Source organism: Microbacterium sp. Y547 (genome assembly GCF_057669785.1).
The window spans coordinates 1-57165 of the sequence record NZ_JBYHFN010000008.1 but is presented as its reverse complement, the minus strand read 5'-3'; the positions used below and the strand labels follow the sequence as shown (position 1 = coordinate 57165).

Annotated in this window: 51 protein-coding genes and 3 tRNA genes (1 of these 54 only partly in view); 19 read left to right on the top strand and 35 right to left on the bottom strand. The window is 68.6% G+C overall.

All coding sequences use genetic code 11. The annotated features are described in order from the left end of the window. Positions 1–754: the 3' portion of an L-lactate dehydrogenase gene (locus AC25Y0_RS12550; RefSeq protein WP_488134748.1), read on the top strand. Its footprint begins 200 nt before the window's first position; the window shows 754 of its 954 coding nt (coding positions 201–954); its start codon lies off the left edge, out of view; its stop codon occupies positions 752–754. Between the two features lie 80 nt (positions 755–834). Next, positions 835–2202 (top strand): DNA repair protein RadA, encoded by a 1368-nt coding sequence (radA, locus tag AC25Y0_RS12545; protein WP_488124100.1) that lies wholly within the window; start codon positions 835–837, stop codon positions 2200–2202. On the opposite strand, the gene AC25Y0_RS12540 is transcribed toward radA, so the two are convergent. The 3 genes from AC25Y0_RS12540 to AC25Y0_RS12530 all read right to left on the bottom strand — a co-directional run bounded on the left by AC25Y0_RS12540 (position 2199) and on the right by AC25Y0_RS12530 (position 4125). Beyond that, positions 2199–2609: a dehydrogenase gene (locus AC25Y0_RS12540; protein ID WP_488124099.1), complete on the bottom strand. Its 411-nt coding sequence runs from the start codon at positions 2607–2609 to the stop codon at positions 2199–2201. The two genes, radA and AC25Y0_RS12540, sit on opposite strands and share 4 nt — an antisense overlap. A gap of 280 nt (positions 2610–2889) precedes the next feature. Continuing rightward, complete coding sequence (locus tag AC25Y0_RS12535; RefSeq protein WP_488124098.1) at positions 2890–3570, bottom strand: hypothetical protein; 681 nt, start codon at positions 3568–3570, stop codon at positions 2890–2892. Positions 3571–3621: 51 nt separating this feature from the next. Further along, complete coding sequence (locus AC25Y0_RS12530; protein ID WP_488124097.1) at positions 3622–4125, bottom strand: amino-acid N-acetyltransferase; 504 nt, start codon at positions 4123–4125, stop codon at positions 3622–3624. A gap of 177 nt (positions 4126–4302) precedes the next feature. Here AC25Y0_RS12530 and AC25Y0_RS12525 point away from each other — a divergent pair, with 177 nt between their 5' ends. The 3 genes from AC25Y0_RS12525 (at position 4303) to AC25Y0_RS12515 (ending at position 9747) form a co-directional block, all read left to right on the top strand. Next, positions 4303–5310 carry a hypothetical protein gene (locus tag AC25Y0_RS12525; protein WP_488124096.1) on the top strand — a complete coding sequence of 336 codons (1008 nt, stop codon included), beginning with the start codon at positions 4303–4305 and terminating at the stop codon, positions 5308–5310. A gap of 112 nt (positions 5311–5422) precedes the next feature. After that, the gene (locus tag AC25Y0_RS12520) at positions 5423–7420 is read left to right on the top strand and encodes a purple acid phosphatase family protein (protein WP_488134747.1); all 1998 of its coding nucleotides are present in this window, start codon (positions 5423–5425) and stop codon (positions 7418–7420) included. Between the two features lie 158 nt (positions 7421–7578). Further along, complete coding sequence (locus AC25Y0_RS12515; RefSeq protein ID WP_488134746.1) at positions 7579–9747, top strand: Xaa-Pro dipeptidyl-peptidase; 2169 nt, start codon at positions 7579–7581, stop codon at positions 9745–9747. A 77-nt stretch (positions 9748–9824) separates the two neighbouring features. Here the strand turns inward: AC25Y0_RS12515 and AC25Y0_RS12510 are convergent, their stop codons facing one another. Next, entirely contained in the window at positions 9825–12128 is a 2304-nt protein-coding gene (locus AC25Y0_RS12510; RefSeq protein ID WP_488134745.1) for an ATP-dependent Clp protease ATP-binding subunit, read from the bottom strand. A gap of 178 nt (positions 12129–12306) precedes the next feature. On the opposite strand from AC25Y0_RS12510, the gene AC25Y0_RS12505 reads away from it, so the two are divergent. The 3 genes from AC25Y0_RS12505 to AC25Y0_RS12495 are packed head-to-tail and all read left to right on the top strand — an operon-like array spanning position 12307 to position 13768. Further along, complete coding sequence (locus tag AC25Y0_RS12505) at positions 12307–12933, top strand: hypothetical protein (protein ID WP_488134744.1); 627 nt, start codon at positions 12307–12309, stop codon at positions 12931–12933. Continuing rightward, positions 12933–13541 carry a hypothetical protein gene (locus AC25Y0_RS12500; protein ID WP_488134743.1) on the top strand — a complete coding sequence of 203 codons (609 nt, stop codon included), beginning with the start codon at positions 12933–12935 and terminating at the stop codon, positions 13539–13541. Before AC25Y0_RS12505 ends, AC25Y0_RS12500 begins: the two co-directional genes overlap by 1 nt. Next, positions 13538–13768, top strand: coding sequence for a helix-turn-helix domain-containing protein (locus AC25Y0_RS12495; RefSeq protein ID WP_488124090.1), 231 nt, complete (start codon positions 13538–13540; stop codon positions 13766–13768). The genes AC25Y0_RS12500 and AC25Y0_RS12495 overlap by 4 nt, the downstream gene beginning before the upstream one ends. A 252-nt stretch (positions 13769–14020) precedes the next feature. Here AC25Y0_RS12495 and AC25Y0_RS12490 read toward each other — a convergent pair whose 3' ends face one another. From AC25Y0_RS12490 to AC25Y0_RS12475, 4 genes are all read right to left on the bottom strand, one after another. Beyond that, positions 14021–14965: an endonuclease domain-containing protein gene (locus AC25Y0_RS12490; protein ID WP_488124089.1), complete on the bottom strand. Its 945-nt coding sequence runs from the start codon at positions 14963–14965 to the stop codon at positions 14021–14023. A 411-nt stretch (positions 14966–15376) separates the two neighbouring features. After that, entirely contained in the window at positions 15377–16117 is a 741-nt protein-coding gene (locus AC25Y0_RS12485) for a hypothetical protein (protein ID WP_488134742.1), read from the bottom strand. A 135-nt stretch (positions 16118–16252) separates the two neighbouring features. Next, a complete protein-coding gene (gene cls / locus AC25Y0_RS12480) occupies positions 16253–17674 on the bottom strand; it encodes a cardiolipin synthase (RefSeq protein WP_488124113.1) in 1422 nt (473 codons plus the stop codon). 93 nt (positions 17675–17767) lie between these two features. Then, a complete protein-coding gene (locus AC25Y0_RS12475; RefSeq protein WP_488124087.1) occupies positions 17768–18004 on the bottom strand; it encodes a hypothetical protein in 237 nt (78 codons plus the stop codon). 121 nt (positions 18005–18125) lie between these two features. On the opposite strand from AC25Y0_RS12475, the gene AC25Y0_RS12470 reads away from it, so the two are divergent. Beyond that, positions 18126–19256: a DUF4192 family protein gene (locus AC25Y0_RS12470; RefSeq protein WP_488124086.1), complete on the top strand. Its 1131-nt coding sequence runs from the start codon at positions 18126–18128 to the stop codon at positions 19254–19256. Positions 19257–19268: 12 nt separating this feature from the next. Here AC25Y0_RS12470 and lysS read toward each other — a convergent pair whose 3' ends face one another. The 16 genes from lysS to glpD form a co-directional block, all read right to left on the bottom strand. Beyond that, positions 19269–20792: a lysine--tRNA ligase gene (gene lysS, locus AC25Y0_RS12465; RefSeq protein WP_488134741.1), complete on the bottom strand. Its 1524-nt coding sequence runs from the start codon at positions 20790–20792 to the stop codon at positions 19269–19271. A gap of 67 nt (positions 20793–20859) precedes the next feature. Further along, positions 20860–21549: a Rossmann-like and DUF2520 domain-containing protein gene (locus AC25Y0_RS12460; protein ID WP_488124084.1), complete on the bottom strand. Its 690-nt coding sequence runs from the start codon at positions 21547–21549 to the stop codon at positions 20860–20862. Then, the gene (locus tag AC25Y0_RS12455) at positions 21546–23252 is read right to left on the bottom strand and encodes a PH domain-containing protein (protein WP_488134740.1); all 1707 of its coding nucleotides are present in this window, start codon (positions 23250–23252) and stop codon (positions 21546–21548) included. Before AC25Y0_RS12455 ends, AC25Y0_RS12460 begins: the two co-directional genes overlap by 4 nt. Further along, a complete protein-coding gene (locus tag AC25Y0_RS12450) occupies positions 23249–24007 on the bottom strand; it encodes a PH domain-containing protein (RefSeq protein ID WP_488134739.1) in 759 nt (252 codons plus the stop codon). The genes AC25Y0_RS12455 and AC25Y0_RS12450 overlap by 4 nt, the downstream gene beginning before the upstream one ends. Further along, complete coding sequence (locus AC25Y0_RS12445; protein WP_488124082.1) at positions 23955–24446, bottom strand: DUF3180 domain-containing protein; 492 nt, start codon at positions 24444–24446, stop codon at positions 23955–23957. Before AC25Y0_RS12445 ends, AC25Y0_RS12450 begins: the two co-directional genes overlap by 53 nt. Then, positions 24443–24973 carry a 2-amino-4-hydroxy-6-hydroxymethyldihydropteridine diphosphokinase gene (gene folK / locus AC25Y0_RS12440; RefSeq protein ID WP_488124081.1) on the bottom strand — a complete coding sequence of 177 codons (531 nt, stop codon included), beginning with the start codon at positions 24971–24973 and terminating at the stop codon, positions 24443–24445. The genes AC25Y0_RS12445 and folK overlap by 4 nt, the downstream gene beginning before the upstream one ends. Beyond that, positions 24970–25344 carry a dihydroneopterin aldolase gene (folB, locus tag AC25Y0_RS12435; protein WP_488124080.1) on the bottom strand — a complete coding sequence of 125 codons (375 nt, stop codon included), beginning with the start codon at positions 25342–25344 and terminating at the stop codon, positions 24970–24972. Before folB ends, folK begins: the two co-directional genes overlap by 4 nt. Then, entirely contained in the window at positions 25317–26138 is an 822-nt protein-coding gene (folP, locus tag AC25Y0_RS12430) for a dihydropteroate synthase (RefSeq protein ID WP_488124079.1), read from the bottom strand. The genes folB and folP overlap by 28 nt, the downstream gene beginning before the upstream one ends. Further along, a complete protein-coding gene (gene folE, locus AC25Y0_RS12425) occupies positions 26135–26725 on the bottom strand; it encodes a GTP cyclohydrolase I (protein WP_488134738.1) in 591 nt (196 codons plus the stop codon). The genes folP and folE overlap by 4 nt, the downstream gene beginning before the upstream one ends. 9 nt (positions 26726–26734) lie before the next feature. Further along, on the bottom strand, positions 26735–28744 hold the full coding sequence (gene ftsH / locus AC25Y0_RS12420) for an ATP-dependent zinc metalloprotease FtsH (RefSeq protein ID WP_488134737.1): 2010 nt from the start codon (positions 28742–28744) through the stop codon (positions 26735–26737). Between the two features lie 155 nt (positions 28745–28899). Then, on the bottom strand, positions 28900–29451 hold the full coding sequence (gene hpt / locus AC25Y0_RS12415) for a hypoxanthine phosphoribosyltransferase (RefSeq protein WP_488124076.1): 552 nt from the start codon (positions 29449–29451) through the stop codon (positions 28900–28902). Between the two features lie 9 nt (positions 29452–29460). Continuing rightward, a complete protein-coding gene (locus tag AC25Y0_RS12410) occupies positions 29461–29964 on the bottom strand; it encodes a hypothetical protein (protein ID WP_488124075.1) in 504 nt (167 codons plus the stop codon). Between the two features lie 3 nt (positions 29965–29967). Continuing rightward, entirely contained in the window at positions 29968–31866 is a 1899-nt protein-coding gene (locus AC25Y0_RS12405) for an alpha/beta hydrolase (RefSeq protein ID WP_488134736.1), read from the bottom strand. Continuing rightward, positions 31863–32132, bottom strand: a complete 270-nt coding sequence (locus tag AC25Y0_RS12400) for a hypothetical protein (RefSeq protein ID WP_488124073.1) — start codon at positions 32130–32132, stop codon at positions 31863–31865. Before AC25Y0_RS12400 ends, AC25Y0_RS12405 begins: the two co-directional genes overlap by 4 nt. A 58-nt stretch (positions 32133–32190) precedes the next feature. Next, entirely contained in the window at positions 32191–33693 is a 1503-nt protein-coding gene (locus tag AC25Y0_RS12395) for an FGGY family carbohydrate kinase (protein ID WP_488134735.1), read from the bottom strand. An 18-nt stretch (positions 33694–33711) separates the two neighbouring features. Then, complete coding sequence (gene glpD, locus AC25Y0_RS12390) at positions 33712–35334, bottom strand: glycerol-3-phosphate dehydrogenase (RefSeq protein WP_488124071.1); 1623 nt, start codon at positions 35332–35334, stop codon at positions 33712–33714. A gap of 172 nt (positions 35335–35506) precedes the next feature. Between glpD and AC25Y0_RS12385 the strand changes: the two genes are divergently transcribed. The 4 genes from AC25Y0_RS12385 to AC25Y0_RS12370 all read left to right on the top strand — a co-directional run bounded on the left by AC25Y0_RS12385 (position 35507) and on the right by AC25Y0_RS12370 (position 40333). Then, complete coding sequence (locus AC25Y0_RS12385; RefSeq protein WP_488124070.1) at positions 35507–36490, top strand: sugar-binding transcriptional regulator; 984 nt, start codon at positions 35507–35509, stop codon at positions 36488–36490. 170 nt (positions 36491–36660) lie between these two features. Beyond that, positions 36661–37668 (top strand): substrate-binding domain-containing protein, encoded by a 1008-nt coding sequence (locus AC25Y0_RS12380; RefSeq protein ID WP_488124069.1) that lies wholly within the window; start codon positions 36661–36663, stop codon positions 37666–37668. Between the two features lie 65 nt (positions 37669–37733). Then, positions 37734–39254, top strand: a complete 1521-nt coding sequence (locus AC25Y0_RS12375; RefSeq protein WP_488124068.1) for a sugar ABC transporter ATP-binding protein — start codon at positions 37734–37736, stop codon at positions 39252–39254. Between the two features lie 29 nt (positions 39255–39283). Further along, the gene (locus AC25Y0_RS12370; RefSeq protein ID WP_488134734.1) at positions 39284–40333 is read left to right on the top strand and encodes an ABC transporter permease; all 1050 of its coding nucleotides are present in this window, start codon (positions 39284–39286) and stop codon (positions 40331–40333) included. A 91-nt stretch (positions 40334–40424) separates the two neighbouring features. Here the strand turns inward: AC25Y0_RS12370 and AC25Y0_RS12365 are convergent, their stop codons facing one another. From AC25Y0_RS12365 to tilS, 10 genes are all read right to left on the bottom strand, one after another. Next, positions 40425–41312 carry a lipoyl protein ligase domain-containing protein gene (locus AC25Y0_RS12365; protein WP_488124066.1) on the bottom strand — a complete coding sequence of 296 codons (888 nt, stop codon included), beginning with the start codon at positions 41310–41312 and terminating at the stop codon, positions 40425–40427. Next, on the bottom strand, positions 41228–41950 hold the full coding sequence (locus AC25Y0_RS12360) for a 2-oxo acid dehydrogenase subunit E2 (protein WP_488124065.1): 723 nt from the start codon (positions 41948–41950) through the stop codon (positions 41228–41230). The genes AC25Y0_RS12365 and AC25Y0_RS12360 overlap by 85 nt, the downstream gene beginning before the upstream one ends. Next, on the bottom strand, positions 41893–42771 hold the full coding sequence (locus AC25Y0_RS12355) for a class II fructose-bisphosphate aldolase (RefSeq protein ID WP_488124064.1): 879 nt from the start codon (positions 42769–42771) through the stop codon (positions 41893–41895). The genes AC25Y0_RS12360 and AC25Y0_RS12355 overlap by 58 nt, the downstream gene beginning before the upstream one ends. Positions 42772–42819: 48 nt before the next feature. Further along, positions 42820–43062 (bottom strand): lipoyl domain-containing protein, encoded by a 243-nt coding sequence (locus tag AC25Y0_RS12350; protein WP_488124063.1) that lies wholly within the window; start codon positions 43060–43062, stop codon positions 42820–42822. 26 nt (positions 43063–43088) lie between these two features. Beyond that, a complete protein-coding gene (locus AC25Y0_RS12345) occupies positions 43089–44111 on the bottom strand; it encodes an alpha-ketoacid dehydrogenase subunit beta (protein ID WP_488124062.1) in 1023 nt (340 codons plus the stop codon). After that, entirely contained in the window at positions 44108–45091 is a 984-nt protein-coding gene (locus tag AC25Y0_RS12340) for a thiamine pyrophosphate-dependent dehydrogenase E1 component subunit alpha (RefSeq protein ID WP_488124061.1), read from the bottom strand. Before AC25Y0_RS12340 ends, AC25Y0_RS12345 begins: the two co-directional genes overlap by 4 nt. 52 nt (positions 45092–45143) lie before the next feature. After that, positions 45144–45998, bottom strand: a complete 855-nt coding sequence (locus AC25Y0_RS12335) for an HAD-IIA family hydrolase (protein WP_488124060.1) — start codon at positions 45996–45998, stop codon at positions 45144–45146. After that, positions 45991–47490: a xylulokinase gene (locus AC25Y0_RS12330; protein ID WP_488134733.1), complete on the bottom strand. Its 1500-nt coding sequence runs from the start codon at positions 47488–47490 to the stop codon at positions 45991–45993. Before AC25Y0_RS12330 ends, AC25Y0_RS12335 begins: the two co-directional genes overlap by 8 nt. Then, the gene (locus AC25Y0_RS12325; RefSeq protein ID WP_488134732.1) at positions 47487–48938 is read right to left on the bottom strand and encodes an iron-containing alcohol dehydrogenase; all 1452 of its coding nucleotides are present in this window, start codon (positions 48936–48938) and stop codon (positions 47487–47489) included. The genes AC25Y0_RS12330 and AC25Y0_RS12325 overlap by 4 nt, the downstream gene beginning before the upstream one ends. Positions 48939–49126: 188 nt before the next feature. Beyond that, positions 49127–50125, bottom strand: a complete 999-nt coding sequence (gene tilS / locus AC25Y0_RS12320; protein WP_488134731.1) for a tRNA lysidine(34) synthetase TilS — start codon at positions 50123–50125, stop codon at positions 49127–49129. A 138-nt stretch (positions 50126–50263) separates the two neighbouring features. On the opposite strand from tilS, the gene AC25Y0_RS12315 reads away from it, so the two are divergent. Then, entirely contained in the window at positions 50264–50797 is a 534-nt protein-coding gene (locus tag AC25Y0_RS12315) for an inorganic diphosphatase (protein ID WP_488124056.1), read from the top strand. Between the two features lie 94 nt (positions 50798–50891). On the opposite strand, the gene AC25Y0_RS12310 is transcribed toward AC25Y0_RS12315, so the two are convergent. Beyond that, a complete protein-coding gene (locus tag AC25Y0_RS12310) occupies positions 50892–52244 on the bottom strand; it encodes a M23 family metallopeptidase (protein ID WP_488134730.1) in 1353 nt (450 codons plus the stop codon). Positions 52245–52467: 223 nt separating this feature from the next. Between AC25Y0_RS12310 and AC25Y0_RS12305 the strand changes: the two genes are divergently transcribed. From AC25Y0_RS12305 to AC25Y0_RS12285, 5 genes are all read left to right on the top strand, one after another. Further along, positions 52468–52540, top strand: a tRNA-Glu gene (locus AC25Y0_RS12305). Positions 52541–52568: 28 nt separating this feature from the next. After that, positions 52569–52642: transfer RNA gene (locus tag AC25Y0_RS12300), tRNA-Asp, on the top strand. A gap of 69 nt (positions 52643–52711) precedes the next feature. Then, a tRNA-Phe gene (locus AC25Y0_RS12295) sits at positions 52712–52784 on the top strand. 583 nt (positions 52785–53367) lie between these two features. Continuing rightward, the gene (locus AC25Y0_RS12290; protein WP_488134729.1) at positions 53368–56859 is read left to right on the top strand and encodes an RHS repeat domain-containing protein; all 3492 of its coding nucleotides are present in this window, start codon (positions 53368–53370) and stop codon (positions 56857–56859) included. Positions 56860–56873: 14 nt separating this feature from the next. Beyond that, complete coding sequence (locus tag AC25Y0_RS12285) at positions 56874–57104, top strand: hypothetical protein (RefSeq protein ID WP_488134728.1); 231 nt, start codon at positions 56874–56876, stop codon at positions 57102–57104. The last annotated feature ends 61 nt before the right edge of the window (positions 57105–57165 follow it).

Genomic DNA, 57165 nt, shown 5'->3' with positions numbered 1-57165 from the left:
CGATCTGTCGGTCGCCGAAGGATCTCACGTCGTCGTCATCACCGCCGGCGCGAAGCAGCAGCCCGGTCAGACACGCACGGATCTCGTGGGCGCCAACGCGCGCATCATGGCCTCGATGATGCCCGACCTGCTGAGCGTCGCACCGAACGCGATCTACGTGATCGTGACCAATCCGTGCGATGTGCTCACTGTCCTGGCGCAGAAAGCGTCCGGGCTTCCGCCCGAGCGGATCTTCGCGTCAGGCACGGTGCTCGACACCTCGCGCTTGCGCTGGAAGCTCGGCCAGCGCGCCGGGGTCGCGACATCGAGCGTGCACGCCTCGATCGTCGGCGAACACGGCGACACGGAGTTTCCCCTGTGGTCCCGCGCCTCGATCGGCAGCGTGCCCATCCTGGATTGGGAGACCGAGCACCACCCCCGCATGACGCAAGAGGAACTCGATCAGATCGCGACCGATGTGCGCGATGCCGCCTACAAGGTGATCCAGGGCAAGGGAGCCACGAACTACGCGATCGGATTGACGACCGCCCGCATCATCGAAGCCATCCTGCGCGACGAGCACGCGGTCATGCCCGTCTCGCCCGTGCTCGACGACTTCCACGGCGTATCCGGCGTCGCCCTGTCGGTCCCCTCGATCGTGAGCGCGGGCGGTGCGGTACCCATCCGCGAGACGCGGTTCGACGACCGCGAGCTCGAGCTCTTCCGCCGCTCGGCCGAAACCCTGCGAGAAGTGGTGGCCTCGTTGCGGTCCTGACGAGATCGCAACCCCGGGCTCCGTCACCGGCTTCGGCCACGACGACCGGCTATGTCGCACCCCCGACATAGCCTGGTCCCATGGCGACACGGCGACCCACCCAGACCGCACCGTACCGGTGTACCGAATGCGGGTGGACGACCGCGAAATGGGCGGGACGCTGCGGCGAATGCCAGCAGTGGGGCACCGTCGTCGAGGCATCCGAACCGACCGGTCTTCTGCGCACGATGGTGCCCGTCGCCCCCGATGCGAAGCGCACCGCGCGACCGATCACGCACATCGACACGAGCGACGCGCCGCGCCGCACGACGGGCGTGGGTGAGTTGGACCGCGTACTCGGCGGCGGCATCGTGCCGGGCGCGGCCGTCCTGCTCTCGGGCGAGCCGGGCGTCGGCAAGTCGACGCTGCTGCTCGATGTCGCCGCCCAGTCCGCCCGCGCCGGACATCGCGTGCTGTACGCGAGCGCCGAAGAATCGACGGCGCAAGTACGACTGCGCGCCGAGCGCACAGGTGCCCTGCACGACGAGCTCTACATCGCGAGCGAGACGGATCTCGCAACGATCCTCGGACACATCGACGAGGTTCGGCCCTCTCTGCTCATCGTCGACTCCGTCCAGACGGTCTCGTCCGCGTTGTCCGACGGCATCGCGGGCCAGCCGGCGCAGGTTCGCGAGGTGGCGGCCACGCTCATCCGCGTCGCGAAGGACCGCAGCATCCCCACGATCATCGTCGGCCACGTCACGAAAGACGGCACGATCGCGGGTCCGCGCGTCCTCGAGCACCTCGTCGACGTCGTCTGTCATTTCGAGGGCGACCGGCAGACGTCGCTCCGCTTCGTGCGCGCGCTCAAGAACAGGTTCGGCCCCACAGACGAAGTCGGCTGCTTCGACATGACCGGCACCGGCATCACCGAGGTACCCGACCCCAGCGCCCTCTTCCTCGGCCACGGCACGCCCGAGCCGGGCACGTGCGTCGCCATCGCCCTCGAGGGGCGGCGAGCGCTCCCGGTCGAGGTTCAGGCGCTGACGATCAAGGCGAGCGGACCGAATCCGCGGCGCGTCGTCAACGGCGTCGACGGCGCCCGCGTCGCGATGGTGCTCGCGGTGCTCGAGAAGAAGGCCGAGCTCGTCACGAGCGACAAAGACGTCTACGTCTCGACGGTCGGTGGCGTCCGCTTCACCGAACCGGCGGCTGATCTCGCGATCGCCGTCGCCGTCGCGAGCGCCCTGCGCAACGAAGCCACGCCGCGCACGCTCGCCGCGGTAGGCGAACTGAGTCTCGCGGGCGAGATCCGCCCCGTGACCCAGGCGGCGCAACGGCGATCCGAAGCGGCTCGGCTCGGCTACACCGACGTGATCGACAACCGCTCCGGAACACTTCGCGGCGCGCTCGATGATGTGCGCCGCCGCGTTCGCGGTCGCCCCCGCGACGAAGAGCCGACCTTCTAGGCGTCGAGCGCGGCGATCAGGTCGGCGGGTGAGGCCTGCATCGGGTGCGGTCCCGCGATGTCGAAGAACACCGTCGTGATCGTGTTCGCGTGCGTGCCGAGGAACGCTCGAAGCGCACCGGGCGACTGCAGCGCGACGGCCGGCGGCAGCGTCGCCGGCTTGTGCGTGGCATCGCTGAACAGCAGCAGAGCGATGTCGCCCGTGCTGGGATCGCGGTACGTCCACACCTCACCCACATCGAGAGGGCTGTCGCGGCTGCCGGGCTTCATGAGCGGAACGACCGTCGGCCCGTGGCGCAGAGCGAGCGCGACGGCGGCCATGTCCTGCGTCTGCAGCGCGTCTGCGAGCTGCGTGTTGCGGAACTCGGGCGGTTCCTTCTTCTTCCCGCGCTTCTTACCGGATGCCATGACCCAAGCCTACGCAGACCGCCGCCGCGAAAAGATCTGGCCCCCTCGGGTCGACCCTGGCCGGGGTCGACCCGAAGAGGGCCATAAATGCTCACCGAAAACTCATCGTTCACGACACCTCGCTGGGGGACGAGACATTGCTGGGGACAACGTGTCGCTACCGATACGGGAGCTAACTTAAGGATACCCGAGCGCCCCATAACCTTCTGTCCCCATTTCGGGGGACAGAAGGGCATGCCGCCGCGAAGGTCGACGGCGCCGATCGCGCAGCGAAACCTGCTCAGTACAAGAGGAGGTTCTTCTCCTGCGCAGAGGAGATTCCGCCGATCTCGACGGAGAGGCGGTACGACGCGCCGCCCCCGGGAGCGGCCTGGCGCTGAGCGTCGTCGCAAGTGCCGACGGCCGACCGGGTTCGGTCCCACACGATCGGGGTCGCGCTCGTCACGCTCTGCCCTGCGGCGAGCAGCACGACCATGTCGCTCGGTTCGGACTGGCAGTCGGTCGAGCGCCACCACACGTCGTTGCCGCTGGCGATGGTGAACACCTGCGTGCTCGTGCCGACGTTGAGCGCGCAGTCCTCCTCGCCGGTGTTGGTGAGGCGCATGGACAGTTCAGGGTTCTGGCCCGAGCCGTACGAGTCCTGGTCGGTGAGCGGCTCGACCGTGAGGGTTTCCTTGACGCACGGTGCCGCACCCACCGGAGGCGCTGCGGATTCGGTCGTCGCCGCCGGTTCGCCTGTCGCTTCCTGCGACGAGGCGTTCGGCACAGGCAGTTCGGTCGCGGCATCCGGAGTCTGCTGCACGCCCGACGACGCGGGCGGAGTCGAGGCGGCGCCACGCCACGGCTGGGCGATGAGCACCCACACGACCGCGACGACGAGGACCAGGGCAAGCAGAAGCACGAGTCGCCGCCGTCGATAGACCGCCGGGGAGTGCCGCCGGCGCGGAGAAGTGCCGCTCATAGATCCAGGGTAGGCACCTCGGCTCGGCGTTCTCGCCGCGGCGCGCCCTTCTCAGAGATGCTTCAGCATGCGCGTGTTGCCGAGCGTGTTTGGCTTCACGTGCGCCAGGTTGAGGAACTCCGCGACGCCCTCGTCGGGGCTGCGCACAAGCTGCGAGTACACGTCGGGGTCGACGACCTGCTCGCCGATCGTCTCGAACCCGCGACGCGTGAAGAAGTCGACCTCGAACGTCAGGCAGAACAGCCGCGTGAGGCCGAGCTCGCGCGCGTTGCCCTCGAGTCGCTCCACGATGCGGCGACCGACGCCGTGGCGCAGCCAGTCGTCGGCGACGATGAGGGTGCGCACCTCACCGAGGTCTTCCCACATGACGTGGAGCGCGCCGCAGCCGATCAGCTGTCCGTCCGTGTCTTCGGCGACGACGAACTGCTGCACGGCCTCGTACAGCACGACGAGGTCTTTCCCGAGCAGGATCCGGCGTTGCACATAGGGCTCGAGCATCGCCTGGATGCCGCGCACGTCGGCGGCGCGCGCCTGGCGCACGGTGTACTCGGCCATTCCCCCAGCCTACGGCGCACGCCGCACCTGTGCGCAGTGCAGGAACGGATGCAGGCGGATATCGCCTCACCGGGCCGGGGACACTCCATCCCGTCACCCGCCCGTCGCCGGATGTTCACCCCGGCGCCGTACCGTCGCGCGACACCACCAGGAGGCACCATGCGCGCGCGACAGGTCATGAGAAAGCACACGGCACGGCTGGCTGCGGCAATCGCCGCGGGCCTGCTCGCCGGATCAGCGGCCGCCGCCGCGCCCGCATCCGCCGACGCATCCCTCGCCTGGGCCATCGCCCCGGCCTCGACCGAGGGCGCCGACGGCCGCGTCTCGATCCGCGCGACCCTCGACCCCGGCACCGTCGTGACCGAGCACGTCGAGCTGTCGAACCTCTCGGACACCCCGCTCACCTTCGCCCTGGCGGGTGCCGATGGCACCATCACCGCGGAGGGCGACTTCGACGTGCTCGCCGACAGCACGGCCTCGACGCGCGCCGGGCTCTGGATCGACGTTCCCCCGCGCGTGACCGTGCCACCGCGATCTGGCACGGTCGTGCCCGTATCGATCGCGGTGCCCGCCGACGCGCTTCCCGGCGACCACCCCGCCGGCATCGTCGCGACCCCTGCGCGCGACGCCGCGGCCGAGGACGGCGTCGCCGTCATTGCCCGCACGGGCGTGCGTCTGCACCTGCGCGTCGCGGGTGAGCTTGCCCCTGCCCTCACACCGCACATCACCGGCCTCGACTACGAGCCGAGCTGGAACCCGCTCGAACCTGGCCGCCTGCGCGTCACGTGGCAGGTCACGAACACCGGCAACGTGCGCCTGGGCGGCACGCCGACCCTGTCGGTCGCGGCCCTGGGCGGCCTCGCTCCGCAGCTGGAAGGCGAACGACTCGAGCAGTTCCGCGAACTCCTGCCCGAGGGAGCGCGCGCGGGTGTCACGACGGTCGACGCGTGGCCACTGTTCGCCCTCACCGCTGACACGGTTATCGCTCCCACCCTGGTCGGTGACGACCTCGTCGAGACGACTCTGCCGACGGGCGTTGCATCGGCGACGGTGGTCGCCATCCCCTGGGTGCACCTGGCGGTCATCGTCGGGGCGGGTCTGCTCGTCGCGGTCGTCGTCCGTCGAACCCGCTCCCGGCGCGGCGGCAGACCGACAACGGATGCCGCACCCCGCACGGACGCCTGAGTCACCCCGCGTTCACCGGGGCGTCGACGCCGCGTCGCATCGGCGTCGACGGGCCGACACTCACCATCGGAAGCATCGTGTCCGCAAGGTCCACCCCCGACGAAAGAACACGATGAACTTCAGAACTCGCAAGAGAACGTTCGCCCTGTGCGCCGGCATCCTCACCGCTGCCGTCGTCGCCAGCCCCTTCGGCGCCGCGGCAGCAGTCGCCGCCGATGAGACCGCCACCGGCGCTCCCGAGCGCGTCATCCTCAACCCGACCGCCGATCCCGCAACGTCGCAGCTCGTGACGTGGCGTTCGATCGACGTGCCCGCTGACACCCCCGCCACGGTCGAGGTTCGCGACGCCGCCGGCGACATCACGACCGTCCCCGCCGTCACCAAGCGGGTGCTGCACATCGGCCAGGACAACCAGGTCACCGCGAGCGCCGCCGACGCCGCGAAGACCGCTGTCACCTTCACGGCCGAGCTCACGGGCCTCCAGCCGGGCTCGAGCTATGCGTACCGCGCGATCACGGGTGAGGTCGCCGACGAGTGGAACACGTTCACGACGGCATCCGCGTCCGACGACCCGTACACCTTCACGTGGTACGCCGACGGCCAGAACGACCTCACGGAGTTCTGGACGCCGATCGTCGAGACCACGAAGACCGCGTTCCCCAACTCGGCGCTCTCGCTGCAGTCCGGCGACCTCATCAACCTCTCGGTAGACAACGAGTGGGGCGAGTGGTTCGACATCCTCGATGGCGAGCGCCAGACCGAGAACTGGCTGGTCGCCCCCGGCAACCACGAGTACTCCCGCGACGCTGCCGCCGAGTTCTGGGACGCGAGCTTCACCGCTGCCGACAACGGCCCCACGGTCGACGCGGCTGCGGACGCGAGCACGCAAGCCTATGAACAGCTCGTCGTCGACCACCTCACCGACAAGGCGTACTACACCGACTACCAGGGCGTGCGCTTCATCCAGCTGAACTCGCAGCTGGTCGGCCAGTCCGCCGTCGAGGCATCGCTCGGGGTCGACCTGCCGAACCTCGAAAGCGCCGCCTGGCAGCAGGTCTACCTCGGCGTTCAGTCGAAGTGGCTCGACCGCGTGCTCGAGGAATCGACCGCCAACTGGAACATCGTCACGTTCCACCACCCGACCTTCTCGGTCTCGCAGGGCCGCAACCAGCCGCTCCAGCGTGCGGCGTGGCTGCCCATCTTCCAGAAGCACAACGTCGACCTCGTGCTCTCAGGCCACGACCACACCTACGGTCGCGGCTACCTCAATGCGGACGCCGCCGAGGGCGCGACGGACGGCCCCGTGTTCGCCGTGTCGAACTCAGGCCCCAAGCACTACAGCCTCGCCGACGACGCGTCGAACGTGTGGCTCAACAACGGCGCGACACAGGTCACGAAGTACCAGCACATCTCCCTGACGCAGGGCATCCGCGTGACGCCCACGACACTCGAGTACGAAGCGGTCGTCGCCCAGACGGGCCGCGGCGCGAACCCCAACACCGACCTGCAGGTCGGCGAGACGGGTGACGCGTTCACGATCGTGCGTCACGCGGACGGTTCGAAGAGCGTGACCGAGGGCATCCAGCGCCGCGTCGCCACGGGTCTCGGCGAGGCCGGCGAGCCGATCGGCGGCGACCTGGTCGTCGAGGCCGAGATCCCGAGCCTCGGCGAGGGAGCACTGAGCCTCGCGGTCGCAGGCGAGGGTGAGACCCTCGCCCTCGGTGACGCGGTCAATGACGGCGACCGCTGGTCGTTCGCCGCTGAGCTGCCCGTCGTGAGCGTCACCGACACGCGCACCGAGGCGGCAGGGTGGAGCGTCTCGGTCAGCTTCGACGATCTCGTCGGACACCGCGGCACTATCGAGTCGTCACACCTCGGCTGGTTCCCCCGCGTCCTCGACGCGGCGACGGCTCGCGCCGGCCAGCCCGTGCGGAGCACCCTGTCCGGCGGCGAGGGCCTGGTCGGTGCGCAGATGCTCGCCGGCGCCGACGACCACGCCCGCTGGGGAACGACGCGCCTCGGCGCCGACGTCACGCTCGAGGCGCCGATCGGCGCTCAGCAGGGCACCTACCGGGGCGCCGTGCACGTGTCGCTCTTCCCGGTCGACTGATCCCGTCCGGTGCGCCCGGGGGCCGGTCGTCTCACTCGAGACGGCCGGCCTTCGGCTTTTCGGACAGCGAGAGCAGATGCGCCGCATCCCGAGGCATCGCGCATGATACATCAGTCCCGCTACTGTGAGCCTCGTCCGCCATCTCAATGAGGAGAGCCATGACCCTGACCATTCGTCCCCCCCGATCCCGCAGGAGATGGGTCGCGACAGCGGCCGTCGCTGGCCTCATCGGCGCCGGCTTCGCCGTACCGACGGCAGCAGCCGGCGCACCCGATGAGAGCACCGTCCCCGTCTTCCACGACGGACTCGCCCAGCCGGTCTTCACCGGTCCCTGGGTCACTCAGGAGTTGTGGGTGGAAAGCGAGTTCGACACCGACGGAGACGGCAAGCTCGACCGGATGCACGTGGATGTGACGCGTCCTCGTGAGACCCAGACCGACGGACTCAAGGTCCCCGTGCTGTACGAGACCAGCCCGTACTACGCGGGAACATCCAGCACGCAGGCGCAGTACTTCTGGCAGAGCGACGTCGAACTCGGCGTCACCCCTCCGCTTCGGACCTCACCGCCCCTCGTCGTCGCCCCAGGGCGCACGAGCCCTGTCATCTCGACCAGCCTGATCTCGACCTGGGTGCCACGGGGATTCGCCGTCGTGCACTCCGAGTCGCCCGGCACCGGGCTCTCGCAGGGCTGCCCGACGGTCGGCGGCGCCAATGAGTCGCTGGCACCCAAGGCGGTCATCGACTGGCTCAACGGCCGGGCCAAGGGCTTCACGTCGATCGACGGCGACGTCGAGGTGTCGGCCGACTGGTCCACCGGCAAGGTCGGGATGACGGGAACGTCGTACAACGGCACGCTTCCGCTTGCCGCGGCGACGACCGGCGTCGACGGCCTCGAAGCGATCGTGCCCGTCGCCCCGAACACCGGCTACTACCCCTATTACCGCTCGAACGGGCTCGTCCGGGCACCCGGCGGCTGGGCCGGCGAAGACATCGACTTCCTCTTCGATTACATCAACAGCGGAGCGCTCGACAAGCGTCAGTACTGCATCGATACCGTGCGCGACGTGATGCAGGCGAACCAGGATCGGGTCACGGGTGACTCCAACGAGTTCTGGGAGGCACGCGACTACATCCACCAGCTCGACGACGTGAAGGCCGCGGTGTTCATGGCGCACGCGTTCAACGACTGGAACGTGATGCCCGAGCACAGCCTGCGCATCACCGACGTTCTCAAGCAGAACGGCGTCGAGACGCTGCAGTACTACCACCAGGGCGGACACGGCGGAAACCCGCCCACCGATCTGCTGAACCGCTGGTGGAGCCACTACCTGTACGGCATCGACAACGGCATCGACACCGACGTGAATCGCGCATGGATCACGCGCAACGAGGGAGTGCCGAGCACCGTGACTCCGTACGCGGACTTCCCGAACCCGGCCGCAGAGCCGGTGACGCTCACACTGCAGGGCTCGGGCACCGGCAACGACGTCGGCCTGACGTCGCGAGCCCGGGGCGATTCCGCGGTCCACCGATTCGTGGATGCCGGCAACACGACGTGCACGCTCGCGAACCTCGCGACGACTCCCTCGCCGAACCGTCGGATGTACGTCAGCCCCAAGCTGCTCAACGACATGCACATCTCGGGAACCGGTTCCGTGACGCTGCGCATGGCGATGGACGCACCGCGGGCGAACCTCTCGGTCGCGCTCGTCAAGCTCCCCTGGACGGGCCAATCCGGATGCAACTCCAGCACGACCGGTTCATCCACGAGCGTGATCACACGCGCCTGGGCTGACCCGCTCAACCGCAACTCGCTCACGCGGGAGGACCCCATCACGCCCGGCGAGTTCGTCGACGTGACGATCCCACTGCAGCCGGACGACCAGATCATCCGCGCCGGGCAGCAGATCGGGCTCGTGATCTTCTCGACCGACCGCGAGTTCACCCTGCGCCCCCAACCGGGCACCGAGATCTCGATCGACCTCGGCGGAAGCTCCGTCGAACTGCCGGTGGTCGGCGGACGCACGGTCGATAGTTCGGCCCTCACCCTGGATGCCACGCCCCGCACGCTTGCGGGCAAGGTGTACGTCAGCGTGTCGGCGACCAATGACGGCGGTCAGCCGGCGGACATCACGATCGCGACCGAGTACGGCGACAAGACGTTCACCGCCGTGGCGCCGGGCGCCACCGTGGCCCTCTCGGTGAACACCCGCCTCGCGTCGATCCCGGCCGGCAACGCCACCGTCACGGCGACCCGGATGATCAACGGCGAGCCCCTCACCGAGGTCAGGACCGTTCCCTTCGGAGCGTTCCCGGTCGGGCGATAACCCCGGCTTTCTGCCGGAATGACGAAAGCGGATGCCGCGGGGCTGAGCCCGCGGCATCCGCTCTTCGTTTCAGCCGGTCAGGATCCGATCGCGAGGTCGGGTGTTGCCGAGATCTCGCCGCCCGAGGTGATACCGACGGCGACCTTGTCACCGCGCGGTCCGTGCTCGAACCGGAAGGCGCCGTTCTCGGTGTCGACCTTGACGTGGTCGCCGGAGTTCAGCTCGCCGTGCAGGATCTTCTCGGACAGGCGGTCCTCGATCTCCTGCTGCATCGCACGACGCAGCGGACGAGCACCCAGGGCCGGGTCGAAACCGATCTCGATGAGCTTCTCCTTGGCCGACTGCGACAGCTCGATCGTCATGTCGCGGTCGAGCAGACGCTCGGCCAGGCGCTTGGTGAACAGGTCGACGATCTGCACGAGTTCGGCCTTGGACAGCTGCGGGAAGACGATGATGTCGTCGACGCGGTTGAGGAACTCGGGCTTGAAGTGACGCTTGAGCTCCTCCTGCACCTTGCCCTTCATCCGGTCGTACGACGTCGCGCTGTCACCTTCGACCTGGAAGCCGACCGGGCCGCCCGCGATGTCGCGCGCGCCGAGGTTGGTCGTCATGATGATGACGGTGTTCTTGAAGTCGACCACGCGCCCCTGACCGTCGGTCAGACGACCCTCTTCGAGGATCTGCAGGAGCGAGTTGAAGATGTCGGGGTGGGCCTTCTCGATCTCGTCGAAGAGCACGACCGAGAACGGCTTGCGGCGCACCTTCTCGGTGAGCTGGCCGCCCTCTTCGAACCCGACGAACCCGGGAGGGGCCCCGAACAGGCGCGAGACGGTGTGCTTCTCACCGAACTCGGACATGTCGAGCGAAATCAGCGCAGCCTCGTCGTCGAAGAGGAACTCCGCGAGCGCCTTGGCGAGCTCGGTCTTTCCGACGCCCGTCGGGCCGGCGAAGATGAACGATCCCGACGGACGCTTCGGGTCCTTGAGTCCCGCACGTTGGCGGCGGATCGTGCGCGAGAGCGCAGCGATCGCCTCCTCCTGGCCGATGACGCGCTGGTGCAGCGCCTTCTCCATGAAGACCAGGCGGCTGGTCTCTTCTTCGGTGAGCTTGAAGACCGGGATGCCGGTGGCCTGAGCGAGCACCTCGGCGATGAGTCCTTCATCGACGACGGCGTGGGTCGCGACGTCGCCCGACTTCCACTGCTTCTCAAGGCGCAGTCGCTCGGCGAGGAGGGACTTCTCTTCGTCGCGCAGCGACGCAGCCTTCTCGAAGTCCTGGTCCTCGGAGGCCTGCTCCTTCTGCTGGCGCACGTCGGCGATCTTGTCGTCGAACTCGCGCAGCTCGGGCGGGCTCGACAGGATCGACAGCCGCAGGCGTGCGCCGGCCTCGTCGATCAGGTCGATCGCCTTGTCGGGCAGGAATCGGTCGGACACGTAGCGGTCGGCGAGGTTGGCCGCCGCGACGATCGCGCCGTCGGTGATCTGCACCTTGTGGTGCGCCTCGTAACGGTCGCGCAGACCCTTCAGGATGTTGATCGCGTGCGGCAGGCTCGGCTCGGCGACCTGGATCGGCTGGAAGCGGCGCTCGAGCGCGGCATCCTTCTCGAAGTGCTTGCGGTACTCGTCCAGCGTCGTAGCACCGATCGTCTGCAGCTCACCACGAGCCAGGAGCGGCTTCAGGATGGAGGCTGCATCGATGGCGCCTTCGGCGGCACCGGCACCGACGAGCGTGTGGATCTCGTCGATGAAGACGATGATGTCACCGCGCGTGCGGATCTCCTTCGTGACCTTCTTGAGTCGCTCCTCGAAGTCACCGCGGTAGCGGGAACCGGCGATGAGCGATCCGAGGTCGAGCGAGTAGACCTGCTTGTCCTTGAGCGTCTCGGGCACGTCGTTCTTGACGATCGCCTGCGCGAGGCCCTCGACGACGGCGGTCTTGCCGACGCCGGGCTCACCGATCAGGACGGGGTTGTTCTTGGAGCGACGCGAGAGGATCTGCATGACCCGCTCGATCTCCTTCTCGCGCCCGATGACGGGGTCGAGCTTGTTGTCGCGGGCAGCCTGGGTGAGGTTGCGGCCGAACTGGTCGAGAACCGCCGAACCGCCTTGGGCGCCCTGCGAGCTCTGCTCGCCGGCGCCGGCGGCAACGCCCGCGGGCTCCTTGCCCTGGTAGCCGCTGAGCAGCTGGATAACCTGCTGGCGCACCTTGTTGAGGTCAGCGCCGAGCTTGACGAGCACCTGAGCGGCGACGCCCTCGCCCTCGCGGATGAGGCCCAGCAGGATGTGCTCCGTGCCGATGTAGTTGTGGTTGAGCATCTTCGCCTCTTCTTGGGCGAGCACCACCACGCGTCGAGCGCGGTCCGTGAATCTCTCGAACATCATCTACCTCCGGCCAGACGCTCCTCTGGCGCCTACAAATCGAGGGTAACGAGGGCACGGATGCCACATGCCCGTGTTCGCCGTCGGCATAGCGAGCGCGGAGGTCGCCCTTGACTCGTCGCATCCGGTTTCATATCGTTTCTCGATAACAACGATTATCGATAAGTACAGGAGCCTGCCCATGGATATCGCACCGCACACCCGCGTCTCCCGAGGAGACCGCATCGCGCTGGCGATCATCGCGGTCGGCGCGGTCGGCGTCGCGGTGGCCTCGGTGATCGCCATCGTGAGCGGCGCCCTGAGCACGTTCCGCGGTGAGCCGCCCGTCGTGATGCCGATCCGAGGGGGCGACGCACCCGCGATCGAGGCCATCCCCGGCATCGAATCCGCCGACTACACCGCCGCCGAGGTGGTCTTCGCCGCTCTGCCCGACAGCGTGCGGTGGCTGCTGTTCGCAGAGGGTGCCCTCCCCGCCATCGCCACGATCGGCGTGTGCGTCGTGGCGTGGTGGCTCGCCCTCTCTCTGATGAGGTCGCGGCCCTTCCGCCCGGCGATGCCCGGGGCCTTCGGACTGGTCGCGTGCCTCGTGCTCGTCGGCGGGGTCGGCGGTCAGCTGCTCGGCTCGATCGGGCGGGCGGTGCTCGTCGCGGACCTCACCTCGGTCGACTCGCAGGTGAGCGAGGTCTTCTGGATCTATGTCCTCGACCTCGACCTCGCCCCCTTCGGCTGGGGGTTCGCTCTCGCGCTGATCGCCGGCGCGTTCTCGCTCGGCGCACGCCTGCAGCACGAGACGGAAGGACTGGTGTGATGAACGAAACCTCCCAGAAGGAGCGCACCGACATCGTGGTGATCCTCGTTGTGGCCGGCCTCGTCGCGATCGCGGCGGTGGTCGTCACCGTGTTGCGATACTTCGACGCGTTCACGCCTTCGGGCATGGCGGTCAGCGTGCCGTTCTCGGGCGTGCCCGTGCAGCTCACCGCCGCCGACGATCTGCCGGCCACGACGGTGCAGGTCACCGACGGTCTCATCGTCGCCGAGGGAGTCAATGCGGTGTCGCAGTTCTCGCTTGCGACATCCATCGCCATCGGCGGACTGTCCTGGCTGACCGTGATCGCCCTCTTCGCCGTGATCGCGATGCGATTCCTGCGCGGACGCTTCTTCGACCCCGGCACGCCTCGGCTGCTGGATGCCGCCGGATGGATCATCTTCGGAGGTGCCCTGGCGGTCTTCACACTGGAATCCTTCGGCCGCAACGGGGTGCTGGCCGCCGTCGGACTCGCCGGATACTCGCCGCCGTCCTGGGCGGTGACGGCGGAGTTCGTCCCGTTCTGGTTCGCTGCCATGGTGCTGGGGCTCGTCTCGATCGCCTTCCGTCGCGGCATCCACCTGCAGCGCGACACCGAGGGGCTCGTGTGACTCCCGCAGACGATGACGAGGTCACCGGCATCCACTGCCGACTCGACGAGCTGCTCGCCGAGCGCGGGATGACCCTCACCCGACTGTCGGAGCTGGTCGGGGTGTCGGTCGTGAACCTCTCGGTGCTCAAGAACGACCGCGCCCGCGCGATCCGTTACTCGACCCTCTCGGCGATCTGCCGCGTGCTGGACTGCGAGGTCGGCGACCTCCTGGTGCGCATCGATTGACCGCCGCCGATAGGTTCACTTGCCGCACTCGGTCGTCGCCCCGCGTCCGGTGAGCAGCTCGAGGCAACCGAAGCGCACGGCGCGTCGGTTCAGTTGCCCCACCTGTCGCTCACGCGCCCGAACCCAGCAGATTCAGGCAACCCAACCCACAGTCCCCCGGTTCAGTTGCCCCAACCTGTCACGCACGCACGCGCACCCAGCAGATTCAGGCTCCCCAGGGGATGCCGGCAGCACGGCCGTATCCACACGGAGTCACGATCCGGCGCGGTAGGCCCCTCGAGCACGCGCGAGGAACGACGCACGATCGGCATCGAGGTCCTTCTTGATGACGCGGATGATCCGCCAGCCCAGGCTGTTGAGCATCTCGATCCGAGCGATGTCGGTCGCCCACTGCTCGGGGTCGGTCAGATGGTGCTCGCCTTCGTATTCGAACCCGAGCAGTCGCTCGGGATAGGCGAGGTCGATGAGCGCGACGATCCTGCCGTCGACGACGACAGGCCAGTTCAGCTCAGGTTCGGGCAGTCCACCCTCGAGGAATGCCAGCCGGGTGCGCGTCTCTTGGCGGGACCGCGACCGGATGCGGATGAGCGGGAGCGCTTCACGAAGCGCGGCGATCCCCCGCCGCCGGCCCGCCTCCATCGCCGTCGCGAGCTGGTCGACGGTTGCCATCGCCGGTGCATCCGTCGGTCGCATCGGTTCGCGCACGAAGTGGTCGCCGAGCGCGACGAGGTCCCCGGTGCCGAGCAGGGCGCCCATCATGGCCCACGTCGTGGCCGGAGCCGTCACGCGGTGCCCCGTGCTCGGCTCTGCCGCGAGGTGCGCCAAACCCGGGGTGACCGAGCGGCTGCGCACGCCGCATCCGCGTGGTGCGCGCGCGGGCAGGAGCACCCCGACATCGAGTGGACGATCGATGAGCACCCCCGCGGCATCCCGTTCAGAGAAGACCCGGTTCGGCAGCGGCGCTCCCCACAGAACACACGCCGAAACGAGGCAGAAGAACTCGGTCGGCCGCATGCGGACAGCGAACGCGCCGGCCCGTCGGCGGACGCTCGCCTCGCGGCTCTCCGCCGGGGGCGGGACCTCACCGCGCACACCGTAGAACGGACGACCAAGGCCACGACTGCGCAACCGGCCCGCGCTGACTCCGAGAGCCAGAGCAGACGAGACGGCGAACGGGATGCCGAGAGATTCAGGCAAGGACGGCAGAGTCACCGCACCAGAGTGGGCGCCCCGCCCGCTCCGAGGTGATACCGGGCCGGATCTGTGGAGAACCCGAATCTATCTACAGCCCGTGGGCGTCACCCGATGCGGCGATGACCCTCCCCTGAGTCACCGCCTGTCCGTTTGCCTCAAACTGCAGTGCTCCCTGTGCGAGAAGCGCACAGTAAGGCAAACGAACATCGGGGCGGCCGTCTGATGACCCAGGCGAACGTCAGGGCCTCGCGTTCGATTGCCTCACTCTGTCGTCGCACCGGCGGGTGCGCGACAGAGTGAGGCAAATGAACAGAAAGGATGCCGCAAACCCAGCCGCAGCAACCCACGCCGCAGCAACCCAGGCCGCAAAGATCCCAGCGCCGCCGGACCCTACGAGCCAGCGGCGCTGCGGACTCAGTCCGAGCCGACGATCGGGATGCTCACGCCGTCGAACTCGGCGCCCTGCATCACGAGGGTCACGTCGTCGTCGGCTTCGAGGTCGTCGACGAACGCGATCGTTCCGCGGGGGGCCATGTCCATCGTGCAGGCCTGGTCCGCGGCGGGCTCGGCGAAGGTCGCGGTCACCTCGGCGGGCCCCGAAGCGGCGACCGACTCGAGTACGGGCACGCACGTCGACGAGCCCCACGTGAGAATGACGAACTGGCCGTCCTCATCGGTCCACCCGGCGCTGGGCAGGTAGTCGGTCTCGCCGCCGACGACGAGGCCGGGCGCACCGTCGAGGTCGGCGTCGCCGACCAAGCCCTCACCCGTCACGCGGATCTCGACGTCCTGAGTCGGGTCGACACCCTCGGGCGTGGCGACCAGCGTCACGCGGGGAACGAGGTCCCTCGTGCACGCGGTGCCGGCGTCCGGTTCGACGAACGTCACGTCGATGACGCCGTTCGCGAAGGTCGCCTCTTCGGCGATCGGCACGCACGTCGAGCTGCCCTGCGTGACGAGGCCGATCATGCGGCCGCCGTCGAGCCACGCCGCGTCCACCTCGATCTCGGCGGCGGCGCTGCTCGTCGTGTCTGGCGCGGGGATGACGGGCGCGGAAGCATCGCCGCCCGGAGTGCCCGTCGCGCAGCCCATGAGGGCGGCCGCGAGGGTGGCGATGCCGAGGCCGGCGAGAAGAGTGCGGGTGGTGCGGATCATGTTGGCCTTTCACGGGTGAACAAGAGACCTCGATGCCGCGAACTGCAGCATCCATCAGCCCTATGGTGTCGCACACCGCCCCGGAATCTCAGGGAACTGGGTCACGCTCGGGTCACGAATGCCCTGGAATACGCCTTACTGCAACGCCGAGGTGAGACGGGCGAGGTTGTCGAGCACCGTCGACCGCAAGGGCTGACGCTCCCACTCCTCGAGGGTGAGCTCGCGACTGAGCGCGCGGTACTGCTGCTCGACGTCGCGCATCTCGCGCACGAACTCGCCACCTCGTACGAGCATCGAGATCTCGAGGTTGAGACCGAACGAGCGCATGTCCATGTTGCTCGACCCGATGATGGCGACTTCGTCGTCGATCGTCATCGACTTCGAGTGCAGGATGTACGGCTTCTGGTACATCCAGATCTTCACGCCTGCCCGCAGCAGCGCCTCGTAGTAGCTGCGCTGCGCGTGGTACACCAGGGCCTGATCGCCCTCTTCGGACACGAACAGATCGACGCGGATGCCACGCTGACAGGCCGTCGTGATGGCCAAGAGCATCGCCTCGTCCGGGACGAAGTAGGGACTGACGATGATGATCTTGCTCTGCGCGGCGTAGAGAAGCCCGGCGAAGAGTTTGAGGTTGTTCTGGAACTCGAATCCGGGTCCCGACGGGATGATCTGGCAGTCGAGGTCGCCGGGGCTGGACTGCACGGCGAACAGGTCGATCTCGTCGGTGAGAACCTCGTCGGTCTCGCTATACCAGTCCGACAAGAAGACGGCGTTGACGGATGCCACGACCGGGCCTTCGATGCGCACCATCAGGTCGACCCAGTGCAGACCGCGACGAATGTTCTTCGGCAGGTTGTAGGTCGAATCGGTGACGTTCTGCGAACCGGTGAACGCGACGCGTCCGTCGACGACGAGCAGCTTGCGGTGGTTCCGAAGGTCGGGGCGCTGGTATTTGCCGCGCAGCGGCTGCACGGGGAGCATGAGCCGCCAGTGCGCGCCCATCGCGTTGAGCCGGCGGGTCGTCGCCTTGTAGTACGGCTTGCCGCGGTTGGCCCAGTGGTCCATCAGCACGCGCACCGTGACGCCGCGCGCCGTGACTTCTTCGAGCGCGCGGAAGAAGTTGTCTGTCGCGGTGTCGGATTGCAGGATGTAGAACTCGACGTGCACGTAGCGCTCGGCCGCGCGGATGGCCTCCGCCATCGTGTCGAGACTCTCCTGGTAATCCGAGATGATGTGCGCCGAGTTGTCGCCGGCCAGCGGCATGGCACCGAGGTTGCGGTTGAGGGTCACGAGGGACGTGAACCACGTGGGAGCGTTCGGTCGCAGCGTGCCGAAATCGAGCGAGGCGCTCGTCTCGCGGATGTACTCGTTGATCTGCTCCTGCTTCTTGCGGCGCTTGCGCGGCAGACGCGGGTTTCCGATCAGCAGGAAGAGGAAGACGCCGATGAGCGGGATGAAGTAGATCGCCAGCAGCCAGGCCATCGCGGCCGTGGGGCGGCGGTTCCGGGGGACGATGATGATCGCGGCGATACGCACGCCGATGTCGACGAACATGACGGCGATGACCCACCAGGTCCAGTCGAATGTGATGCTGACCGCCACGGCATCCCTTCGCTCGGCCTGGTGCCCAGCGTAGCGGGAGGTGGGTCAGCGGTCGGACGCCGCCGTTTCGCCGGCCGCTGCGGATGCCGCCCCGACAGGCTCGGTGACGACCTCGCGCGGGGGCAGACCCATGCGCGCGCGCTCCTTCGCCTCGACGCGCGCGTAGACGCGGCGCTCGGTGCGGTCGGCGCGGATGATGCTGCGCAGGATGACGTAGAAGATGAACGCGACGACGATCGTGGGCAGCAGCGACCAGACCACGGCACTCCAGTAGCTGTCCATACCCTCCAGGATACGCGCCCCGCGCTGCATCGCGCCCTCCACAGCTCAGTTCGGCGCGCAGGATCGCCGTCCTGGCGCTGTGGCGGCCCCGGCGGACCGCACGGACGAGGATGCTCTCGGCATGACGACCATCATGAAAGCCGCGAACGCGGCGGAGTTCCTGTCCTTCGTGCCCGGCATGCTCGGCTTCGCACCGAACCGCAGCCTCGTCGTCGTGCCGTTCGCGCGATCCCGCACGCTCGGTGCGATGCGCTTCGACCTGCCCCACGACGACGCAGACGTGGATCGCATCGCGGCGACGGTGATCGGCATGGCGTGCCGGGTCTCGAACGCCGATGCCGTCGCCCTCGTCGTCTATACCGACGCCGACATCGGCGACCTGGCGCCCGTCCCCGCACTGCCGCACGACCGACTCATCGCCGCACTCGCCGGACGCGCCGACGCGTGCGGGCTGCGTCTCGTCGATGCGCTCTGCGTCGCCGCCGATGCGTGGTGTCCGTACCTCGACGGCGACACCCGCCCTCACGATCTCGCGGCGGTCGGCGCTTCGGGCGATCTTCCACCGGGCGATCAGGCCAGCGGCGCCGACCTGCCCGAGACCTCAGACGATGAGCGGGATGCCGTGGCAACCGCGATGACGGCCTTCTCGCGGGCCGTCGGAGTGCTGTGCGGGCCCGACGCGGTGTCCCGACCCGATTCCTCGGCATCCGCAGACGACCGCGTCGACCCGCAGGCGCTGGCCGCCGTCTGCACGATCGACGATCTGCCCGGCCTGTTCGAGGACGTTCTCGATTGGGAGGCCGCGAGCCTGCCGCCGTACCGCGCTGCGACTCTGGCGTGGTGTCTCACCCGGCCCGCGCTGCGGGACATCGCGCTGGTGCAGTGGTGCCGCGGGATGTCGGCGGGCGACGAGGCGCTGGACGCGCAGCTGCGGTGGGAAGACGGCGAGGAGTATCCGGCGCACCTCGCGATGATGATGTGGGGCGAGGGCGAGCGCCCGCACGCCGCCCGGCTGTCGCAGGCGCTCGAAGTGGTACGCCGGGTCGCAGCCGTCGCGCCCCCGAGCGACCGGGCGGGTGCGCTCGCGACGGCCGCGTGGCTGTCGTGGGCGCTCGGCCGCTCGACCCATGCCGACCGCTACGCGCGCAGCGCGGCCGACATCGAACCCGAGCACGGCCTCGCCGAGATCGTGCTGTCGTTCGTGGCGATGGGGCACCTGCCCGATTGGGCCTTCCGGCGGGAAGAGCCGTGAACCGCCGTCAGGTCACTTCACGAGAGGAAAGAGGATCGTCTCACGGATGCCGAGACCCGTGATGGCCATGAGCAGTCGATCGATGCCCATCCCCATACCGCCGGTGGGCGGCATGCCGTGCTCGAGTGCACGCAGGAACTCTTCGTCGATCCGCATCGCCTCGACGTCACCGCGAGCCGCGAGGATGGCCTGCTCGACGAAGCGCTCGCGCTGGATGACGGGGTCGATGAGCTCGGAGTAGCCCGTCGCGAGCTCGAACCCGCGCACGTAGAGGTCCCACTTCTCGACGACGCCGGCGGTCGTGCGGTGCTCGCGCACGAGCGGGCTCGTGTCGACGGGAAAGTCCATGACGAAGGTCGGGCGGGTGAGTCCGGGCTTGACGAAGTGCTCCCAGAGCTCTTCGACGAGTTTTCCGTGCGTCGCGTGCGGCGGCGCGTCGACGCCCACCTCGGCGGCGAAGGCGAGCAGCTCGTCGAGGCTCGTCTCGGGCGTGACCTCGCGGCCCGATGCTTCGCTGAGCGAGCCGTACATGGGCAGGCGGTCCCAGTCTCCGCCGAGGTCGTACTCGGTGCCGTCGGCCCACGTCACCGTCGTGGAACCGGCGACCGCGATGGCGGCCTGCTGCACGAGCTCCTGCGTCAGATCGGCGATGCCGTTGTAGTCGGTGTACGACTGGTAGGCCTCGAGCATCGCGAACTCGGGGCTGTGCGTCGAGTCGGCACCCTCGTTGCGGAAGTTGCGGTTGATCTCGAAGACGCGGTCGATGCCGCCGACGACGGCGCGCTTGAGGAACAGTTCAGGCGCGATGCGCAGGTAGAGCTCGGTGTCGAACGCGTTCGAATTGGTCACGAACGGGCGAGCCGACGCACCGCCGTGCTGCACCTGCAGCATGGGCGTTTCGACCTCGACGAAGTCGTGCTTCGCGAACGTCGCGCGCAGGCTCGCGTTGACCTTGGACCGGGCGAGCACGGTCTCGCGCGCGCGATCGCGCACGATGAGGTCGAGGAAGCGGCTGCGCACGCGGCTTTCCTCACTGAGCTCGGCGTACATGTTGGGCAGCGGCAGGATCGCCTTGGACGCGATCCGCCAGTCGGCGACCATGATCGACAGCTCGCCGCGGCGGCTGGAGATCACCTCGCCCGAGACGAAGACGTGGTCGCCGAGGTCGACGAGGTCTTTCCAGCGCTGCAGTGCCTCCTCTCCCACGACGGCGAGCGAGACCATGGCCTGGATGCGGCTGCCGTCACCGGCCTGCAGGGTGGCGAAGCACAGCTTGCCGGTGTTGCGGCTGAACACGACGCGGCCCGCGACGGCCGCCGTCTCACCGGTCTCGGCACCCGCCTCGAGGTCGCTGTACCGCTCGCGCAGCGCGGGGATCGTATCGGTCACGGGCACCACGACGGGGTACGCCCCGCCCGCGGCATCCGCCCGTTCTTCGATGAGCCGCTCGCGCTTGGCGAGGCGGACGAGCTTCTGCTCGTGCGCGTCGGCGAGATCGGCGTCGGGGTCGGTCGGATCGACGGGCGTTTCGGTCATATCGAGGCTCCTCGGAAGTCGCCGCCAAGTCTATCCGCGACCCCAGCCCGCCCCGCCGCGACCGCGGTCACGGCTCGGGTGAAGCGGGGCCCGACGCGAGGGCGTCGTCGATCGTCGCGTGGACGAGCGTCGACAGGTACGAGCCGGGGTTCTCGACCCCGACGGCGGCGAGCAGCGACGTCGACTGGTGCACGATCGAGCGCGAAAAGTCGGTCGCCGTGGCAATCGCCTCGGCGTACGCGGGGCGGTCGGCCTCGGCGATGACGACGGGTTCGCAGCCCAGCTCGACGGCGAGCGCCTGCGCGATGGGCAGTACCGGCGCCGGTGCGGTGACGGCGGCGAAGCCGCCCGCGAGGCGACGCAGGTCGATCGATGTGCCCGTGAAGGCGATCGCGGGATGCACCGCGAGCGGGATGGCCCCACAGGCGACAGCGGGAGCGAGGATGCCGGTCCCCTCGGAGGGATCCGTGTGCAGGACGAGCTGCCCGGCCTGCCATGCGCCGACATCGGCGAGCCCTGACACGAGCCCTGCGAGCTGGTCGTGCGGCACGGCGACGACGACGAGTTCGCTGCGCCTGACGACCTCGAGCGGATCGAGCAGCGGCACTCCGGGGAGGATCGCCTCGATACGGGCGTCATCGGACCCGCGCGTCACGCCGACGAGCGCGTGACCCGCACCCGCCAGAGCGAGGCCCACGACCGGGCCCACCCGACCCGAGCCGATGATGCCGACTCCGAGGCGTCCGTCGCGATTCATGCGCGCGGCTCCTCGGTCTCGCCGCCCACCACGGGCGTGCCCGGCGCGGGGGCGACCATCAGCGGCGCAGCGGCGGCCGGTCCCATCGGCGGAACGTCCGCGACGGTGTTCGCACCGACCGCGGCGGGCTCCCCGGTACCGGCCCAGCGGTGACTGCTGTCGGCGGCGGCTGCGGCGTTCGCGCCGGCGATCACCTCGCCGAAGACGTCGAGGGCGGCATCGCGGTCGATGATGCCCAGCGACCCCGAGACGGGCCCGAGGATCGTGTGCGGCTGCAGGTTCGCGATCCGCAGCCGCCGGTCGACGGGGCCCTGTGCGATCGCGATGCTCTGCAGGCGCGCAAGCGGGAAGATCCCGAGCTTGCGCCAGATCGCGCCGCGACGCACGAAGAGCGCGTGCGCGGTGAGGTGGAAGCCGTTGCGCCGCCACGTGAGCGGCCGCAGCAGGCGTGCCCGCCGGGGCGTCGTCGTGAACGGATCGTCCTCACGCGGCCCCAGCAGGCCGTGCTCGAAGATCGCCGGCCAGTCGGACTGATCGAAGCTCGGCAGCAGCAGCGCGAGCACGCGCTCGACATCGGCACGCGTCCCGACGGGCAGCACGGCGGCGAACTGGTCCGCGCTGACGTCGGTGGCGCTGCGGCCCGACAGTCGGTTGACCGAGACGGTCCACCAGCCGAACCGGCGCCACAGGATCGACTGCGACACCTGCACGGCGTGCACGCGCCCGGGCGGGAGCACCTCGGTGACCGTTGTGAAGAGGCCGAAGGTGATGCGCACACCGCTCGAGGTCGGCGCGATCGAATAGCGCAGCGACCGCGTGATGCTGCGCACCCAGTACGCCCCGAAGCCGATCACGGCGGGCACCATCGCGAAAAGGATCCACGGCGTCCCGAAGATCGACCCCAAGATGATCGCGATGATCGCGATGACGAGCGCGATGGTCGACCCGCTCAGCAGCTGCGATCCGATCAGCCGCCCCACCGGGATGTGGACGACGGATTCGGGTTCGACGTCGGCCTGGTCCGCACCGTCGATGATCCCCGAGATGCCGGCACCGACGACGGATGCCGCGGCAGAGACCCGCGAGCCGCTGGGGTGCGCAGCATCCGGTGCCGCGTCGCCCAGCTGCGCCCCCGAGGCGAGGCGCAAAATGTCGGCGCGCACGGCCTCGGCGTTCTGCGTCGACAGGTACTCGAGCTTGACGTTGGAGTCCAGCCCCGCACCGATGACTTCGAGCTTGGCGAGGCCCAGCAGCCGGGCGATCATGGGGCGGGTGAGGTTGACCCCCTGCACACGGTCCAGCGGCGCCCGTCGGTGCGTGCGGAACAGCACGCCGCTTCGCACCTCGACGTCATCGCCCGTGATGCGGAATGTGTGGAACCGCCACGACACGTAGAAGATCCCGATGAGCACGAGAACGACGCCGAGCACGACGAACAGGGCCACGAGCAGCAGGTTGTTCGACACCACCCAGTCGATGGGGTCGCCGGAGTGGTCGCCGTACCCGTCCATCGCGGGCAGGAACACCTCGATGAGCCGGTCGCGAAAGTTCGCGATGATGACGCCGGCCACGACCACGAGCGCGAACCCGCCGCGCAGCAGCGGTGTGAGCGGATGCATCCGGTGCCACTCGCCGTCGCTCAAGGGCGACCGCGCGAGGCGGGGCTCGGGGGGCGACGCGCCGTCGGCGGGGACGGCGGTCACAGGCCGGTCCGGCGGGTCTCGGCGACGTCGATCAGGGTGTTGCGCAGGCGGTCGGCGGCCTCCTGCGTCAACCCGGGGATCGTGACGCCCGTGGCAGCGGCCGCGGTGACCAGCTTGAGCTGGGCGATCCCGAATCCGCGGTCGAGCGGACCGTGCGTGATGTCGATGAGCTGCATGCGGCCGTACGGTACGGCCACGACGCGCTGCCACAGGATCCCACGGCGGAACACGAGGTCATCGCGGCGCAGCTGGTAGCCGTACGAGCGGGCCTGGCGCGGCGTGATGATGAGCGTGAACGCCAGCACCGCCGTGCCGATGCCGCCCGGAATCCACACCCAGCCCTGGTGGAAGACGAGACCGAGCACGAGCATCGCGGCGACGACGACCAGGAGGAAGAATCCCCCCACGATGAGCTGCACCCGCACGTACTGCCGGGCGAGCTGATGCCATGTGCCGTCACCGAGCGGCAGCCGACCCTCGCCGCGCGGCTCTTTGATCCGATCGAACGTGCCCGCATCGAGCGTCTCGTCGGGCCCATACGGCACGCTCTCCGATTCGGATGCCGCAACAGCAGCCCGGCGCTCGGCGCGGGTCGCCGGAACCGCGGCCGCCTCGGTCGCCTCGGCGTCCACAGCGGTCACTGGCTCGGAACCGCCCTCCGGGCCCGGAACCCCAGCCTCCACGGGCGCCGCCGCTGCGGCGTCAGTGGCGATGGGGTTGGAGTCCGGGGTCGTCGCCTCCGGGCTGTTCGTCATCGTGGTCCTTCCGGATCGTGCACAGGTGCTCCGCCACGAGGGCTGCTCCTGTGAGCACTGCCCCGCAGGCGGCCGTCGCGATGACGGTACCCATCGAGCCTAGCGAGGGCGTCACGGGCAGCGTCACGAGGAAGACCCCGAGCCCCGCACCGAACCCGGTCATCGCCGCACCCACGATCGAGGACGCCTTCGCCAGCATGGCGGTGCGCAGGGCGCGGAACGGATTGACGATCACCGCGGTCGTGCCCCGAGTCGCGCGGCGAATGGGGATCGCCAGCGCGAGGACCAGCCCACCCAGGCAGATGAGCAGGATCGGCAGCGTGACGGCGGGCGTGAACGTCGGCCGTCCTGTTGCGGTGAGCACCTGGTCGAGCGCGAATCCGCTCGCCGCGCCCAGCACGGCCGCGCCGATCAGGACACCGGGTCCCGTGCGCTTCACTTCTGCTCCCGCAGGCGGGCGAGCAGGTCGTCGACGCGTCCGCGGCCGGGCACCACGGCATCGGGCGCGACAGCGAGCCACGGGATCAGCACGAAGTCGCGCTCGGCGGCGCGGGGGTGCGGCAATGTGACGTGCGGATCGTCGCTCTCGAGGTCGCCGTAGGCGATGAGGTCGAGGTCGAGCGTGCGGTCGTCCCACCGCGCGCGTCGCTCGCGGCCGTACTCGGCCTCGATCGCGTGCAGGTACGACAGAAGAACTGACGGCGCGAGCCGCGTGCGCAGCAGCGCGACGGCGTTGAGGTAGGCGGGCGCGGCGGCATCCGGACCCTCGGGCTTCACGGCGACGGACTCGATCGGCGCCGACGCACGCACGTCTTCTGTGAGCGGAAGACGCCCGAGCGCGGCGATGGCCTTGCTGAGGGTCGCGGCGCGGTCGCCGAGGTTCGCGCCGAGCGCGACGACGGCGTCGACGGCGGGTGCTGGCGGCGCGGGTGCGACCTCGATGCCCTGTGCGAGACGGCGGTTCATCGCGGTGCCTTTCCGCGGCGCACCGTGACGGCGACATCGCCGAAGGGCACGGTGATCGGTGCGCTCGGCTTGTGCACCGTCACGACGACGGCGTGCACGAGGTCGTGCGCCAGCACATCGTCGGCGATCCGGCTCGCGAGGGTCTCGATGAGGTCGACGGGGTCGCCCTCGACGATCTCGACGAGACGTTGCGCGAGCTCGCCGTAATGCACGGTGTCGGCCACGTCGTCCGACGCGGCCGCGCGCGAGGCATCCACCCGCATCGTGACGTCGACGACGAACTCCTGCCCGTCGCGACGCTCATCGGGATACACCCCGTGGCGCCCGAACGCGCGGACCCCTGTCAGCGTGATCTCGTCGACGGCATCCATCGATCGTCTCCTTCCCATGCGGCGGCGATGCGCAGGGCATCGCGCGTCGCCCGAGCATCATGCACGCGCACGGCCCACGCGCCGGCCTGGGTGGCGAGCACGCTCGTGACGGCGGTCGCGAGATCGCGGCGCCCCTGCTCATCGGTGTCGAGGGCGTCGGCGAGGAACCGCTTGCGACTCGTGCCGATGAGCACCCGATGGCCGAGGTCCGCGATGTGCGGCGTCCCGCGGAGCACGGTCCAATTCTGTTCCCCGCGCTTGCCGAATCCGATGCCCGGGTCGACGATGACACGTGAGGGCGGGATGCCGGCGGCACCTGCCGCGGCCACCCGCTCGCGCAGTTCGCCGAGCACCTCGGCGACGATGTCGTCGTAGGTCGCCCGCGCGTACATGTCGGCCGACGGGCCGCGCCAGTGCCCGAGAGCGATGTCGGCGTCGGTCGTGGCGACGGCGGCGAGCATGTCGGGGTCGGCGAGGCCGCCCGAGACGTCGTTCACGATGCTCGCCCCGGCCTCGGCCGCGGCGAGGGCGGTAGACGCGTTCAGCGTGTCGATGCTGACGGTCGCGCCGGCAGCGACGAGCGCCGCCACGACGGGCAGCACGCGTTCGCGTTCGAGAGCGGCGTCGATGCGCTCCGATCCCGGTCGCGTGGACTCGCCGCCCACATCGAGCAGATCGGCGCCGTCGGCGAGCAGGCTCAGACCGTGGGCCACAGCGGCGTCGGCGTCGAGGTACCGCCCGCCGTCACTGAAAGAGTCGGGCGTCACATTGACGATCCCCATGACGAGGGTCATTCGCGCGCCGCTCCGATGAGCACCATGATCTCGGTGCGGGCCGCGGCATCGGTGTACGCGCCGCGGGCGGCGATCGTCACGGTCGTGGCGTCGGTCTGCTGTCCCCCGCGCATCGTGACGCACTCGTGCGCCGCATCGAGCACGACGAGCACGCCGCGGGTGTCGAGCGAGGCCGAGATCGTGTCGGCGATCTGCTCGCCCAGACGCTCTTGCACCTGCGGGCGCGACGCGAGGATGTCGACGACTTTGGGCAGGGCGCCGAGGCCCACGACCTCCTCGCCGGGCAGGTACGCGATGTGAGCACGCCCGCGGAAGGGCAGCAGGTGATGCTCGCACACCGAGCGGAAGCGGATGTCGCGCAGCATCACGGCACCGGACGGCAGCGTGTCGGGAGCCGGCCCGCGCGCGACCGAGATCGTGTGGGCCAGTGGCTCGCCGGCATCCTGCCCCACTCCCGAGAAGAACTCGGCGTACGCATCGGCGACGCGCTGCGGCGTCACGCGCAGGCCAGGCCGATCGGGGTCCTCCCCGATCGCCTCGAGAAGTTCGCGGACCAGGCCCGCAACGCGCTCACGATCGACGGCCACGCCGCGAGCCTACGCGGTTGCCGGGCGAGCCTGTCCGGCAGGACGGCGCGTCGCCGGCTTCTCGGCGGCACCCTGCGGACCCGACTCGACGGATGCCGCGAGCCCGGCGTCTTCGCGGCGGCGAGGAACGTCGACGGGGGGCAGCTGCGATACGGGGCGCTGCTCGCTCGACAGCCACTGCGGGCGCGGCGGCAGCTTCGAGATGTCCTTGAAGATCTCGGCGAGCTGCAGGTGGTCCAGCGTCTCTTTCTCGAGCAGCTCGAGGGCGAGCTTGTCGAGCACTTCGCGGTTGGCGTTGAGGACTTCGTACGCCTCGTTGTGTGCCTGCTCGATGAGCGCACGCACCTCGGTGTCGACGCGCTCGGCGACGTGCTCCGAGTACTCACGGCCATGGCCCATGTCGCGGCCCATGAAGACCTCGCCCGAGGACTGTCCGAGCTTGACCGGCCCGACGTCCATCGTCATGCCGTACTCGGTCACCATCTTGCGGGCGATGCCGGTGGCCTTCTCGATGTCGTTCGAGGCGCCCGTCGTGGGGTCGTGGAACACGATCTCCTCGGCGACGCGGCCGCCCATCGCGTACGCGAGCTGATCCTGCAGCTCGTTGCGCGTGACGGAGTACTTGTCATCGAGCGGCAGCACCATCGTGTAGCCCAGGGCCTTGCCGCGCGGGAGGATCGTGACCTTCGTGACGGGGTCGGTGTGGTTCATCGCCGCCGCGGCGAGCGCGTGACCGCCCTCGTGGTAGGCGGTGATGAGCCGCTCCTTGTCCTTCATGACGCGCGTGCGCCGCTGCGGACCGGCCAGCACGCGGTCGATCGCCTCGTCGAGCGCGCGGTTGTCGATGAGCTGCGCGTTGGAGCGAGCGGTGAGCAGCGCCGCCTCGTTGAGGACGTTGGCGAGGTCTGCACCCGTGAAGCCGGGAGTCTTGCGGGCGACGACCTCGAGGTCGACGCCGTCGGCGAGCGGCTTGCCGCGACCGTGCACCTCGAGGATGCGCTTGCGACCCTGCAGGTCGGGAGCGTCGACACCGATCTGACGGTCGAACCGGCCCGGACGCAGGAGCGCCGGGTCGAGGATGTCGGGGCGGTTCGTCGCCGCGATGACGATGACGTTGACCTTCGGGTCGAAGCCGTCCATCTCGACGAGCATCTGGTTGAGCGTCTGCTCGCGCTCGTCGTGCCCGCCGCCCATGCCGGCGCCGCGGTGGCGTCCGACGGCGTCGATCTCGTCGATGAAGATGATGGCGGGCGAGCTCTCTTTGGCCTGGTTGAACAGGTCACGAACGCGCGACGCACCCACACCGACGAACATCTCGACGAAGTCCGATCCCGAGATCGAGTAGAAGGGCACCCCCGCCTCGCCCGCGACGGCGCGCGCGAGGAGCGTCTTGCCGGTGCCGGGAGGGCCGTACAGCAGCACACCCTTCGGAATGCGGGCGCCGACGGCCTGGAACTTCGCGGGATCCTTCAGGAAGTCTTTGATCTCCTGCAGCTCTTCGAGCGCTTCGTCCGCACCGGCGACGTCTTGGAAGGTGACCTGCGGCATTTCCTTCGTGACGAGCTTGGCTCGCGATTTGCCGAACTGCATGACCTTGGAGCCGCCGCCCTGGGCGCTGGACATCAGGAACCAGAACAGCAGGCCCAGCAGCAGGATCGGGATGAGCAGGGACAGGATGCCGTCGACCCATGACGCGCGCGGGACAGCGTCGTTGAAGCCGTCCTTCGGATTCGCGGCGTTGATCGCCGTGACGACCTCGTCGGCGCGCGCCGAGACGTAGTAGAACTGCACGTCGTTCGCGCCCTCAAAGGGCCGGGACAGCGTCATGTCGACACGCTGGTCGCCGTCGGTCGTCGTGACTTCGGTCACGGTGCCGCCGCGCAGAAGCTCAAGACCCTGCTGCGTCGTGATCTGCTTCGCCCCGCCGAGGCTCGAGATGAGCGTGAAGCCCACGACGAGCAGCACGCCGATGAGCACGACGTACACGAACGGATTGCGGGTGAGCTTCTTGGCCTTCATGGTGACGGCGAGCGCCGGTCCCTTTCGTCGAACGAACCGTCGAAAAAGGGCGCACGTGCCCCCGCGACAGTGTGTTCAGGGTATCGCGGGCACGCTATGCCGATCCTGTGCATTCGCCTACGGCGTACCGGCCCTCGAGCGGCGCCGACGCGTCGTCAGCTGTAGACGTGCGGCGCCAGGACCGCGACATCGCGCAGGTTGCGGTAGCGCTCGGCGTAATCGAGGCCGTATCCGATGACGAACTCGTTCGGGATGTCGAAGCCCACGTACTTGCAGCGCACCTCGACCTTGGCAGCCTCGGGCTTGCGCAGGAGCGCGAAGACCTCGACGGATGCCGCGCCCCGGGCCTCGAAGTTCTCGAGCAGCCAGCTGAGGGTCAGCCCCGAGTCGATGATGTCCTCGACGATCAGCACGTGCTTGTCGTGCAGGTCGGTGTCGAGGTCTTTGCGGATCTGCACGACTCCGCTGGATTTCGTGCCGGTGCCGTACGACGAGACGGCCATCCAGTCCATCGGCGCCGTCATGGGCAGTGCCCGCGAGAAGTCGGCCATGACCATGATCGCGCCCTTGAGCACGCCCACCAGCAGAAGATCCTTGCCGGCGTAGTCTTCGGCGACGCGAGCGGCGACCTCTTGCAACCTCTCGACGATCTCCTCCTCGGTGTGGAGGACGTGGGTGAGTTCGCTCTGGATGTCCGCAGCCCGCATACGACGATTCTAGGCGCCGCCACGCACGGTCTGCGGGCTCACGACGAGCACCTCGACGACCTCGGCCCTGTCAGGCGCCGTCAGACCCCACGTGAGCTCGATGTACCAGTCGCCGCCGTCGATCTCGCGGCGGAAGCCGTCGGCGACCCGCTGGCCGCCGTCGGTCTCGCGTACGCGCGACATCGTCCAGCCTTCGGCGGTGAGGTGTTCGGTGACCGCGGCGGCGGCCTCCGCGGACGCGTCGGGCTCGGACACGAGCACGATGCTGCTCAGCGCCTGCCACCACGCGGCATCCTGAGCAGAAGCCCCGCCCGTGGGCGACTCGAAGCGCGGCTCGGACTCGGAGAACCCCACCTCGTCGACGAGCGCTTCGGGGATCGCGGCGACGGTCGTGGCCATGAGTTCGTCCGTCGCGGCGGCGTACTCGTCGAGCCGGCTGGTCGGTGTCATGGTGCAGCCTCCGAGGGTGAGGGCGAGCGCGGCGGCCGCGACGAGGGCGATGAGGCGTCGCATCCGTCACTCCACCTGCGCATATGCGGGCGCGTAGTCATCGCGGTCGAGCCCGTCGATCGTGATGGGCCCGGCGGTCGTGACGATGGTCTGGCTCGGCGCGAAGAGCTCTGCCTGTCCGCCGGTGATCACGGCGACCATGTTATTGAACGCGGTCGAGCCGGGTGTGTAGAGCGAGCTGTGACTGTCGATCGCGGCGGGCATGCCGTTGCCGGGCACATTGTGGCGCTCGATGTTTCCGCTGTCAGGATCGGATGCCTCGATGAAGCCGGTCTCGAGGCGGGTGACGCCGTCGGCGGTCAGCGTGGACTGCCCGTGCAGAGCGTGCCAGTCGCCACTATTGCCCTGGATGAGTCCGACTACGGCGTCGTTGCGGCTCATCATCGCGTAGTGCGGCACACCTGACGTGTGCGGGAAGTCGTCGATGCCGTCGACACCGTGCCCCATGCCGGCGGCGGCGACATACAGGATGCGGTCGGCGCCCAGGCCCTCCTGCTCGGCCATGCCGACGGTCGCCCCGCCGTAGCTGTGGCCCAGCACCGTGAGCGTCGCCGCCCCCGGCACGACGATGCCGGCCGCGAAGTCGCGCAGCCGCGGCGCGAGCTCTCGCGAATACGACGGGTCCATCGCGGCGGGGATGTCCTGCGGGAACGGGCCGCCCGCCCACTGGAAGACGGCCGATGTCGAACCCGCCGCCTGGTAGAGGTCGGCGGCGCGGGAGTCGCCGAAATCGGTCATGTTCGAGCCCGTGCCGGGCACCGAGATCGCGACCGACGTGACCCATGACGGGATGTCTCCCGTGACGGGGTCGATGGGGCCGTGGTAGGTCGCGATCGCGCCCTGCGCCGGGTCGAAGACGACGACGCGCGAGCCTTCGTACGAGCGCGGTACACCGTGGGCGTCGACGTAGCGCACGTCGTCGGTGAGCAGTCCCCGGTAGTAGTCGATGTGCGTCTGCTGCTCGGCGACGAGCTTGTCGTACTCGGCGTCGATGCCGTCGTGTCCGTAGTATGCCTTCGCGTGGGCGTCGGCGCGCAGCTGCTCGATGCGCTCGATCTCGGCCTCGCGGGCGGCGATCTCGGTGCGCAGGTTGATGCGGTTGGCGCTGACCCGGTCGGCGATGGGGATGCCGTCGAGGTTGCCGATCACCCTGGGCGACTTCTCGATGAGGGCGTCGCGCTGCGAGCGGTCGAGGCTGTCCCAGACCTGTCGGATGAGGTTTGGATCGCCGAGGCCCGCCAGCTGCTCTGCCGTGATCGAATCCGTGTCCTCGGCCCACAAGGCGGCCGACGCGAAGTACCCGCCGCGGCCGATCCGGCCGTCATCGGTCAGCGCGGCGACGAGGTCGATCTGACGCAGCTGATTCGCCGTCTCGCGATCGAGATCGTCGCGCTCGATCTGCAGATCGTTGTAGGCCTGGCTCGCGCCGCGATAGGACTCGATCGCACCGCGCCACCGCTCAAGATAAGAGGGCTTGTCGAGGTAGAGCCAGTCGGGCAGCACGTCGTCCCAGCTCAGCGCCCAGCCGACGACCGTCTCCGAGGCCTGATTGAGCGCTTCACCGCGGCGCGCCCAGATCGCGTCGTAGCGGGTCTGCGCCGTCGCGAGCGCCGTCGCGGCGCGACCCTTCAGCTCTTGCAGCCCCGTGGCGTAACCGTCGAGAATCCCGGCGGCCGATTCGGCGGCATCCGCTGTTCGCGTGAACCGCTCCGACAGCACCGTGATGCGCGGGCGCAGCGCGTCGGCGCTCTCGGCGATGACAGGACCGAGCGCAGCGAGCGCGCGGCCCGACGCGGTGCTGCGATCGCGCTGCGCGGTCGCCCGCGAGCGGAAGAGGCTCGCGAGGTCGCGGATGCCGCCGACATCGCCCTGCGCCGGGTCACCGTCGATTCCGGGAAGACTCATGACCCACCGCCCGCCAGTGCCGCGTCGGTGCGCTGCAGTTCGCTGTGCACGATGCCCGTGTCGGTCGCGACTTCGTCGCCCGCTTCGGACAGGGCGTCCATGGCCGCCCGGATGAGCTCGTCGACGTCACCGAGCGCCGCCTCGACGACGTCAGACTTCACGACGCCGTTGTCGGGGCGCGAGCCGTCGGCGGCGCGGGCCGCCGCAGCACGGAGCTCCGCCACCGCGGTGGTGAAATCGGAGTCGCTGTATTGCACGCCTGTCACCCGCCCAGACTATTTCTCCCCGCCGCGGGCGACATGGGGAGGAATCCCCATCGGCGTGTCAGCCCTGCACGCGCGGAGGAAGACCGCGCGCCGCCGCCACCGCATCAGTCCACCCGCGGTAGAGCTCTTCGCGCCTGTCGGCCTGCATGCGCGGCTCGAAGACGCGCTCGAGCTGCCATCGATCGTGGATGTCATCGCGAGCCCACATGCCCACTTCACTGCCCGCCAGGTGGGCGATGCCGAGCGCGGTGCGCTCGAGACCGACAGGGCGCGCCACGGGGATGCCGAGGATGTCGGCTTGGAACTGACACAGCAGGTTGTTGCGTGTCGCGCCGCCGTCGACCTTGAGCATGGGGATCTCGACGCCATTGCGCCGGAGATTGTCGACGTTGTCCCGGGTCTGGTAGGCCATCGCCTCGATACCGGCGCGCACGACATGCGCCGCGGACGACTCGAGCGTGAGCCCGAGGATGGCTCCTCGCGCATCTCGGTCCCAGTGCGGATCGAACAGCCCAGCGAAGCCGGGAACGAGGTAGACCCCGGCTGTGTCGGGCACGGTCGATGCGATGGCTTCGCTGTCGGCGGCGTCGGGCAAGATGCCCAAGCGGTCGCGCAGCCACTGCATCGTCTGCCCGCTGTGGAAGACCACGCCCTCCGCCTCGTAGGTCACGGCGTCACCGAACTGCCACGCGACGCTGCTGCACATGCCGGGCAGCGTGCGCGGCACGTCGCCCATGTTGACGGTCAGGACACCCGCAGTGCCGAACGTGTTCTTGGCGCTGCCGGTCTCGAGGCAGGCCTGACCGAACAGCCCCGCCTGCTGATCGCCGAGCACGGCGGTCACAGGAACCGGCTGCGGCGCCGGCAGTAGGTCGTGCGCGACGTCGCCGAACCACCCCGCGGACGGCACGATCTCAGGCAGCAGACTCGTGGGGATGTCGAGCATGGCGCAGAACTCTTCGTCCCACCGGGCTCGCGCGAGAGACATCAGTCCCGTGCGGGATGCCGCGCTGGGCTCGGTGCGATGCGCCGTGCCACCGGTCAGGTTCCACAGCATCCACGTGTCGGGTGTGCCGATCGCGAGCTCACCGCGCTCCGCCCGCTCGCGGGCCCCGGGCACGTGTCGGAGCAGCCAGGCGATCTTGGCCGCCGAATAGAACGAATCGTTGCGCACACCCGTGCGTGAGCGGAACTCGTCGTCGAGGCCCCGCTCGGACCACTCCCGCACGATGCCGTCGGTCTGCTTCGACATCCACGTGATGGCGTTGTAGACGGGCACCCCCGTCGAACGGTCCCACATCACGATGGTCTCTCGGTGCGACGTCACCCCGACGGCCGCGATGTCGGCCGCCGTGAGACCGGCGCGTTCGAGCGCGACGGCGAGTGAGCGGCGCGGTGCATCCCACATCTCCTGCGGGTCGAACTCGACCCACCCTTCGTGGGGGAAGATCGTGGCGATCGACGCGGAAGCCTCACCGACGGTGCGACCCGCATCGTCGATGACGATCGCTCGGGCGCTGCTGGACCCCTCATCGAGGGCGACGACGTATCTGCCGGTCACGGCGGACTCCCTTTCGAGTCAGACGCGCTCGGGAACGCGCAAGTGATCGAGCCATTCACGGTAGCCCGCGATCTCGGCCGAGCGGCGGTCATCGTCCCATCCGCGGTGAGCGGCGAGGATCTCGGCGGCGCGCTCGGCGCCACCGAGCCCGTGGCCGGGTTCGAAGGCCAGCAGGATGCGGCGCGCGAAGACGTCGGTGAGGGTTTCGGCGAACTCGTCGTCGACCGCGAAGATGAGTTCGGCGGCGATTGCGGGGCTGTCAGGATCGAAGCGCTCGGCAAGGGCGGGGTCCCGCTGGGCGAGCTCGAGGACCTGCTGCGCGCGGGTGCCGTACAACGACCAGAGGCGGCGCGATGTGTCCGAGTCGATCGTCGTGTTCGCCAGGAAGGCCCGCTCGAACGCGGCGAGGTCGGCGGCGCGCGCGCCGGGAAACGGCTGCTGTTTGCTGATCGGCTTCTTGCGAGCGCGAGCCTTGAGCTTCTTCACGGCGAGGTCGGTGGCGTCCTCAGCGAGCTGCCGATACGTCGTGAGCTTGCCTCCGACGATGGACAGGATGCCGGGGTATCCGTCCTGCGCATGGTCACGGACGATGTGGCTGCGCGGCACTTTCCATTCCGGGATGTCCGGCGCATACGGCAGTGGGCGCACACCGCTGTATGTGTAAAGCACATCGTCGGCCGTGAGGTTGGCGTCGGGCATGAGTGCGTTCGCCTCGGTGAGGAGGTAATCGACCTCGTCGCTCTCCGCACGGGCCGAGTCCGGCTCGAGGTCGTACTTGATGTCGGTGCAGCCGATGAGGTATCGCCCCATCCACGGGATCACGAGAACGAGGCGTCCGTCCGTCTGCGACTCGTAGTACACGACGTCCGTCGGGGCACCGGGGAACCGGTCGACGATGATGTGGCTGCCTTTCGCCCCGCCGATGAGGCGCGGCGACGCCACAGCCTGGCCGGACTCACCCGCCAGCACGTCGTCGACCCACGGGCCGCCCGCGTTGATCGTGACGCGGGCCCGGATGTCGCGCTCTTCCCCGTCGTCGGTGCGCACGCGCACGCCGGTCACGGCCCCGCCGTCCCGCAGCACGCCGACGGCCTTCGTGTGGATGTGGATTCGGGCACCGGCGTCGGCGGCGGCGACCGCGAGCTCGGCACAGAGCCGCTCGGCGTACTCGACCTGGCCGTCGGTGAACAGGGCCGCGCCACTCAGGCCGGTCGCGTTCATTCCCGGGAAGCGGTTCTTGATGGCTCGCGCAGACAGCACGCGATGCCAGGGCACGGATTTGTCCGCGGAGAGCACGTCGTACGCGAGCATGCCGAGGCGGATCATCCACGAGGGGCGGGTGTTGCGAGAGTAGAAGGGCATGATGAGGCGCACGGGCTTCACGAGATGCGGCGCGACGCGGAACAGGAGCTCGCGCTCGCGCAGCGATTCGCGCACGAGACGGATGTCACCGCGCTCGAGGTAACGCAGCCCCCCGTGCACAAGGCGGCCCGACCAGGCCGAGACTCCGAAGCACAGGTCCTCTTGCTCGACCAGCGCCACCGAGAGACCACGCTCGGCGGCGTCGCGAGCGATGCCGAGCCCGTTGATCCCTGCGCCGATCACGACGACGTCGTACGTGAGCTGTCCAGCCTTGGTCACGGTGCCTCCTCGACGATGGCGTGAATATTCAGTCGTTGACTGAATGGCCTTCCGCTAGTGTAGCGCGAGAACCGCCGAGGGGAATGGGACAAGCTGATCCTGGGACGCCTGGGGCCCTGGCCCAGTCTGACAGAATGACTCAAATCCCAGGCGGAGACAGGAAAGGCAATCGATGCCCCAGGACCGCAACGACCCCGACGCCCAGCGCATGATGACGAAGGTCTCGCACCTCTATCACACGCGCGGGATGGTGCAGACAGAGATCGCGCGCACGTTGGGCCTCTCGCAGGCGAGGGTCTCGCGGCTGCTCTCTTCCGCAGAGGATGCCGGCATCGTGCGCACGATCGTGGTTCCGCCCCCCGGGCTCAACGCGGATCTCGAGCAGCGCCTCGAGCAGGACTTCGGACTGCTCGAGGCCCACGTCGTCGATGCGATCGACGAGTCCGAGCGCGAACGCACCGACCACGTCGGCCGCGCACTCGCCCCGATCTTCCAGGTCGCTCCGATCGACGGCAAGACGATCGGCTTCACATCGTGGAGCCGATCGCTGCGCAGTTTCGTCGCCAATCTGCAGCGGTTCCCTCGCGCGAAGGCGCGGGCGGTCGTCGAGCTGCTCGGCGGCGTCGGACAGCCCGCGATCCAGCACGTGGCCACCGTGGCGACCGAGCGATTCGCGAAGCTCACCGACGCCGAGGCGCTGTTCATGCGCGTGCCGGGCGTCGTGCCGACCCCACAGATGCGCGAAGCGATCCTCGCGAACGACCCGCACGCCCGGCGCGCGCTCGAAACGATGTCGCAGCTGGACATCGCCCTCGTCGGCATCGGCAATTGCACGATCGTGCCGCCGCTGGTGGGCGGTGACAACTTCTTCACGCAGGAACAGTTCGACAGGGCGCGATCACTGGGCGCCGTCGGCGAGATCAATCTGCGATTCATGGATGCCGACGGGCGGCCCGTCGCATCCGAACTCGACGAGCTCGTGCTCGGCGTGAGCCTCGAGCAGATTCGCCGCGCCGAGCGTCGCATCGGAGTCTCGGGCGGCGCCGGGAAACACGACGCCGTGCTCGCCGCCGTACGCGGCGGGTGGATCAATGTGCTCGTGACCGACGAAGAGACAGCGCGCTACCTCCTCGAACAAGGCCCATCCTCCGCCTGAGCAACCGCGCCCCCACGTCGACGCAACCGCGTCGGCGCGCCTTCTCGCGCCCGTCGCAGCCGCTTGACACCCGACGGACCGAGGCCTAGCATCACTCCAACGGCATCTCAATTCGATAGTCGCATAGGTATTCAGATGTCACTCCACACAGGTTTCGAGGGAGAAACGCAATGACCAATCACAGCAAGCGCCGCGGGGCTACGCTCCTCGCCGGACTCGCGATCGCCGCACTCGGCATCGCCGGCTGCAGCACGACCGACTCCGGTGGCGGCGCGGACGGCGGGCCGAGCGATTCGAAGGTGATCGGCGTCTCGGTCGCCGACCAGAAGTCGCTGTTCTACATCGCAGCGGTTGATGGCATGAAGGCCGCGGCTGAGGAAGCGGGCTACGAACTCATCGTCGAGTCCGCCGACAATGACGCCAGCCGCCAGGTCAACCAGGTGCAGAACCTGCTTACGCAGCAGGTCGGCGTGCTCATCTACACCCCGCAGGACGCCACGGCGGCCGCCGCCGGTGTGCGCCTCGCGAACGACGCCGGCGTGCCGGTCGTCGCGGTGGACCAGAAGCCCGAGACCGACGACGCCGAGATCCGCACCTTCATCGCGACGGACAGCGTCAAGGCCGCATACGAGGTCTGCACCTGGATGTTCGAACAGATCGGCAACGAGGGCGACATCGCCGTGCTGCAGGGGCCGCTCGGCTCGACCGCGGAGCTCCAGCGCTCCGAGGGATGCCAGCAGGCGATCGACGAGAACCCGGGCATCAACGACGTGCAGTGGGAGAGCGCCAACTGGGATGAGAGCCAGGCGTTCGACGCCTCGCAGAACATCCTGACGGCGCACCCGAACCTCAAGGCGATCTTCGGCGAGAGCGACGCTATGGCGATGGGCGCGGCCAAGGCCGCCCAGCAGGCGGGCCGCGACGGCATGTTCTTCGTCGGCATCGACGGCTTCCCGACCATGTTCGACGCCATCTCGGACGGCCTCACCCACGCCACCATGGCGCAGCAGCCCTACATGATGGGCCAGCTCGCGGTCGAGAACGCCATCGCGCTCCTCGAGGGTGAAGGCGACGACATCCCGGCCGAGCAGTATCAGGACGCCGTGCTCGTGAACAAGGCGAACGTCGCCGAGAACGACCCGACGAAGTTCTACGGCCCGAACGTCGGCACTCGCTGACCCGACGCCCCTGATGGGTGGTGCGGCCCCGCGCCGCACCACCCTCATCCGGAAGGAGCCATGCCATGGCTGAACGCGCAGCATCCGCCGCGACTGGCCTCGTCTGCACGGGTCTGACGAAGCGCTACGGCGGCGTCACCGTCGTGAAGGACATCGACATCACCCTGACGCCGGGGTCGGTGCTCGGTCTCGTCGGCGAGAACGGCGCGGGCAAGTCGACGACCTCGGGCATGATCGCCGGTCTCGTCCAGCCCGACGGCGGCACGATGACGATCGACGGTGAACGGTATGCACCGGGTTCACCCGGCGATGCGCTCCGCTCCGGCGTCGTGCTCATTCACCAGGAGATTCGGATGGTGCCCGAACTCTCCGTTGCCGAGAACATCTTCATCGGACGCCTGCCGCGCAAGCGCGGAGGGATCGACCGCAACCGCCTCAATGCGGAGGCCCGCGCCGTGTTGGACCGCCTCGGCTCGCGCATGGACCCGCGCCAGCGCGTCGGCGACCTCTCGATCGCCGCCCAGCAGGAGATCGAGATCGCGCGCGCTCTCAGCCGCGAACCCCGCTACATCATCTTCGACGAGCCCTCCGCCTCACTCGGCAAGTCCGAGACCGCCCGCGTCTTCGACCAGATCGACGCGCTGCGGTCGGCGGGCGCCGGCATCGTCTACATCTCGCACCGCATCGAGGAGATCACGCGCCTCTCCGACGCGATCCTCTGCCTGCGCGACGGCCACGAAGCGGCTCGGTGGGATACCGGCGACGTGCCGCGGGATGACATCGTTCGCGCCATGGTCGGCCGCGACTTCACCTACGGCCACGACACACCACCCGCGGCGGCCGAGAAGACGATCATCCAGGTCTCCGGGCTCGGTCGCACCGGCGCCTTCGAGGGGATCGATTTCTCCGTCCGCGCGGGCGAGATCCTCGGGATCGCCGGCCTGGTCGGCGCAGGGCGCAGCGAAGTCGTGCGAGCCATCGCCGGCGCCGACCGCGCTGACACGGGTGAGATCCGCATCGACGGCCGTCCGGTGACGATCCGAAATCCCCGTGACGGCATCCGCGCCGGCATCGCCATGGTGCCCGAGGACCGCAAGTCGCAGGGGCTCCTGCTCAGTCGCGACAGCACCGAGAACATGACCCTCCCGTGGCAGAAGGAACTGTCACGGCGCGGCATCGTCACCCACAAGGAGCTCGCCAAGACCTACCGCACGCAGCGCCGTGAGCTCGACATCCGGGGCCAGGCCGATGCCAGTGTCGGCCACCTCTCGGGCGGCAACCAGCAGAAAGTGCTCCTGGCCAAGTGGCTCATCAAGCAGCCCAAGGTCCTCATCCTCGACGAACCGACGCGCGGCGTCGACGTCGGAGCGAAGATGACGATCTACGACGCCATCCGCCGTCTCGCCGATGACGGCGTCGCCATCATCGTGGTGTCCTCCGAGCTCGAAGAGGTCCTCGGCCTCTCGCACCGCGTGCTCGTGATGTCCGGCGGTCGCCAGCAGGGCATCCTCGACCGCGATGCGGCCACTCCCGAAGCCGTCATGCGTCTCGCGCTGCCCCAGCACGCCGAGACCGCCCACCTCTGATCCCGAACTCTTTCCCTGGAGATGAAACGATGAGCGTTTCCGAACCCTCGACCTCGACGAACCCGTCGACTCCGAGTCCCGCGACGGTCGCGCAGCGCACCGTCCCCACGGACGGTGCGTCCGGCGAGGGCCGTGTCCGTCGCATCCTTTCGAAGATCCCCGGTCCGCTCGTCGGGCTCGTCGTGATCTTCATCCTGCTGTCGTTCCTCTCGCCGTACTTCCTCACGTCGCGGAACCTGCTGAACATCCTCACGCAGATCTCGGCGATCGGCGTCATGTCGGTCGGGGCACTGATGGTCATCATCGTCGCCGGCATCGACCTGTCGGTGGGCGCCGTGCTGGCGCTCAGCTCGATGACGATGGCCTACCTGTACAGCTACTCGGGCCTGCCCTTCGAGCTCGCGCTTGTGCTGGGGCTGGCCACTGGCGCCGGCATCGGGCTGCTCAACGGCATCCTCATCACCTACGGCAGGTTGCAGCCCTTCATCGCGACTCTGGCGACGATGTCGGCCGCGACGGGACTCGCCGTGTTCATCACGGGCGGCAACACCGTCAACGGCTTCCCCGAGTGGTTCACGGCCCTCACGCGCATGAGCGTCCTGGGCGTGCCGATCCAGGGCATCATCCTGGTGGGTGTCTTCCTCATCGCGGCCTTCTGGCTGCGCTTCCGCCCCGGTGGGCGCGCGCTCTACGCGATCGGCGGCAACGAGGAAGTCGCCCGCCTGTCAGGCATTCCCGTCCGCCGCATGAAGCTGCTCGTCTATACGATTGCGGGGCTTCTCGCCGCTGTCGCCGGCCTGCTCGTCACGTCGCGCCTGGACTCGGCCCAGCCGACGGCCGGTGCCGCCGATCTGCTGAACGTCATCGCGGTCGTCGTGATCGGCGGCGCGAGTCTCGCGGGCGGCACGGGCTCGGTGCTCGGCACGTTCGTGGGTCTGCTCATCATCGGCGTACTGAACAACGGGATGTCACTTCTCGGCGTCTCACCGAACCTGCAGCCCGTCGTCCTCGGTGCCGTCATCGTCGCGGCCGTCATGACCGACCGCCAGTCCTCGAAGGCGCAGAGCGGCGGCAGGTAGCACTCGACGCAGAAAGAGGAGGTCCTGCCGACGGACGGCGGGACCTCCTCTTTCTGGTGGGCTCTCGTAGCGCCCGAGTCCCTACCCGGGCTCAGCCACCACGCAGGACGTCATCAAGCGTGCGGTGGACGACGTGTGGGCCCGCGAAGCGCGCGCACAGCGCCTCTTCGACGGCGGCATCCGTCATGTCGATCTCGTCGGCGAGCGAGCCGAGCGTATCCGGGTTCCAGTCGAGCTCGAGGAGCGCGTTCACCCGCGTCAGAACTGTGCGCGCGGCGGAGGTGACCCGCAAAGGCACACTCGCGCTGTAGAGGCGCACGCCACGGGCGACACGTTGCGCCGTGCCGACGAGCTTGACCTGACCGCGCGCGTTGACGCTGTAATCACCGGGGCAGTACTCCCCCGGCACGGCGCCGAAACGCGCGTCGACCCCCCACTCCCGCAGCAGCGCGACGAACTCCTCGCCGTGGTCCATGAAGACGTCGCGGTTGTCGAGCCGCTGCGGCTCCAGGGTCACGATATCGAGCACGACCCAGTCCGGGTCGAGCGCGACGGCGCGCCCCCCGGCGGGGCGGATGATCGGCTCGTATCCGGCCTCGCGCGCGGCCTTCTCGGCGGCGGCGAAGCTCGGGTGCAGGCTCTCCCTGCGACTGAAGGCGAGGGTCGGCGCGGGCCGGAAGACACGCACGACCCGGTCGGGAGCACGATGCTCGGCGAGGGCGTACAGCAGGTCGAGCGACGAGAGAACATCGGCGCCGGCGCCCCGCTCACCCGGAACCGGGACGGAGCGGACGACGGCGGTGGCGGAATGCTGCGTGTCGATGCCACGAGCATAGGGTGCAGTCCCCCTCTCGAGGAGACTGCACCCTGATGCGTCGGATGCCGTGTCGCGGCTCAGGAGAGCGGCTCCTCGAGCGCGGTCTTGAACGCCGCGAGAAAGCGCGCGCCCGTGGCTCCGTCGATGGCGCGGTGATCGCACGTGAGCGTGTACTCGGCGATCGGCGCCCAGACGCCCTCTCCGTCGCGCTGCACGAAGCGCTGCACCGTCGCCCCGACGGCGAGGATCGCCGCTTGCGGCACGTTGAGAATCGCGTCGAAGCGCGTGACGCCCATCATCCCGAGGTTCGAGACGGTGAAGGTGCCGCCCGTGATGTCGTCACGGGTCAGGGCTCCGTCACGGGCGCGGGTCACAACGTCGGCGCGGACCCGCGCGATCGACGCGAGATCGTCACGGGAGACGTCGTGCACGACGGGCACGACGAGCCCCTTGGGAGTGTCGACCGCAACACCGATGTTCGCCTTCGAGAAGCGCACGACGGCGTCCTCGGCGACGTGCACGTTGAGGTCGGGCACCTCGGCGAGCGCTCGGGCCACGGCACGCAGGATCGCGTCGGTGACGTTGGCGGTCGGCTCTGCGGCGCGCACGCGCAGTGCGGCGGTCATGTCGACCTCGGCCGTGACGTGGAAGACCGGGGCTGCCCAGGCCTGCACCATTCGGCGCGCAGCCGTGCGGCGAAGCCCCTTGAGCGGCTCGACGACGCCTTCTTCGACGGCCTCGCTCACGCCGGCACCGCTGCGTCCGCCGAGGCCGCGGTCGCGGATGCCCGACCCGCGCATCCGTACTCCTGCATCTTCTGCACGGTTGCCTCGATCATGCGGTCACGGCCGACGGCCATGGCTTCCTCGAACTGACGGTCGCCCTGCGACCATGTCTCTTCGATGCCGGCGCGGAACGCGTGCCGCAGGTCGGTGTCGGCGTTGAACTTGTGCACGCCTGCCTCGGTAGCCGCGCGCAGCTGGTCGACGGGGACCCCCGAGGCACCGTGCAGCACGAGCGGGATGCCGGTGACATGGCGGATCGCGCGGATCCGGTCGATGTCGAGCGGCTGCGGTTCGATTCCGGTCACGCCGTGCATGACGCCGGCTGAGATCGCGAGCAGGTCCACACCTGTTTCGGCGACGAAGCGCTCCGCTTCTTCGACACTCGTGTAGTAGTCCTCCCAGCGGATGTCGTCAGCGGCATCCGGGATGCGGCCGAGCTCGGCCTCTACCGGAATGCCAAAGGCGTGGGCGACGCGGACGACCTCTGCCGTGACGCGGATGTTCTCCTCGAAGTCGAGGTGCGCGCCGTCGAACATGATCGAGTCGAACCCGAGCCGGATCGCCTCGAACACCTCGTCGTAGGTGCCGTGGTCGAGATGGATGGGCGCCTGCAGGCCGGATGCGTCCAGCTCGCGGCGCGTCATCTCATAGGCCGCGCGCAGACCCATGTGCGGCACGATCGCCCGACCGACCTGCAGGAACACCGGCGCCTGGGCAGCCTGAGCCGCGCGGATCAGCGCCTGCGTCGTCTCGGGGTTGTGCATGTTGAACGCGCCGACGGCGTAGCCGCCTTCCTGCGCGGCGGTGATCAGACCTAGAGGATCGACTCGAGCCATGATGCTTTTCTCCTTCTGGGCTTCTTCGCCCATCCACACTCGTGCGGGTCAGTCCGTCTCGATGATCGCGACGATGCTGCGCACCTCGACGGAGTCGCCCTCGTCGACCAGGATCTCGGTCAGCGTGCCGGTCGCGGGCGCCTCGAGGGTCTCTTCGACCTTCTCTGCCTCGACCTCGGCCAAGGGCTCGTCTTCGGTGACCCGGTCCCCGACCTTCTTGTGCCACTCGATGATCGAGCCTTCGCTCATTCCCATGCCCCACTGCGGGAGCAGGACTTCTACTCGTGCCATCGTTCTCTCCTTGGTTCTGCGTCGAATCAGGCGCCCGCTGCGGCGGGAGCCGTCAGGCCGGTCACGCGACGTACAGCGGCGGCGATTCCGTCCTTGTTGGGGTACATCTGCTTCTCCAGCGAAGGGCTGAAGGGGATCTGCATGTCGGGAGCCGTGAGGCGCACGATCGGCGCGGTGAGCGCGTCGAAGACCTCTTCCGAGGCGATCGCGCTGATCTCGGCGGCCGCACCGCACGTGCGGTGCGCGGGCTCGGCGATCACCAGTCGGCCGGTCTTGGCGACCGAGCGAAGGATGGCGTCACGGTCCAGCGGGACGAGCGTGCGAGGGTCGATGACCTCTGCCGACACGCCCTCGGCGGCGAGCTCTTCGGCAGCGGCGAGGGCTTCAGGCACGGAGCTGGAGATCGCGACGATCGTCACGTCGGTTCCCTCACGGGCCGTGCGAGCGACACCGAACGGAATCTGGAACTCCTCGTCGGGCACTTCTTCCTTGCTGCCCCACAGGAGGCACGCTTCGAAGGTGAGGACGGGGTCGTCCATGTCGATCGCGGCGCGCAGGAGGCCCTTCGCGTCGGTCGGGCTGGACGGCACCATGATCTTCAGGCCCGGGACGTTCATGAACATCGGGTAGGGACGGTCGGAGTGGTGGGCGCCGGTGTTCAGGCCGTAGAACATCGCCGAGCGGAACACCGCGGGCATCGAGGCCTGACCGCCGAACATGTAGCGGTTCTTGGCGACCTGATTCACGAGCTGGTCCATCGCCATGTAGAGAAAGCTCGAATACGACAGGTCGACGATCGGGCGCAGGCCCGTCATCGCGGCACCGGCAGCCGCCCCGACGATGCCTTCTTCAGAGATGGGGGTGTTGCGGATGCGGTTCGACCCGTACATCTGCACGAAGTCACCCGTCTCACGACGCGCCTTCCCGCCACCGGTCGTGCCGTACACGTTGGCCTCGACGTCTTCGCCGATGATGATGACGCGCTCGTCGGCATCCATCGCCTCGCGCTGGGCGGCGCCGATCGCGCCGAGGAAGCTCATGACGCTCATGCTGAGTACTCCGTATCCGTGTAGAGGTCTTCGAAGGCGACAGAAGGATCGGGGAAGGGGCTCTCTTCAGAGAAGCGGACCGCCTCGTCGACCTCGGCGAGGACCTCGGCCTCCAGGGCATCCATCGCCTCGGTGGAGTGACCGTTCGCGACGAGGTGCTCGCGGAAGAGCACGAGCGGGTCTTTCTGGAGCCATGCCTCGCGCTCGTCGGCGGGACGATAGTCGGTGCCCAGTCGCAGCCCCTCGGAGTGCTCGTTGTAGCGGTAGGTGACGACCTCGACGAGGGTGGGCCCTCCACCACTGCGCGCGCGCTCGACGGCGCTCGCGACGGCCGCATAGACCGCGAGCACGTCCTGGCCCTCTTCGACCCGGACACCGGGCATCCCGAAGCCGGCGGCGCGGTCGGCGATGACGCCGCTCGTGACGGTGTGCGCCGGGGTCGACAGTGCGTACTGGTTGTTCTCGCACAGGAAGATCACGGGGAGCTTCCACACGCCCGACATGTTCATCGATTCGTAGAGCACACCCTGATTGGCGGCACCGTCACCGAAGAAGGCGAGCGCGACCGAGTCGCGGCCCAGCACCTGCGACGACAGCGCAGCGCCCATCGCGATCGGGATGGAGGAGCCGACGATGCCAGACTCGCCCAGGCTGCCGACCGAGAAGTCGGCGAGGTGCAGCGAACCGCCCTTGCCCTTGCAGACGCCCGTGGCCTTGCCCTGGAGCTCGGCCATGAGCGGTCCGAGCGGAGAGCCCTTGCCGATGGGGTGGCCGTGACTGCGGTGGTTGCCCGTCATGTAGTCGCCGTCGCGCAGCGCCATCGTCGCGCCGACGACCTGGGCTTCCTGACCGATCGACGTGTGCACGGTGCCGGGGATGTGCCCACGCTTGACCATCTTGGATGCGCGCTCGTCGAACGCGCGGATGCGCAGCATCCTGCGCTGCATCTCGAGCAGGAACTCGTCGGACAAACCGTCCATCGGTCGACCCTCTCCGTCGTGGGAATAACTATTCCGCGTGTGTATGAGTATTCTATGTGGCGTGCCCTGGCCGTGCAAGCGCCCCGGCAGGTACAAGGTCATCGATGCGGTCGAGGATGAAGTCCGGCCGCAAGCGGGGCTCGCAGCGCTGGACATCGGCAAGCTGCGAGTCGCCGGTCAGGACGAGAGCCGTGCTGATGCCGGCGTTGATTCCCATCCGCACATCGGTCTCGAGGCGGTCGCCGACCATGACGACGCGCCCGACGTCAGGGCCGAGAAGCCCCAGGACGGACTCGATCATGATGCGGTCGGGTTTGCCCATGTTGGCCGAGCAGCGCACCCCGGTGGTCGCCTCCAGAGCGGCGATGATGCCGGCGGCATCGGGTTCTCCTCGCCCACCCGGAAAAGGACAGTACCGATCCGGGTTGGTCGTGATGAGGATTGCTCGCCCGTGCTGCCACAGCGCATCGAAAGCGATCTGCAGCTTGCTGTAGTCGAATGCGCGGTCGTAGCTCGCGATCACGATGTCGATCTCGGCGGGATCGTCGCTCATCGCGATCCCGGCCGCGGCGAGCGCCCGCACGAGGGGCGCTTCGGCGATGGGGTAGACGACGGCCTTCGGATGCTGCGCCTTCAACCACGCGACGGTGCTGACGATGGTATTGACGATCTCCTCGTGCGACACCGCGATGCCGAGGCGCGTGAGCTTGTCGAGGTACATCTGCGGATCGCGCGTCGGATTGTTCGAGAGGAACACGCGCCGAGCCCCGCGGTCTCGCAGCCCGTCGAGCAGCTCCCGAGCGCCCGGAAGCAGCTCATCGCCGAGATAGACCGTCCCGTCCAGGTCGAAGAGGTAGGCGTCGAACCAGTCGTCGGGGCGCCGGCGCCGCACGTCTGCGTCAGACATCGGCCACCTCCGCAATGGCCGGGAACAGGGGGCGAACGGCGGGATAGACCTCGCGATACACCCCGTAGAGCGCGTCGTATCGCCGGACCGCGGCGGGATCGGGTTCGTACCGACGCCCACGCCGCGTCATCGTCGCCGCGGCATCCGCCACATTTGCGTGAAGCCCCGCGCCCGCGGCCGCGAGGATGCCCGCACCGAGCGCCGTCGCCTCATCGTGACCGGCGAGCACGAGCGGCCGACCGAGCACGTCCGCGAAGATCTGGCACCACAGCGGACTGCGCGCGCCTCCGCCCATCGCGACGAACTCGCGTACGCGCTCGTCGAAGTGCGGTTCGGCGTGCTCGAGACACCAGCGCAGTTCGAACGCGATGCCCTCGAGCACCGCCCGATAGATGTGCGCGCGCGTGTGGACGCCACCGAACCCGATCATGACGCCCCGCGCCCGGTGGTCCCACAGCGGAGTGAGCTGGCCGTTCCAGTACGGCACGACGAACAGACCCTCGGCCCCGGGCGCGATGGCGGCGGCCTGAGTCTGCCAGTACTCCTCGCGCGAAACATCGGCCGGCTCCCCGGCGGCGATCTCATTGAGGAACCACGAGACCAGGAAGGTCCCTGCTCCGACGAAGAGTTCGTTGTTGACGCTCCCGGCCATGGCCCCCGCCATCGAACGATGTGACAGACGGGGCCGATAGGTCGGGCTGAAGATGCCTGCGATGAGTCCGGTTCCAAGATTGAGATAGGCATCTCCGGGTGCGGTGACGCCCGCACCGAGGCCCGCGGATTGGCCGTCCCCGGAACCGGCGACCACGAGGACGGATGCAGCGAGCCCGAGCTCGTCGGCAGCGGCGGCGGTCAGCGTGCCGATGGGGGTGCCCGGCGCCACGAGATCGGCGAGGTGGTCCGTGGTGAGACCCACGAGGTCGAGCACCTCGGGCGCATACTCGCCCGCGGCGAAGTCCATGAGCCCGAGCGGATCCGCGCTCGCGGTCGAGGTCACCCACAGCCCTGTGAGGCGATGCACGAGATAGCCATGCACCTCGACGACCTTCGCCGTGCGGGCGAGCGCGTCCGGCTCGTTCTCGGCGAGCCACAGCAGTTTGTAGAGCGCGGGCGTCGGGTTGGGCGGTTTGCCCGTGAGCGCGTGGATGCGTTCGGAGCCGAAGCGATCGACCTGCGCGCCAGCGCGGGCATCGAGCCACAGCATTGCAGGACGCAGCGCCTCGCCGTCCGCGTCGACGCACGCGAAGCTCTCGCGCTGGTGCGTGACCGCGAGGGCTGCGACGCGGCCGGGGTCGATCTGCGCGAGGCACTCGCGGACGGCCGCGGTCGTGGCACCCCACCAATCACGCGGGTCCTGCTCGCCCCATCCGGGCTGCGGGATAGACAGGGGCAGCTCGCTGCGCCCGCTCGCGATCGCACGGCCCTCGAGGTCCCACGCGATGCACTTCGCGCCCGTCGTCGAGCAGTCGATGGCGAGCACGACGTCGATCACGGCGTTGCTCCCGCGGCCTTCGCGGCGGCGTCTTCGGCGCGGGCGATCACGGCGGCGACGTCGCCCGTGGTCCACCAGCCCGCTTCAGCGAGCAGGTCGATCACGGTCACGCGGTTACGCATGTACAGGCAGTTCGCCACGGCCCAGTGCCATACCTCTGGGGTGACCCAGTCACCGAGGTCCGGCACGCGCAGGGGAGCTTCGGCCGCAGCGAGCGCGGAAGCGAGCGCCTGGCCGTCGGGAAGCATGCCCCCCAGTCGCGACACGAGCGCGTCCGCGTCGGCCAGCAGTCGCAGGGGGGCATCGCCGGCGGCGGCCCAGGCCGTGCGCTTGGCGGAGTAGTCCTTCCAGCACTCTTCGCCGAGCGCCCCGCTCGGGTCGCACACGGCGAAGGCTTCGAGCACGCGTGCGCGTGCGTCGCCCTCGGGCGCTGTGATCTCGCGCCCCGCGCGGATCTGTTCGAGCAGGTGCGCCCAGGCACTCGCGGCCACGACCGAAGCGACACCCACCTGAGCGCCGTGCAGACCCACCTCACGACCGGTCGCGACGGCGTACATGTCGAGCATGTGGCTGACGAGGTGCTCGACTCCGGACAGGCAAGCGGTCGAACCTGCGATGCCCGTGCCGATCCCCCGGATCGCGAGGACCCGCGTGAGCTGCTCAACGGCATGGGGAGCGCCCGAGCCGAGCCCGACGCCCCATTGCGCGGGATCGCCGGCGAATTCCTGCAGCAGATCGCGCGGGGTCGTGTGGAAACTCGTGTCGGTGCCCACCTGCGACGCGAGCCACCAATCCGCCGGAGCGGTGAAGAGCGATTGCACCTCGCCGAAGCCTGCGGAGTTGAGCTCGCGCGGCGCGGTGCGGATGACGGCGGTGTCGGCGAGCACGACCTCGGGCCAGCGGGAGTCGATCGTGCGCTTCGCGCCGGCGCGCAGCACGACAGAGACGTTGTCGGTGTAGCCGTCGACCGACGCCGCCGTCTGGATGATGACCAGGGGGAGGTTGCCGGCCGCCGCTGAAGCGAGCTTGGCGATGTCTGAGATCGTGCCTGAGCCGATCGAGACGATGCCGTGGGCCCCCCGAACCGCGTCGGTCGCCGCGCGCAGCGCGTCGTCGTCGACGTGGAGGTGCCCGGGCGTGCCCAGCACGACCTCGGTCACTTCGAAATCACGCGACAGCTGCTCGATGACACGCGGTTTGAGCAGAGTCTCGCCCGACAGGATGGGCGTGGCATCGACGAGAACGGCGATGACGGTCTCGCCGGACCCGTGCTGCTCGCCGCGCAGCAACTCGCGCATCTCGGCCGTTGCGCGCGCCGATGCGTTGTCTTCGATCACGAGCCGCTTGAGGCCCAGCGGCGTGAGCGCATCGGGCCGTTCGCCTGCTGCGATCGCCGCGCGAACCGCGGTCAGATCAGTGGGATCGTCGATATCCGAGAACGCACTCATGGCCCCTGCTTTCACCTTCGAACTGCGAACCACCGTCCCGCATACTTATTCGACATATGAATGGAGGGTGTATCGGCGAGTGTAGGTCGAGGCTCGCGAGAGTGTCAAGGCGCGCCAGACAGCCCTCGTGCACGCACGAGAGTTGCTCGACCGCGCGCCGCCGCCACCGAGGCGGCGCGCGGTCTCTGTCAGCCTCGGGCGGTGAAGATGACGCGGCTGCCCACGCGGCGGGCCGTGCAACCCGGCAGGTCGAGAGGGCCCTGACCCGTCCATCCGGTCACGAGGCGGGCGACCTCGAGGGTCTGGGCGCGCGTCAGGCTCTCGTGGAACTCACTGGCCACGACGTGCCGGATGATGCGGTGCCGCAGCGCCGCGGGATTGGCGGCGAGCGCCGCGACCGAGACCGCGATGCCGGCCTCAGCGTGTTCGACGATGTCCTCGATCGTCTCGGCGATCATCTCGTCGAACGCTTCGGCATCTTCGCGCAACTGCGCCGCCGTGCGGGCGAGAGCGTCGGCGACGCCAGGTCCGAGCTCTCGCTCGAGCACGGGCAGCACCGTCTCGCGCACCCGCACGCGGGCAAACCGTACGTCGGTGTTGTGCGGGTCACGCCACGGGGTCAGCCCTTCGGCGGCGCACGCCGCCTCGGTCGTCGCACGCGTCACATCGAGCAGGGGGCGCAGCAGCGGGGTTCCCCCGAGGTCGGACGAGGGCGCCATGCCCGACAGGCTCGTGGCGCCCGATCCCCGAGCGAGCCCGAGAAGAACGGTCTCGGCCTGGTCGTCGCGCGTGTGGCCGACGAGGATCGCGGCCGCCCCGAGTTCGAGCGCCGCAGCACCGAGAGCGCCATAGCGCGCGGCGCGCGCCGCCGCCTCGGGACCGCCCTCGTCTCCGACGTCGACGCGCACGATCCGGGTGTCGAGGCCGAGACGCCGGGCCTGACCGGCCGCCGCGGCGGCGACGTCGCCAGATCCGTCCTGCAACCCGTGATCGACGACGACCGCCGTCGCCCGGATGCCCCGAGCCGGGGCGGCGAACGCCGTCGCGGCGGCGAGCGCCAGCGAATCGGCCCCGCCCGACAGCCCCACGACGACGGCAGAATCAGCGGGCACCGCGGCGAGCGCGCCGCGCGCGGCGCGGCGAACCTCGGCGACGGCGGGGTGCAGGCCCGGTCTGTGCTCGGTCACCTCACCACGGTACCGGGGGGGGCCGTGTGCGCGGCTTCGGGCGATCCGGGCCGCGACGGCGCAGCCGCGCCGTCTGCGCGGCCAAGTGCCCGCGACTAGGCTGGTCGCGGACTTTTCCCCGACCCTAGGAGCAGCAGCATGGGCGCGTACGACGCAGTCATCGAGATCCCGCGGGGCAGCCGCGTCAAGTATGAGGTCGACCACGGCACGGGCCGCGTCTTCCTCGACCGCATCCTCTACACGGTGTTCGGATACCCCACGAACTACGGCTTCTTCGAGAACACCCTCGGCGAAGACGGCGACCCGCTCGACGTGCTCGTGCTGCTCGACCGCGACCTGTACCCCGGCATCCTCGCGAGCGTGCGCCCCGTCGCCGTGCTCAAGATGAGCGACGAGGCCGGCGGCGACGACAAGGTCGTCGCCGTGCTCGCCAAGGACCCGCGCTGGGCCCACATCCAAGACGTCGACGACATCGACGAGTGGACCAAGAACGAGATCGCGCACTTCTTCGAGCACTACAAGGACCTCGAGCCCAACAAGTGGGTCAAGGTCGACGACTGGGCAGGCGCCGCCGAGGCCGAGCGTCTCGTGACCGAGGCGTTCCAGCGGTTCGCCGAGCACGAAGGACAGACCAAGACCCAGGGTGGCGGCGTCGCGCCGAACACGCTCTGACGCGCACTCCTGAGTCGACTCGCGCCCTATCCCTGCGCCGCCCCGTGCGCCGCAGGGATAGGGCGCAGTTTCGTTGCGGGTCGTGCGAGGGCGATCAGAGCCAGACGCCGCGGGCCGCCATGAAGTTCTGCGGGTTGACGGTGCCGCCAGGGGTGTAGACCTCGAAGTGCAGGTGGCATCCGAAGGAGCGCCCGGTCATTCCCTCGCGGGCGATGAGCTGTCCTGCGTTGACCCACTGCCCGCGGCCGACCAGCAGTTGCGACGCGTGGGCGTACCCCGTGGCGATGCCGCCACCGTGCTCGATGCGGATGTAGTTGCCGTACCCGCTGTAGACCTGCGACATCGAGACCGTGCCTGCCGCCGCGGCGTAGATCCCCGCTCCGCAGCCTGCTGCCATGTCGGTGCCGAGGTGCCACGTGCTCGCGCAGCCCTGGTGGCCGCACTGGCCGGTGCGAGGTCCGTACCCCGAGGTGAGGCGTCCGCCCGACGGCCGCGCCCACCCGCTTCCGCCGACGGAGCCGCCGCCGCCACCGCCGCCGCCGCCACCACCACCGCCACCGATCGCGGCGGCTTCTTCGCGGGCCTTGCGGTCAGCTTCTTCACGGGCCTTGCGCTCGGCTTCCTTGCGGATCCGCTCGCCTTCTTCGTACTGGGCGACGGTCTTGGCCGTCGTGTCCTTGAGCGCCGCAAGCTGCGCTTCGAGGGTGCCGAGGTACTGCTGCTGCTCAGCGAGCGCGGCGGCAGCGGCGTCGGCCGCCCGCTGCGCGGCAGCCATCTTGTCTTCTGCGATCACCCGCAGCCGGTCGCGCTCCTGGCGCTGGATCTCGGCTCGGTCGGTGATCCCCTGCGCGGCGTCGCGAGCTGTGACCGCCTGCGCGTAGACATCGTTGTTGCGCTCGAGGAGCTTGTCCATCGTGCCGAGCCGTGCCAGAAGGTCATCGGCCGAGGCGGCTGACCCTGCGAAGAAGAGCTCGAGCGCCGTGTCATCTCCGCCGTTGCGGTAGAGCTGGGCTGCGACGCGGCCGGCCTTGTCGGCGGCATCCTTCGCGACACCCGCCTGGGCGTCGGCTTCGGCTTGCAGCTGGTCCGTGCGATAGGCGGCTTCGAGGTACTCCTGCTGTGCGACGAAGTACTCATCGGCGGCCTGCTCGGCGAGCTGATTCTTTCGGGCGACCTCGGTCGTGAGCGACGAGATGAGGCCCTCGATCTTCGCGACCTGTGCCGCCTTGGCCGCTTCACTGGCTTTGGCACGCTGCACTTCGTCCCACGTGGGGTACGAAGCGGCGAATGCGGGGGCGACGAGGGGTCCGCCGAGGCCACCGACGACGGCGGCACCGAGCACACCGAGGCCGAGCGCGGAGCGCCGGCTGAGCGACGGCCAGAGGCTGCGTCGCTCTTTCTCGGAGGGCGCGCAACCGCACTCGTCGTGGGCCTGCTCGGAGTCCACCGCAACCTCCTGCCGAGAGAAACAACCTCGATCACACTAGCAACACCGTTCACAGACGCAACGAGTCCGCCCGCAACTTTCCGCGGCTCAGAACCAGGCAAGTCTCCCCCGTGACACCCCCGCAGAGGCGGCGGCGCGCGCTCGATTGGCACATTGCCGATTCATCTCGTATGCTTGAGCGTCGGTAGGTGAACGGCGGGTCTGAACGGTCCAAGGTTCATTCGGCCCCATCGTTTAGCGGCCTAGGACGCCGCCCTTTCACGGCGGTAGCACGGGTTCGAATCCCGTTGGGGTCACACATACCGCATACAATTCAATACGCATGGCCCTGTAGCGCAGTTGGTTAGCGTGCCGCCCTGTCACGGCGGAGGTCGCGGGTTCAAGTCCCGTCAGGGTCGCTCTGAGCGACGGGCCCTTTCTTATGAGAGGGCCTTTCGTTTCAGGAGTGACATTCTCGGATGCCACTCGGCTCTGTAGCTCAGTTGGTAGAGCGCACGACTGAAAATCGTGAGGTCACGGGATCGACGCCCGTCGGAGCCACTGAAACCCTCGTGTGGCTTCTACACACGGGGGTTTCTTTATCCCCCCGGTCAGGGTGCCTTTTCGCTCACCGCCCGCGGCGAACGCTACGTCCATCTACGGCGGCAACATCCGAATGCAGTCGCGTTTGCGGGCGCCTTGTGCCGGGAATGTGCCGGGAACTCGACGGGTGACGTCCCGCGGAGTGGAAGCTCCTATTGCTGTCAAGCAGTCTCCGGGCCTTCGAGCTGAGCGAGCGCGAGGTTGGCGCGGCGTTCGAGTTCTGGGTCGGCTCGGTGCCGATCTCGAGTCGGCGTAGCCGCTGGTAGGGGACGCCGAGAGTTGCGGCGAGGACGCTGATCGGGGTGCTGATCGCCTGTCGGCGTGCCCGGAGCTCGCGGCCGACTGAGTGGTCGGTGGCGGGGTTGAGCAGGCCGGCGTAGACCTCGTTCGCGATGTGGCGTTTGAGGCAGCGCACACCAACGTCTCCGACGAAGACAACCCCGCCGAATCCTCCACCACTCCAGGGGACGTCACCTTGCATTCTGCTTAGGCCCAATGCGCTTCGGCCGTCCGAAAGAGCGTGCGCCTCATAGAAGCCCCAGTGAGCACGGAGCCGCGATTTGGCATCCTCACCTCAGAATTTGCTGGACGTTCCCTGTGTGCATGTGGTTGGATCACCCAAACGCTCAGGGGAGCTCGATGCCTGTCTCGCCGAGATCGGCTGACCTTGGGTTCGCGACGAGGCGGGGGCTCTCTTGCGCACTTCGAAAGCATTCATCAGCGTGTTCGCAACCATGGCGGTGATGGCCCGCTGTCGATTGCGGCACCTGCCCACGGCGCCAGCACTTCGGCAACGGGCACAGAGCCCCCGCCGGCAGCGTGGACGCCTCCGCCCGTAGGCGAACCGACTGTCCCCGTGTATGAAGAACCGGAACACGACTGGGCTACCGGGAAGGCACTGTTCCAAGCGGCCGCGCGTGCAGAGTTCGGCGGGGAGCAGCGCCGCGGATCCGCCAGCCCGACGGTCGGGGCTCCGGGGCTGGGTGAGATGCCGTGGTTCAGCTTCCACGATCTTGCGCTGTCAGCGGAGAGCAGCGCGCAGGTGAACCTCGCTAACGGCAACCTGCTGGTCAAGGCGCAAGATATCGCGATCGCGGGGCCGGGCTATTCGCTTCGTCACGACCGGTTCTACAACAGCCTCGCCACCGAGTACGGATCACTCGGTCTCGGGTGGGGCTCGAACAACGGCACCTATGACACGGGCCTGATCATCGATGCCGGCGGCGTGACCCACCTCGGACCCAGCGGTGTGGAGCTCTACTTCCCCCGCGTCGGGACGTCGACCAGCTATACGTCACCGGCGGGGTCGAACATGACCCTCACCGAGAACCCGTCCAGCACGGACGCGCGGTATACGATCACCCACAACAGATCGGGCGACCGCCACGAATTCAGTGCCTCCGGGTACCTCACCGCCGCGTACGATCGAAACGGCGTCGGGACGACTTTCTGGGGAATGGATCCGATCCATACCGCGGCGCACGACAGTGGTCGCTCGCTGTACTTCGACTACTTCCAGTTCTTCTACGGCAACACTGTGCGTGATGACGCGAACCGTGAGATCTACTACACCACTGATGGTGCGGCGAGACTGACCGGGGTTACCGCGGTCGACGGGGAAGACACCACCTACGCCTACAACAGCGCGTCCCTGCTGTCGAGCATCGAGCTGCCGAGCGCAGTCGCTGGCGGTTCGACGACTGTCGAGTTTGAATACGACACGTCGGACCGCATCACGAAGGTGTCGCAGGAGCCCGGCATCGAGACGACGTTCGCCTACTCGGCGGGGCAGACGGTCGTAACTGACTCGAATGGGAACGCTGCGACGTATCTGATCGACTCGGAAGGTCGGGTGACGTCGGCGAAGGACGCATTGAACCGGGAACGCACGCAGACGTGGACGGCGAACAGCGACATCCAGTCCACGACGGACGCCCTCGGACTAAACACGACGACGTACACCTACGACGGATCCGGAAACCGCACGAACGCGCAACTGCCGACGGGAGCGGCAGCCGCTGCGGTGTATGCGATCGGGGCAGGGTGCTCCGCGCCGAACACGGGGACCGCGTTCCAGCCGAAGTGCACCACCGATGACGCCGGGAACAGCAAGCAATACGAGTACGACACCGCAGGGAACCTGCTCAAGCAATCCGACACGACAGGGTCGACGGCCGTCGCGGAGCTCGAGCGAACGTACGGGACGTGTGGTGGATTTGCCGGTCAGGTGTGCTCCACCAAAGACGGCAAAGGCAACACCACCGCCTACGCGTACGACACGCACGGAAACCTCACGACCGTCACTCCGCCCAGCCCACTGGGATCCACCAGCTACACGTACGACTCGTTGGGTCGTGTCACGTCCGTCACCGACGGGAACGGCGACACCACCGGCTACACCTATGACGTCCGTGACCGGATCCTGCAGACCACGTTCGACAACGCCCAGACCCTCACCAGCACCTACTACCCGAACGGGCTGGAAGAGACACGGACCGATTCTGCTGGGGGTGTGATCTCGTTTGAGTACGACAACCAGGGCCGCATCCTCGAACAGGCCGGGCCCCGTTCTGGTGTCACCCAGACGTACACGTATGACGAGGTCGGGAACGTCCTCACCTATACCGACAGCGCCGGCACGACAACGTACACGTATGACGTCGCGAACCAGCTGGTGAAGCTGCGTGAACCCGGCGGCAACTGCCCCACCAGCGGGAACCCGGCGTCCAACTCGGGCTGCATCTTGTTCGAGTACGACGACAACGGGGTCGAGACTAAACGAGTCCTGCCGGGTGGGGCGAACACGGTCACCGCCCGCGATGACTCCGGTCGTCCTACGCGCATCACCGCCAAGAACGCGGCGGGGACGACAGCCGTGGACATCGGATACTCCTACAACCCGACCGGCGGCACCGGTGACCGGGTCAACGTGCAAACCCGCACCGCTCACAAAGAAGAAGGCATCACCGCCGGGGCGATCACCAGTTACACGCACGACTCCCGCAACCGGCTCACCCTCGCTCAGGAGAAATCCGGCGCGACCACGACCGCATCCTGGGGTTACGGGTACGACGCTGCCAGCAACCGCACCAGCCAGATCCGCTCCGGATCGACCGGTGCTGCGGCGGGGACGATCACCTACGGGTACAACGCCGCCAACCAGCTCACCTCCGCCACCGGACAGGCCACCATCTGGACCTATGACGCCGCCGGCAACCAGACCCGAAACGGCCTCACTGGCATCAGCAGCACGTATGGAGATCGCGGACAGGTCACCGCGATCGGCGGCACCGACAACGGGTACTTCGGGCTGGGGAACACCGACCGGCTCTCCGCGGGGACGGCAACGTTCAACAGCTCCGCGCTCGGCGTCATGCAACGCACCAGCTCCGGCAGTACCCACAACTACACCCGCACCCCCGACGGACAAGCCATCGGACTGCGCGGCACCGCCGGGCAGTACTACATCCACGACCACCTCGGATCGGTCGTCGGCATCTTCAACGCCACCGGCGGATACACCGGCGGCTACTCCTACAGCCCTTACGGAGAAGCTCGCGCCACCTCCACCAACGCCGCCGTCACCGGCAACAGCCTCAGATACATCGGCGGACACCACGACGGCGACGGCATCTACAAACTCGGCGCCCGCTACTACGACACTAGCCTCGGGCGCTTCACCCAAATGGACCCCAGTGGTCAAGAATCACACCCGTACGCTTATGCCGTCGGAAACCCAATTGGCTACTCAGATCCGAGCGGCTTGTCTGCGCTGACGACGATCATTGACCTTTTTCTCACAGGTGTGCAGGCATATCTTGATGGACGGGACGCTGGCGAGGCTATCTCCGGAGTGCTCACGCCGGCGAGAGCTCAGAATGCTCTCTGGGGAGCAGGGGGAGCAGCACTTTGTTACGGCGGGGCCGCTGTGGCGGGTGCGTTGTCGGCAACCGGCGGAGGAGCGGGCGCTCTCGCCGTAGGCTTAGTCTGCTTCGCGATAGGTGGGTCCATCTCGTTCGCGCTGGGCGGGTAAGGGGCGGATAGCGAATGCCGTCGTTCGTTCACCGATTGATGCGCTTTCTGGCTTTCGTCGTCTTTCCCTGCCTCATTGCCGTAGTGGGTTTATTATTCTTCGTGTTTTTCATGTTCCTCGCGGACCCGGCGCAGTACGGCGAAAACCGCAGGCTGCTGTTGGTCGTGTCCGCACTAATCACGCTTGTTGGTATCGGCACCCTCATCCTGCTCAATGCGCGCGCGCGCAGAGAGGATGCCTCGTGAACGGATTCCAGCCGCGGCCCTGACCGGTCTTACGGGACTGCCCCTACTTTGGTTGACGGGT

Bases quoted from the DNA above. Each gene is read 5' to 3' on its own strand.
- AC25Y0_RS12345 (WP_488124062.1), bottom strand. From the start codon at position 44,111: ATGAGCGTCATGAGCTTCCTCGGCGCGATCGGCGCCGCCCAGCGCGAG.
- radA (WP_488124100.1), top strand. From the start codon at position 835: ATGGCGACACGGCGACCCACCCAGACCGCACCGTACCGGTGTACCGAA.
- AC25Y0_RS12370 (WP_488134734.1), top strand. From the start codon at position 39,284: ATGAGCGTTTCCGAACCCTCGACCTCGACGAACCCGTCGACTCCGAGT.
- AC25Y0_RS12510 (WP_488134745.1), bottom strand. From the start codon at position 12,128: ATGATGTTCGAGAGATTCACGGACCGCGCTCGACGCGTGGTGGTGCTC.
- AC25Y0_RS12515 (WP_488134746.1), top strand. From the start codon at position 7,579: ATGACCCTGACCATTCGTCCCCCCCGATCCCGCAGGAGATGGGTCGCG.
- AC25Y0_RS12335 (WP_488124060.1), bottom strand. From the start codon at position 45,998: ATGTCTGACGCAGACGTGCGGCGCCGGCGCCCCGACGACTGGTTCGAC.
- AC25Y0_RS12405 (WP_488134736.1), bottom strand. From the start codon at position 31,866: ATGAGTCTTCCCGGAATCGACGGTGACCCGGCGCAGGGCGATGTCGGC.
- AC25Y0_RS12375 (WP_488124068.1), top strand. From the start codon at position 37,734: ATGGCTGAACGCGCAGCATCCGCCGCGACTGGCCTCGTCTGCACGGGT.
- hpt (WP_488124076.1), bottom strand. From the start codon at position 29,451: ATGCGGGCTGCGGACATCCAGAGCGAACTCACCCACGTCCTCCACACC.
- AC25Y0_RS12460 (WP_488124084.1), bottom strand. From the start codon at position 21,549: ATGAATCGCGACGGACGCCTCGGAGTCGGCATCATCGGCTCGGGTCGG.
- AC25Y0_RS12505 (WP_488134744.1), top strand. From the start codon at position 12,307: ATGGATATCGCACCGCACACCCGCGTCTCCCGAGGAGACCGCATCGCG.
- AC25Y0_RS12525 (WP_488124096.1), top strand. From the start codon at position 4,303: ATGAGAAAGCACACGGCACGGCTGGCTGCGGCAATCGCCGCGGGCCTG.
- AC25Y0_RS12470 (WP_488124086.1), top strand. From the start codon at position 18,126: ATGACGACCATCATGAAAGCCGCGAACGCGGCGGAGTTCCTGTCCTTC.
- AC25Y0_RS12535 (WP_488124098.1), bottom strand. From the start codon at position 3,570: ATGAGCGGCACTTCTCCGCGCCGGCGGCACTCCCCGGCGGTCTATCGA.
- AC25Y0_RS12410 (WP_488124075.1), bottom strand. From the start codon at position 29,964: ATGCGACGCCTCATCGCCCTCGTCGCGGCCGCCGCGCTCGCCCTCACC.
- AC25Y0_RS12530 (WP_488124097.1), bottom strand. From the start codon at position 4,125: ATGGCCGAGTACACCGTGCGCCAGGCGCGCGCCGCCGACGTGCGCGGC.
- AC25Y0_RS12450 (WP_488134739.1), bottom strand. From the start codon at position 24,007: ATGACGAACAGCCCGGAGGCGACGACCCCGGACTCCAACCCCATCGCC.
- AC25Y0_RS12520 (WP_488134747.1), top strand. From the start codon at position 5,423: ATGAACTTCAGAACTCGCAAGAGAACGTTCGCCCTGTGCGCCGGCATC.
- AC25Y0_RS12485 (WP_488134742.1), bottom strand. From the start codon at position 16,117: ATGATCCGCACCACCCGCACTCTTCTCGCCGGCCTCGGCATCGCCACC.
- folB (WP_488124080.1), bottom strand. From the start codon at position 25,344: ATGGATGCCGTCGACGAGATCACGCTGACAGGGGTCCGCGCGTTCGGG.
- AC25Y0_RS12360 (WP_488124065.1), bottom strand. From the start codon at position 41,950: ATGCGCGGGTCGGGCATCCGCGACCGCGGCCTCGGCGGACGCAGCGGT.
- AC25Y0_RS12340 (WP_488124061.1), bottom strand. From the start codon at position 45,091: ATGGACGGTTTGTCCGACGAGTTCCTGCTCGAGATGCAGCGCAGGATG.
- AC25Y0_RS12325 (WP_488134732.1), bottom strand. From the start codon at position 48,938: ATGAGTGCGTTCTCGGATATCGACGATCCCACTGATCTGACCGCGGTT.
- AC25Y0_RS12540 (WP_488124099.1), bottom strand. From the start codon at position 2,609: ATGGCATCCGGTAAGAAGCGCGGGAAGAAGAAGGAACCGCCCGAGTTC.
- AC25Y0_RS12355 (WP_488124064.1), bottom strand. From the start codon at position 42,771: ATGGCTCGAGTCGATCCTCTAGGTCTGATCACCGCCGCGCAGGAAGGC.
- AC25Y0_RS12500 (WP_488134743.1), top strand. From the start codon at position 12,933: ATGAACGAAACCTCCCAGAAGGAGCGCACCGACATCGTGGTGATCCTC.
- AC25Y0_RS12475 (WP_488124087.1), bottom strand. From the start codon at position 18,004: ATGGACAGCTACTGGAGTGCCGTGGTCTGGTCGCTGCTGCCCACGATC.
- AC25Y0_RS12385 (WP_488124070.1), top strand. From the start codon at position 35,507: ATGCCCCAGGACCGCAACGACCCCGACGCCCAGCGCATGATGACGAAG.
- AC25Y0_RS12350 (WP_488124063.1), bottom strand. From the start codon at position 43,062: ATGGCACGAGTAGAAGTCCTGCTCCCGCAGTGGGGCATGGGAATGAGC.
- AC25Y0_RS12380 (WP_488124069.1), top strand. From the start codon at position 36,661: ATGACCAATCACAGCAAGCGCCGCGGGGCTACGCTCCTCGCCGGACTC.
- cls (WP_488124113.1), bottom strand. From the start codon at position 17,674: ATGTTCGTCGACATCGGCGTGCGTATCGCCGCGATCATCATCGTCCCC.
- folP (WP_488124079.1), bottom strand. From the start codon at position 26,138: ATGACCCTCGTCATGGGGATCGTCAATGTGACGCCCGACTCTTTCAGT.
- ftsH (WP_488134737.1), bottom strand. From the start codon at position 28,744: ATGAAGGCCAAGAAGCTCACCCGCAATCCGTTCGTGTACGTCGTGCTC.
- AC25Y0_RS12315 (WP_488124056.1), top strand. From the start codon at position 50,264: ATGGGCGCGTACGACGCAGTCATCGAGATCCCGCGGGGCAGCCGCGTC.
- AC25Y0_RS12285 (WP_488134728.1), top strand. From the start codon at position 56,874: ATGCCGTCGTTCGTTCACCGATTGATGCGCTTTCTGGCTTTCGTCGTC.
- folK (WP_488124081.1), bottom strand. From the start codon at position 24,973: ATGAACCGCCGTCTCGCACAGGGCATCGAGGTCGCACCCGCGCCGCCA.
- lysS (WP_488134741.1), bottom strand. From the start codon at position 20,792: ATGACCGAAACGCCCGTCGATCCGACCGACCCCGACGCCGATCTCGCC.